This window comes from Cryptosporangium minutisporangium, from assembly GCF_039536245.1.
Lineage (GTDB): Bacteria > Actinomycetota > Actinomycetes > Mycobacteriales > Cryptosporangiaceae > Cryptosporangium > Cryptosporangium minutisporangium.
In genome coordinates, this window is the sequence record NZ_BAAAYN010000014.1 from 1 (window position 1) to 57671 (window position 57671).

General features: G+C 71.9%; 51 protein-coding genes (1 of these 51 running past the window's edge). 20 read left to right on the forward strand and 31 right to left on the reverse strand.

Annotated elements, in window-relative coordinates; all coding sequences use genetic code 11:
• Nucleotides 1–1020, reverse strand: a 1020-nt coding sequence (locus tag ABEB28_RS11045) for a PucR family transcriptional regulator ligand-binding domain-containing protein (protein WP_345727934.1), incomplete at its 3' end; no start/stop codon positions are given.
• Between the two features lie 151 nt (nt 1021–1171).
• Between ABEB28_RS11045 and uraD the strand changes: the two genes are divergently transcribed.
• Genes uraD through ABEB28_RS11065 form a run of 4 tightly spaced genes read left to right on the forward strand, consistent with a single transcriptional unit; the run spans nt 1172 to nt 4242 of the window.
• Nucleotides 1172–1687, forward strand: coding sequence for a 2-oxo-4-hydroxy-4-carboxy-5-ureidoimidazoline decarboxylase (gene uraD, locus ABEB28_RS11050; RefSeq protein ID WP_345728031.1), 516 nt, complete (start codon nt 1172–1174; stop codon nt 1685–1687).
• Nucleotides 1684–2016 (forward strand): hydroxyisourate hydrolase, encoded by a 333-nt coding sequence (uraH, locus tag ABEB28_RS11055; RefSeq protein WP_345727935.1) that lies wholly within the window; start codon nt 1684–1686, stop codon nt 2014–2016. Before uraD ends, uraH begins: the two co-directional genes overlap by 4 nt.
• Nucleotide 2017: 1 nt before the next feature.
• Nucleotides 2018–2899: a factor-independent urate hydroxylase gene (pucL, locus tag ABEB28_RS11060; RefSeq protein WP_345727936.1), complete on the forward strand. Its 882-nt coding sequence runs from the start codon at nt 2018–2020 to the stop codon at nt 2897–2899.
• The gene (locus ABEB28_RS11065) at nt 2896–4242 is read left to right on the forward strand and encodes an 8-oxoguanine deaminase (protein ID WP_345727937.1); all 1347 of its coding nucleotides are present in this window, start codon (nt 2896–2898) and stop codon (nt 4240–4242) included. Before pucL ends, ABEB28_RS11065 begins: the two co-directional genes overlap by 4 nt.
• A gap of 182 nt (nt 4243–4424) precedes the next feature.
• Here the strand turns inward: ABEB28_RS11065 and ABEB28_RS11070 are convergent, their stop codons facing one another.
• The gene (locus ABEB28_RS11070) at nt 4425–5081 is read right to left on the reverse strand and encodes a cutinase family protein (RefSeq protein ID WP_345727938.1); all 657 of its coding nucleotides are present in this window, start codon (nt 5079–5081) and stop codon (nt 4425–4427) included.
• Nucleotides 5082–5409: 328 nt separating this feature from the next.
• On the opposite strand from ABEB28_RS11070, the gene ABEB28_RS11075 reads away from it, so the two are divergent.
• Nucleotides 5410–8778: an NACHT domain-containing protein gene (locus tag ABEB28_RS11075; RefSeq protein WP_345727939.1), complete on the forward strand. Its 3369-nt coding sequence runs from the start codon at nt 5410–5412 to the stop codon at nt 8776–8778.
• Here the strand turns inward: ABEB28_RS11075 and ABEB28_RS11080 are convergent, their stop codons facing one another.
• Nucleotides 8779–9354 (reverse strand): Uma2 family endonuclease, encoded by a 576-nt coding sequence (locus ABEB28_RS11080; protein WP_345727940.1) that lies wholly within the window; start codon nt 9352–9354, stop codon nt 8779–8781.
• Nucleotides 9355–9614: 260 nt separating this feature from the next.
• Here ABEB28_RS11080 and ABEB28_RS11085 point away from each other — a divergent pair, with 260 nt between their 5' ends.
• From ABEB28_RS11085 to ABEB28_RS11110, 6 genes are read left to right on the forward strand one after another with little or no spacing between them, the layout of a single operon-like run.
• Nucleotides 9615–9917 carry an urease subunit gamma gene (locus ABEB28_RS11085; RefSeq protein WP_073258130.1) on the forward strand — a complete coding sequence of 101 codons (303 nt, stop codon included), beginning with the start codon at nt 9615–9617 and terminating at the stop codon, nt 9915–9917.
• Nucleotides 9914–10240: an urease subunit beta gene (locus ABEB28_RS11090; RefSeq protein ID WP_345727941.1), complete on the forward strand. Its 327-nt coding sequence runs from the start codon at nt 9914–9916 to the stop codon at nt 10238–10240. The genes ABEB28_RS11085 and ABEB28_RS11090 overlap by 4 nt, the downstream gene beginning before the upstream one ends.
• Nucleotides 10237–11955 (forward strand): urease subunit alpha, encoded by a 1719-nt coding sequence (locus tag ABEB28_RS11095; RefSeq protein ID WP_345727942.1) that lies wholly within the window; start codon nt 10237–10239, stop codon nt 11953–11955. The genes ABEB28_RS11090 and ABEB28_RS11095 overlap by 4 nt, the downstream gene beginning before the upstream one ends.
• A 12-nt stretch (nt 11956–11967) precedes the next feature.
• Nucleotides 11968–12666 (forward strand): urease accessory protein UreF, encoded by a 699-nt coding sequence (locus tag ABEB28_RS11100; protein ID WP_345727943.1) that lies wholly within the window; start codon nt 11968–11970, stop codon nt 12664–12666.
• Nucleotides 12656–13390 carry an urease accessory protein UreG gene (ureG, locus tag ABEB28_RS11105; protein WP_376981788.1) on the forward strand — a complete coding sequence of 245 codons (735 nt, stop codon included), beginning with the start codon at nt 12656–12658 and terminating at the stop codon, nt 13388–13390. Before ABEB28_RS11100 ends, ureG begins: the two co-directional genes overlap by 11 nt.
• Nucleotides 13387–14142, forward strand: a complete 756-nt coding sequence (locus tag ABEB28_RS11110) for an urease accessory protein UreD (RefSeq protein ID WP_345727944.1) — start codon at nt 13387–13389, stop codon at nt 14140–14142. Before ureG ends, ABEB28_RS11110 begins: the two co-directional genes overlap by 4 nt.
• A 6-nt stretch (nt 14143–14148) precedes the next feature.
• On the opposite strand, the gene ABEB28_RS11115 is transcribed toward ABEB28_RS11110, so the two are convergent.
• Nucleotides 14149–14796, reverse strand: coding sequence for an ArsR/SmtB family transcription factor (locus ABEB28_RS11115; RefSeq protein WP_345727945.1), 648 nt, complete (start codon nt 14794–14796; stop codon nt 14149–14151).
• 48 nt (nt 14797–14844) lie between these two features.
• On the opposite strand from ABEB28_RS11115, the gene ABEB28_RS11120 reads away from it, so the two are divergent.
• Nucleotides 14845–16083, forward strand: coding sequence for an MFS transporter (locus tag ABEB28_RS11120; RefSeq protein WP_345727946.1), 1239 nt, complete (start codon nt 14845–14847; stop codon nt 16081–16083).
• Here ABEB28_RS11120 and ABEB28_RS11125 read toward each other — a convergent pair.
• The 4 genes from ABEB28_RS11125 to ABEB28_RS11140 all read right to left on the reverse strand — a co-directional run bounded on the left by ABEB28_RS11125 (nt 16063) and on the right by ABEB28_RS11140 (nt 21497).
• Complete coding sequence (locus tag ABEB28_RS11125) at nt 16063–17457, reverse strand: FAD-dependent oxidoreductase (RefSeq protein WP_345727947.1); 1395 nt, start codon at nt 17455–17457, stop codon at nt 16063–16065. The two genes, ABEB28_RS11120 and ABEB28_RS11125, sit on opposite strands and share 21 nt — an antisense overlap.
• Nucleotides 17458–17480: 23 nt before the next feature.
• Nucleotides 17481–18491, reverse strand: a complete 1011-nt coding sequence (locus ABEB28_RS11130; protein WP_345727948.1) for a DNA-3-methyladenine glycosylase family protein — start codon at nt 18489–18491, stop codon at nt 17481–17483.
• Between the two features lie 80 nt (nt 18492–18571).
• The gene (locus tag ABEB28_RS11135) at nt 18572–19126 is read right to left on the reverse strand and encodes an MOSC domain-containing protein (protein WP_345727949.1); all 555 of its coding nucleotides are present in this window, start codon (nt 19124–19126) and stop codon (nt 18572–18574) included.
• A 46-nt stretch (nt 19127–19172) separates the two neighbouring features.
• On the reverse strand, nt 19173–21497 hold the full coding sequence (locus tag ABEB28_RS11140) for a serine/threonine-protein kinase (protein WP_345727950.1): 2325 nt from the start codon (nt 21495–21497) through the stop codon (nt 19173–19175).
• A 580-nt stretch (nt 21498–22077) separates the two neighbouring features.
• Here ABEB28_RS11140 and ABEB28_RS11145 point away from each other — a divergent pair.
• Entirely contained in the window at nt 22078–22908 is an 831-nt protein-coding gene (locus tag ABEB28_RS11145) for an LLM class flavin-dependent oxidoreductase (protein ID WP_345727951.1), read from the forward strand.
• A gap of 10 nt (nt 22909–22918) precedes the next feature.
• On the opposite strand, the gene ABEB28_RS11150 is transcribed toward ABEB28_RS11145, so the two are convergent.
• From ABEB28_RS11150 to ABEB28_RS11180, 7 genes are all read right to left on the reverse strand, one after another.
• On the reverse strand, nt 22919–24580 hold the full coding sequence (locus tag ABEB28_RS11150; protein ID WP_345727952.1) for a diol dehydratase reactivase ATPase-like domain-containing protein: 1662 nt from the start codon (nt 24578–24580) through the stop codon (nt 22919–22921).
• The gene (locus ABEB28_RS11155; RefSeq protein WP_345727953.1) at nt 24571–24963 is read right to left on the reverse strand and encodes a diol dehydratase small subunit; all 393 of its coding nucleotides are present in this window, start codon (nt 24961–24963) and stop codon (nt 24571–24573) included. The genes ABEB28_RS11150 and ABEB28_RS11155 overlap by 10 nt, the downstream gene beginning before the upstream one ends.
• Nucleotides 24938–27202 (reverse strand): propanediol/glycerol family dehydratase large subunit, encoded by a 2265-nt coding sequence (locus tag ABEB28_RS11160; RefSeq protein ID WP_345727954.1) that lies wholly within the window; start codon nt 27200–27202, stop codon nt 24938–24940. The genes ABEB28_RS11155 and ABEB28_RS11160 overlap by 26 nt, the downstream gene beginning before the upstream one ends.
• A gap of 11 nt (nt 27203–27213) precedes the next feature.
• The gene (locus ABEB28_RS11165) at nt 27214–29547 is read right to left on the reverse strand and encodes a serine/threonine-protein kinase (protein ID WP_345727955.1); all 2334 of its coding nucleotides are present in this window, start codon (nt 29545–29547) and stop codon (nt 27214–27216) included.
• Between the two features lie 179 nt (nt 29548–29726).
• The gene (locus ABEB28_RS11170; protein WP_345727956.1) at nt 29727–30161 is read right to left on the reverse strand and encodes a GlcG/HbpS family heme-binding protein; all 435 of its coding nucleotides are present in this window, start codon (nt 30159–30161) and stop codon (nt 29727–29729) included.
• On the reverse strand, nt 30158–31180 hold the full coding sequence (locus ABEB28_RS11175; RefSeq protein WP_345728033.1) for an acetamidase/formamidase family protein: 1023 nt from the start codon (nt 31178–31180) through the stop codon (nt 30158–30160). Before ABEB28_RS11175 ends, ABEB28_RS11170 begins: the two co-directional genes overlap by 4 nt.
• Nucleotides 31181–31261: 81 nt before the next feature.
• Nucleotides 31262–32857: an APC family permease gene (locus tag ABEB28_RS11180; protein ID WP_345727957.1), complete on the reverse strand. Its 1596-nt coding sequence runs from the start codon at nt 32855–32857 to the stop codon at nt 31262–31264.
• Between the two features lie 403 nt (nt 32858–33260).
• Between ABEB28_RS11180 and ABEB28_RS11185 the strand changes: the two genes are divergently transcribed.
• The 4 genes from ABEB28_RS11185 to ABEB28_RS11200 all read left to right on the forward strand — a co-directional run bounded on the left by ABEB28_RS11185 (nt 33261) and on the right by ABEB28_RS11200 (nt 37229).
• A complete protein-coding gene (locus tag ABEB28_RS11185; protein WP_345728034.1) occupies nt 33261–34484 on the forward strand; it encodes a class-III pyridoxal-phosphate-dependent aminotransferase in 1224 nt (407 codons plus the stop codon).
• Nucleotides 34481–35458, forward strand: coding sequence for a phosphotransferase enzyme family protein (locus ABEB28_RS11190; protein ID WP_345727958.1), 978 nt, complete (start codon nt 34481–34483; stop codon nt 35456–35458). Before ABEB28_RS11185 ends, ABEB28_RS11190 begins: the two co-directional genes overlap by 4 nt.
• A gap of 87 nt (nt 35459–35545) precedes the next feature.
• Nucleotides 35546–36316 (forward strand): 3-oxoacyl-ACP reductase FabG, encoded by a 771-nt coding sequence (fabG, locus tag ABEB28_RS11195; RefSeq protein WP_345727959.1) that lies wholly within the window; start codon nt 35546–35548, stop codon nt 36314–36316.
• Nucleotides 36317–36431: 115 nt separating this feature from the next.
• Nucleotides 36432–37229: a GntR family transcriptional regulator gene (locus ABEB28_RS11200; RefSeq protein ID WP_345727960.1), complete on the forward strand. Its 798-nt coding sequence runs from the start codon at nt 36432–36434 to the stop codon at nt 37227–37229.
• Nucleotides 37230–37247: 18 nt separating this feature from the next.
• Here ABEB28_RS11200 and ABEB28_RS11205 read toward each other — a convergent pair whose 3' ends face one another.
• The 9 genes from ABEB28_RS11205 to ABEB28_RS11245 form a co-directional block, all read right to left on the reverse strand.
• Nucleotides 37248–37739, reverse strand: a complete 492-nt coding sequence (locus tag ABEB28_RS11205; RefSeq protein ID WP_345727961.1) for a hypothetical protein — start codon at nt 37737–37739, stop codon at nt 37248–37250.
• Nucleotides 37736–38410, reverse strand: coding sequence for a SigE family RNA polymerase sigma factor (locus tag ABEB28_RS11210; RefSeq protein WP_345727962.1), 675 nt, complete (start codon nt 38408–38410; stop codon nt 37736–37738). Before ABEB28_RS11210 ends, ABEB28_RS11205 begins: the two co-directional genes overlap by 4 nt.
• Nucleotides 38411–38420: 10 nt before the next feature.
• The gene (locus tag ABEB28_RS11215) at nt 38421–39077 is read right to left on the reverse strand and encodes a hypothetical protein (protein WP_345727963.1); all 657 of its coding nucleotides are present in this window, start codon (nt 39075–39077) and stop codon (nt 38421–38423) included.
• Nucleotides 39078–39255: 178 nt separating this feature from the next.
• Entirely contained in the window at nt 39256–40374 is a 1119-nt protein-coding gene (locus ABEB28_RS11220; protein ID WP_345727964.1) for a uroporphyrinogen-III synthase, read from the reverse strand.
• Nucleotides 40375–40435: 61 nt separating this feature from the next.
• Complete coding sequence (gene nirD, locus ABEB28_RS11225; RefSeq protein WP_345727965.1) at nt 40436–40810, reverse strand: nitrite reductase small subunit NirD; 375 nt, start codon at nt 40808–40810, stop codon at nt 40436–40438.
• Nucleotides 40807–43344 carry a nitrite reductase large subunit NirB gene (gene nirB / locus ABEB28_RS11230; protein WP_345727966.1) on the reverse strand — a complete coding sequence of 846 codons (2538 nt, stop codon included), beginning with the start codon at nt 43342–43344 and terminating at the stop codon, nt 40807–40809. The genes nirD and nirB overlap by 4 nt, the downstream gene beginning before the upstream one ends.
• A complete protein-coding gene (locus tag ABEB28_RS11235) occupies nt 43341–43496 on the reverse strand; it encodes a hypothetical protein (RefSeq protein ID WP_345727967.1) in 156 nt (51 codons plus the stop codon). The genes nirB and ABEB28_RS11235 overlap by 4 nt, the downstream gene beginning before the upstream one ends.
• 117 nt (nt 43497–43613) lie before the next feature.
• On the reverse strand, nt 43614–43841 hold the full coding sequence (locus ABEB28_RS11240; RefSeq protein ID WP_345727968.1) for a hypothetical protein: 228 nt from the start codon (nt 43839–43841) through the stop codon (nt 43614–43616).
• 124 nt (nt 43842–43965) lie between these two features.
• Nucleotides 43966–45414: a gluzincin family metallopeptidase gene (locus ABEB28_RS11245; protein WP_345727969.1), complete on the reverse strand. Its 1449-nt coding sequence runs from the start codon at nt 45412–45414 to the stop codon at nt 43966–43968.
• 243 nt (nt 45415–45657) lie between these two features.
• Between ABEB28_RS11245 and ABEB28_RS11250 the strand changes: the two genes are divergently transcribed.
• Nucleotides 45658–46194 (forward strand): hypothetical protein, encoded by a 537-nt coding sequence (locus tag ABEB28_RS11250; RefSeq protein WP_345727970.1) that lies wholly within the window; start codon nt 45658–45660, stop codon nt 46192–46194.
• Nucleotides 46195–46320: 126 nt separating this feature from the next.
• Here ABEB28_RS11250 and ABEB28_RS11255 read toward each other — a convergent pair whose 3' ends face one another.
• From ABEB28_RS11255 to ABEB28_RS11280, 6 genes are all read right to left on the reverse strand, one after another.
• Complete coding sequence (locus ABEB28_RS11255; protein ID WP_345727971.1) at nt 46321–47421, reverse strand: hypothetical protein; 1101 nt, start codon at nt 47419–47421, stop codon at nt 46321–46323.
• 138 nt (nt 47422–47559) lie between these two features.
• Nucleotides 47560–48234 carry a response regulator gene (locus tag ABEB28_RS11260; protein WP_345727972.1) on the reverse strand — a complete coding sequence of 225 codons (675 nt, stop codon included), beginning with the start codon at nt 48232–48234 and terminating at the stop codon, nt 47560–47562.
• Nucleotides 48231–50612, reverse strand: a complete 2382-nt coding sequence (locus ABEB28_RS11265) for a sensor histidine kinase (protein ID WP_345727973.1) — start codon at nt 50610–50612, stop codon at nt 48231–48233. Before ABEB28_RS11265 ends, ABEB28_RS11260 begins: the two co-directional genes overlap by 4 nt.
• Nucleotides 50613–51129: 517 nt before the next feature.
• A complete protein-coding gene (locus ABEB28_RS11270; RefSeq protein ID WP_345727974.1) occupies nt 51130–51300 on the reverse strand; it encodes a hypothetical protein in 171 nt (56 codons plus the stop codon).
• A gap of 106 nt (nt 51301–51406) precedes the next feature.
• Nucleotides 51407–51925 carry a cysteine dioxygenase gene (locus ABEB28_RS11275; RefSeq protein ID WP_345727975.1) on the reverse strand — a complete coding sequence of 173 codons (519 nt, stop codon included), beginning with the start codon at nt 51923–51925 and terminating at the stop codon, nt 51407–51409.
• A gap of 216 nt (nt 51926–52141) precedes the next feature.
• On the reverse strand, nt 52142–52510 hold the full coding sequence (locus ABEB28_RS11280; protein ID WP_345727976.1) for an STAS domain-containing protein: 369 nt from the start codon (nt 52508–52510) through the stop codon (nt 52142–52144).
• 48 nt (nt 52511–52558) lie between these two features.
• Here ABEB28_RS11280 and ABEB28_RS11285 point away from each other — a divergent pair, with 48 nt between their 5' ends.
• Entirely contained in the window at nt 52559–53938 is a 1380-nt protein-coding gene (locus ABEB28_RS11285; RefSeq protein ID WP_345727977.1) for a PP2C family protein-serine/threonine phosphatase, read from the forward strand.
• Here ABEB28_RS11285 and ABEB28_RS11290 read toward each other — a convergent pair.
• Complete coding sequence (locus ABEB28_RS11290) at nt 53935–56283, reverse strand: SpoIIE family protein phosphatase (RefSeq protein WP_345727978.1); 2349 nt, start codon at nt 56281–56283, stop codon at nt 53935–53937. The genes ABEB28_RS11285 and ABEB28_RS11290 overlap by 4 nt on opposite strands.
• Before the next feature lie 510 nt (nt 56284–56793).
• On the opposite strand from ABEB28_RS11290, the gene ABEB28_RS11295 reads away from it, so the two are divergent.
• Nucleotides 56794–57671, forward strand: the beginning of a protein-coding gene (locus ABEB28_RS11295; RefSeq protein WP_345727979.1) for a HAMP domain-containing protein. Its footprint extends 3367 nt past the window's final position; only the first 878 of its 4245 coding nucleotides appear in the window; the start codon lies at nt 56794–56796; its stop codon lies beyond the right edge, outside the window.

Genomic DNA, 57671 nt, shown 5'->3' on the forward strand with positions numbered 1-57671 from the left:
GGGTCCGGCCGCCGCGGGGCGGGACGGCACCGGGCGGGACGGCACCACCGCGAGCGTCTCGCCCGCTCGGCTGCCGATGACCGGATCGGGCACCGCGGTTCGCAGGACCTCCTCCAGCACCGGCGCGCTCAGCTCCCCGCTGCTGACCAGCACGGTCACCGGCGTCCCCGGGGCGATCCCGGCGACCCGCAGCGCGGGCAGCAGCTCGGCGGTCGCGTCCCCACCGGCGGTCAGCGCCCGCAACACCTGGTCGGCGAGGCGACGTTCGGCGCGGCGTCCGGCGTCGACCCGGGCCCGCTCCAACGCGACGAGCCCGGCCAGTTCCTCGGCGAGCGCGGTGGCGTCCGGATCGGTCGGCTCGGCAGGGCAGACGACGAACCAGCTGACGGTGCGGTGCCGGTCCGGGTCGTCGGCGGAGAGGAGCCGGAGCCGTTTGCCGTCGACGGTCACCGACGCCGGGAGCCGTGGCGCGCTCAGGAACGCCCGGACCAGCGCCGCCTGATCGGGCGGCGACGAGCCGGCCACCACCCCGCCGACCGGGCTCACCACCGAGCACGGCTCCCCCAGCTCCGCCGCGGCGACGTCCAGCAGGCGGTTGAGCCCGGCCCGGCCAGCGAGCACGGCCAGCAGCCGGCGCCCCATCGGTCGGGACGGCCGGTCACCCGCGACCACCCGCCGGCTGATCTCCGCGAACGACACGGACGCCGGGACCGCGAACAGCGGCAGCCCTCGGCGCCGGCAGACGTCCGTCAACTCGGCGGGAACACCGCCCAGGGCCGCCTCCCCCGCCCCGAGCGCGGTCGCACCCGCCGTCACCAGCGCGTCCACGAAAGCCTCTGCGCTATCCGTGGACCACCAGACCAGACCGGTCAGCACCAGCTCACCGCCGGACAGGTAGCGACCGGGGTCGGGCAGGTCGGTCGTGTAGACCTCCACGATCGTCCGACGCTCGGCACCCGACGGCAGCACCAGCGGCCGTAGCCCCAGCTCATCCGTTCCGAGCAGCTCCCCGAGCAGCACCGTCCACCTCCCTTGGAGGAACCTACAAGGAGGTGTCCGTGCTGCTCTTCGGGGTTGGAGCGCGCCGATATGTCGGCCGGTGTGTTATGGACACGAGGATGGCAAAGTCCGCGTCGGGTGGACGAATCTCAAGGGGGCCCCGTTGACGAGCGTGGACGCGTTGAATGCCGTGGACTCCGACGCCGCCGCGGCGATGCTGCATCCGTGCTGCGCCTCGACGGCGTGGGCGCGGGCCGTCGTCGCCGACCGCCCGTACCCCGACCTGGACGCGCTGATCGCCGCGTCGGATCCGGTCGTGTACGGGCTGAGCTGGGCCGACGTCGAGGAGGCGCTGGCCGCGCACCCCCGCATCGGTGATCGCCCGAAGGTCGCCGCCACCACCGAGAAGAGGTGGTCGCAGGGCGAGCAGGCCGGGGTCGCCGACGCCGACGCGGAGGTGCTCGCCGCCTTGGCCGACGGCAACGCCGCCTACGAAGCCCGGTTCGGCCACGTCTACCTGGTGTGCGCCTCGGGCAAGTCGGCGGAGGAGTTGCTCGGGATCCTGCAGGACCGGCTGGACAACGACCCGGCGCACGAGCGGGACGTGGTCCGCGGGGAGCTCGCGGCGATCACCCGGCTACGGCTGGAGAAACTGTTCACCGACGAATCGGCCGAGGTGCGCTCATGACGCTGTCCACGCACGTCCTCGACGCGGCCACCGGACGCCCTGCCGACGGCGTCCGGACCGGCTGGGAGAGCTGGTCCGACGGCTCCTGGATCCCCGTCGCCGTCCGGGAGACCGACACCGACGGCCGGATCTCCGACTGGGGCGGTGCTCCGTTGGACCTCGGTGTCCACCGCCTGGTCTTCGCCACCGGCGCGTGGTTCGCCGCACGGCGTCAGCGCACGTTCTACCCGGAGGTGGTGGTCGTCTTCGAGGTCACCGACGCCGACACCCACCACCACGTGCCGCTGCTGCTCTCCCCGTTCGCCTACTCCACCTACCGCGGGAGCTGACTTGAGCTTCACCCTTGGCGCGAACCAGTACGGCAAGGCCGGCATCCGGCTGGTCAGCGTCGAACGCGACGGAGACCGGCACTTCGTCACCGATTTCACGGTGGCGACCGCGCTCGCCGGTCGTCTGGATGACACGCACTACACCGGCGACAACAGCGCGGTGCTGGCGACCGACACGCAGAAGAACACCGTCTACGCGTTCGCTCGGGAGTACGGCGTCGGCGAGCCGGAGGCGTTCGGTCTGCGGCTCGCGCGGCACTTCGTGAAGACGCAGGAGCCGATCTACCACGCACGGATCAGGATCGAACAGCACACCTGGGAACGCCTGGCGCCGCACGGCGAGCCAGCACCGCACTCGTTCGTCCGGTCCGGTGGGGAGACCCGCCGCGCCGAGGTCATCGTCACCGAGGAGCACGACGTCTCGGTCTCGTCCGGCCTCGGTGACCTGACCGTGCTGAACACGACCAACTCCGAGTTCCACGGCTTCCCGCGCGACAAGTACACGACGCTGCCGGAAACGCGGGAACGCATGCTGGCGACGTCGGTGGAAGCCTGGTGGGACCACTCGTCGGAGGACGTCGATTGGGGTAAGTCCTACGCCGACGCCCGCGACGCGCTGGTCACCGCGTTCGCGTCGACCTACAGCCTCTCGCTGCAGCAGACGCTCTTTTCGATGGGCTCGCACGTGCTCCGCAAGTGCCCGTCGGTGGACGAGATCCGGCTCTCGCTCCCGAACAAGCATCACAACCTCGTCGACCTCACACCGTTCGGACTCGACAACCCGAACCAGGTCTACGTCGCGCCGACCGAGCCCTACGGGCTGATCCAGGGCACGGTCCATCGCGAGCGAGAGCTTCCGTCAGCAGGGCCGCAGCTGTGGTGACCGTCTTCGACGGCTGCGCCGTCGCGACCGTGGATGCCTCCGGCACCGAGTACGCCTCCGGCCACGTCGTTGTCTCCGACGGCGTGATCACCGCCGTCGGCCCAGGCCCGTTCACCGGTGACGGGGAACGGGTGGACGCATCGGGCTGCCTCGCGACGCCGGGCCTGGTGAACACGCACCACCACCTGTACCAGTGGGCGACCCGAGCGGTGTCGGTCGACGACGGACTCTTCGAGTGGCTCAAGACGCTGTATCCGATCTGGGCCGGGATCTCCGAGGAGACGGTGGGGGCCGCCGCCCGGGCGGGCCTCGCGCGGTTGGCGCTGACCGGGTGCACGACCAGCACCGACCACCACTACGTGTTCCCGCGCTCCGGCGGCGACGTTCTGGGCGCCACCATCGACGCGGCGGCCACCGTCGGTCTCCGGTTCCACCCGACGCGTGGGTCGATGGACCTCAGCGAGAAGGACGGCGGGCTGCCGCCGGACAGCGTGGTGCAGAGCCTGGACGAGATCCTGGCGGCGGTGGCCGCGGCGGTCCACCGATGGCACGACCCGTCCCCCGGATCGATGCTGCGAATCGCGGCCGCGCCGTGTTCGCCGTTCTCGGTGACCCAGGACTTGATGCGTCAGTCCGCCGCGCAGGCGCGGGAACTGGACATCCGGCTGCACACCCACCTGGCCGAGACGCTCGACGAGGACGAATTCTGCAAGGAGAAGTTCGGCCGGACGCCGGTCGAGTACCTGGAGGACGTGGGGTGGCTCGGGCCGGACGTGTGGCTCGCGCACGGCGTCCACCTCTCGGACGCGGACGTCGGTGTGCTGGCCGCCGCCGGGACCGGGGTGGCGCACTGTCCGAGCTCGAACGCGCGCCTCGGGTCGGGGATCGCGCCGGTGGCTGCGCTGGTCGGTGCGGACGCGCCGCTCGGACTCGGGGTCGACGGGGCGGCGTCGCAGGAGCACGGTGGGATGGTCGACGAGCTGCGCCAGGCGCTGTTCGCCGCCCGGCTGCGTTCCGGGCCGTCCGGCCTGACCTCCCGGCAGGCCCTACGGATCGCGACGATGGGCGGGGCGCGGTGCCTGGGTCGGCAGGAGGAGATCGGGTCGCTGGAGGTGGGTAAGCGGGCCGATATCGCGCTGTGGCGGGTGGACGGGCCGTTCCACGCCGACATCGTCGACCCGGTGGACGCGCTGGTCTACGCCGCGCCGCCGCCGCTGGTCCGGTTGGTGGTCGAGGGGCGGACGATCGTCGTCGACGGTGCACTGCAGACGCTCGACGTCGAGGCGGCCGGGCGCGACCTGCGCGACGCAGCCCGGACGCTGGCCGCCCGCGCTTCGCGCTGACCCGGCGGGCCGGGCCGGCAACGGCATATGGACGCTACCCGGGGCCGGGTAGCGTCCATATGCCGCGCGCACGCGTTCTGACCTGGAGCCCGCCGAGGGCGAGGCTGGCGTCCGCGCTCGACCTTGTGGTGGTCTCAAGGCCTTGCGCGCGGCCGTCAGGCTCGTCCTCGGCGGGCCGTGCACTAGCCGGCGTTGACGCGGGCTGCGGCGAACTGCGCTGCCCTCGTCACCGAGCCGTTGGTCGTATAGCTGAGGTGAGCGATCGCGTTGAATCCGCCACCGCAGACCGGGTCACCGGTCGCGCAGATGTCCAGCGCCCGCTGGCCGTACAACGGACTCGCCGTATTGATGCTCTGCCCGTAAAGCCGCAGCGGGTTACCGAAAACCGTGACCGCCTTGATCCGCGGCGCCAGCGAAGTGGGAATGGTGCCGCCGGTACCGAGTAAAGTGCGGATCCCGATCGCGATGTCGGTAACGCTCGCGCCCTGCGAGTACCCGCCGAGCACGAAGACCGTGTTGGCGCACTGCGCCGCCACCTGCCGGACGTGGTTGCTCATGTCGGTGGCGCCCGGACCGGCGCTGGTCTGGGAGACGCTCGCGGCGTAGTTCACCGCGTATGACGTCACCGTCTTCCCCGGCAGGTTCTGCTGGATCGCCCTGACCAGCGGCGTTCCCACGATGCCGAGACCCGGGAGTTCCCCGCTACCGCGTGCGAACACAACTTCCACGTCGGCGCAGGCCGCGTTGGCCGGTGAGGCGCTGATCGCCACACCGGTGAGGCTGGCCGCGACGACGGCGGCCGCGGTGACGACGCGGCGAACCGCAAGAGATAAGGACATTGCTGAGTGGCCCTTCCGGACCGGCTGACCGGGCTCGCACCCCAGCCGTGATCGGCCGTTCCTACAGCAGTTGGTGAACGTGGCGGCATCAACATATGCACCACGGGTCGCAGAAGGATCGGCGAGATTACCGGCATCGACCTTAATTACGGTTAATCAGTTCGCCCTTAAGAAAATTTGTTGTCACGCTCGCTCAACAACTGCTCGAAAACTTGTGCGCACGCAACAGCGCTCCCGAATGCGCGCGAAGCTACCGCTATTCCGTGAACCCGCGCCAGCGATTCTCCACTCTCGACAATGGCTGTGACCCAACCGATACGCTGCCGGCATGCGGGTAGACCCGGCGCTCACCTACCGCGGGGCGCTCAGCATCCTGGGCCGGTTCGACCGCCCGCTCTTCGACCGGTTCGAAAGCCTGCTCTCGTCCACGATGCTCGGCGCCGGGTTCCTCGACCTGGTGGACCCGAAGAACGACGGCGTCCGCCTGCTCCGCGGCTTCGCCGACGGCGTCCACACCAGGTTGTTGGGGACCTCGGGGCACGACCGCCTGCAGCTGATCGCGGCGGCCCACACCACCCTGGTGGTGTCGTCGTTCTTCGAGGCGCTGCAGGCGCACCTCGGCGGGCGGTATCGAAACCTGAAGTTCACCGACGCGGAGAAGGTCGGCGTGGCAACCGGCGAATGGGCCGGCGGTCGGCCGCGGCTCGACGCGCTGTGGCACGCACCGGTGCCGATCCCGGGACCACGCTACGGCTTCCGCGAGAACCTGGAGTCCCGGCTGGAGCCGTACTTCATTCGAATGGCACGGGACGGCGCGGCATTCCTCAACGGGCTCGCGACCGACCTCGAGCTCACCAACGAGGATCAGGCGCGAGTCGCCTGGGCCGCCGTGCGCACGTACGAGAGCGCGTTCGTTCGAATGGCCGCCGACGTGCCCGAGTTCGGCATCTGGACGATGCTCGGCGAGTCCACCGAGACGCGCCGGGAGCTGCGCGTCTGGGGCGGCGACCTCCTCGAAGCCGCGAACAGGGCCGCCAACCGACTCGACGCGATCGAACGGCTGCTCGGCGAGCTAGTGCCGCCGGCGCCGACGCAGTCCGGACTGGACGTCCTCGGCCGGCTCAACCGGAGCATCCTGGGTCGGCCGGTGCTCGGCGATCCGACGCTCAGCGCCGACCAGCGTGCGACGCTTCCCACGCTGGAACAGTCGTACATCACCCCGCGGCTACGGGTCGCGGTGGCCGATCGGAGCGCCCGACCGTCCGACGAACGGTGGTGGGCAGAGCAGGCTGTGGTGGCCGACACCGAGCTGTTCCTCGCGGGTTATCTGTGCTCTCCGGAGAGCGTCGACGCCCCGCTCCTCGTCCTCGGCTTACCGGGCGCGGGCAAGTCGATGCTGACTCAGATGCTCGCGGCGCGGCTGCCGGTATCGGGGTGGACCGCGGTGCGGGTGCCGCTCCGCCGGGTCCGGGCCGACGCGTCGGTTCCGATGCAGATACAGGCGGCGCTGGACGGGGAAGCGCACGGTCGGCTGCAGTGGCCTCAGGTCGTCGAGGACGCTGACGCCGCTGGGACGACCCGGGTAGTCGTCCTGGACGGCCTGGATGAGCTGATGCAGGCGAGCGGGGCGTCGCAGTCGCGCTACCTGTACGAGGTGGCGGAGTTCCAGGAGCGGGAAGCCGCGATCGGACGCCCGGTGGCCGCGGTGGTGACGTCCCGCACCGTGATGGCCGATCGGGTGCAGATTCCCCCCGGCACGCTCATCGCCCGGCTGGAAGGCTTCGACGACGACCAGATCGCGCAGTGGATGGCGATGTGGAACGAGCTCAACGCCGGTCGTCCGGACTTCCGAGCGCTAACGGTGCTGCCACCTGCTCTGCTGGAGCTGGCGCGCCAACCTTTGCTGTTGCTGTTGATCGCGCTGTACACGGCCGATCCGCGCGCACCCGAATTAGCGGAAGGCGTCACCACCGCGACCCTGTACGAACAGCTCATCACGCACTTCCTGCGACGTGAGGCTTTGAAGGACGCCGCAGTGCCGTCAGGGCGTGGTGCGGACGTCGACCGCCTCGCCGCTGAGCGTCGTCTCCCCCTCAGGCTCGCGGCCTTCGCCATGGTCAACCGCGGCCGACCGTTCGCGACCGGGCCGGAGTTGGAACGGGACCTGAGAGCCTTCCTCGGCGCCGTACCGAGCCGGGAACACGACTTGCAAGAACCGCTCGACCACACGATCCGAACCGTCGGCCGGTTCTTCTTCGTGCACGCGTCGGGTGAGCGGCCGGGCACGTCGCACGAGCTGCCGGCCACCTACGAATTCCTGCACTCGACGTTCGGCGAGTACCTGGTGGCCGAGCACGTGGCCGGCTGGCTCCGGTTGCTGACCCGGCAACGCGCCGACGCTCTGCGATTCGGGCCGGGATACGCCGAGCCGCCGGACAGCAACCAGCTTCGCGCCCTGCTGTCACACGAGCCGCTAGCCAAGTTCCCGCGGGTCCTGGAGATGGTCGGCGAGCTCTCGACCGGCTCGGCCGTCGCATCGCTGCTCCAGGAGCTGATCACCGGTGCCCGGAACCAGCTCAGCCCTTGGACTCCGGCCGCCTACAACCCCTCCGACCGCGACGTCATCGACCACCTGGCCGTCTACACGGTGAATGTGGTTCTACTGCTGATGCAGGTGGAATCGCGCGTGCCGGTGTCGTCGTTGGCGCCGGTGGGTGGCGATGCCGTGCAGTGGTGGCGGTCGCTGGTTCGGCAGTGGCGTTCCTGCCTGGACGACGAGGCGTGGCTGCTCACCGTCGGTGCGCTGACGACCGTGTGGGACGACGACGAGCTGGTACTCGTCCGCATGTCCTCCCGCGACCACCTCGGCACCCGCCCGGCGGGTTGGACCATGCGGGGTGAGGCGCGGTTGCTCGGGGACCTACGGGTGGACGCACAGCTTTCCAGCGGCGCCGCCGCTTGGCGCGGCACGATCGCCGACGACCCGGAGGTAGCGGCCATCTTCGCCGGCCTGGTCGAGATGCAACTCCATGGTGTCGTGCACATCCGCACGCTCCGGGCGGCCATCGAGCTGCTGTCCGATCCGGGTCGGAGGGTCCCTCCGGTCGTCTTCGACCTGCTCTTGACGATCGTCGTCCGTGTCTCCGTCTGGCTCGCCGCCCACCCTCCGGGCAGTGCACTGATCGACCGCGGGCTCGTCCTCACGCTCGTGATGCATCGTGAGCAACGGCGCTACGCGTTCGGTCCGAGCGGGATGTGGCCCGACTCGGAGCCGGAGCCCGACTGGGACGAGTTCGATGAGCAGCAATCCGAAGGGATCGACGAGGAACTTGGAGCTGAGTCGCTAGCTCCGCGCCCGCACGACGAGCTGAAGAAGTTCGGTTATCCCATCTGGGTCCATGCGGATGCGCTCGGCCACACGGATCCGGCGCGAGTGAGCCTCTGGCTGGAGGAGTCCGGACCGAGCGGAACCCGCGGCCAGGACTCGGAGAAGGCGCCGACGTTCTACCTCGGCGTCGAGCCGATCGACGACCTGTATCGGCGAGGTGATGCACAGCCCTCGGTGGATGCCGCTGTTGCCGACCTCGCGCTCGCTGTGGAGCATCCGGGGCTCGAGGACCTCGAGGACTGGAACAGCGTGATGTTCGACATGCTCACCGCGGTGCGGCAGTACGTGCCGGGGGGCGGAAGATCGTGATCAGCGGAGCGCGTCGAGGTCGATCGACACTCGGTAGGAAACGTCGGTGGTGAACGTGCCGGTCGTCACCGTCTGAACGGTCTCCGCACCGCCTTCCGGCGTCAGTCGGTACTCGACCAGCTTCGGTCCGTCCTCGATCCGCCACATCGCCGGAATACCGAGTTCGGCGTAGCGCAGGGGCTTCGTCTCGCGGTCGATGTTCGTCGACGACGGCGACTCCACCTCGACGACCAGCCGAACGACGTCCGGTGACGCATAGCGCTGTCTCTCGTCACGCAAGTACCTAGGGGCCACCAGTACGTCCGGGGTGAGCGAGTGGCGCACTTGCTCGCCGTCCACCCATCGAATCTCTGATTCGAGATAGGCCCACATTCCGGCGGAGACGCACGCCTTGAGAGCATCACGTACTTCGCCCATTACGTCGTTGTGCCACAGATTGGGGCGAGGGCTCACTATCAGGTTCCCGTCGACGATTTCGGTCCGGTAGGGAACGTCAGCCCGTAGTGCGTCGAGGTCTTCCGCTGTCCACTTGCCGCCCGGCGGCATCGGGATCCGGAAGCGCGGCTCCGCGCTCATGGCGACCTCCTGGAGCAGCCGGCCGCGCGGGGGCGACCCGACACGCGACACATCGTCGAGAGGCAGGCTATCGGGATCCACGGGCTGCGCTCGCATAGCGACACCCTGACACACGTACCAATGAGTTGCAATGTCATTGGTGAACGGCGATCGAGGGGAGCGGCGAGGCGAGACCAGCCGGAAACACATCGCGGTTACGCTGCCGGGCGGACTGCCGACGGGTACCGCGATACCCGGCCGAACCACTAGAGGACAACGCTGTGCACCTGACCCCGCACGAGCAGGAACGACTGCTCATTTCCTACGCGGCTGACCTGGCGCAGCGCCGCCGCCAGCGCGGTCTGCGGCTGAACTATCCCGAGGCGGTCGCGGTGATCACCTCGTTCCTGCTGGAGGCAGCGAGGGACGGCCGCACCGTGTCGGATCTGATGGAGGCCGGGCGCCACGTGCTCGGCCGGGACGACGTCATGGACGGCGTCCCCGAGATGATCGAGGAGGTGCAGGTGGAAGCGACTTTCCCGGACGGGACCAAGCTGGTCACGGTCCACCACCCCATCCCGTGATCCCCGGCGAGATCGTGGTCGCCACCGACCCCGTGCCGCTGCTCACCGGCCGCGACCGGCTCACCGTGGAGGTCACCAACACTGCCGACCGGCCGATCCAAATCGGCAGCCACTACCACTTCGCGGCCGTCAACACCGGCTTGGCGTTCGACCGTCGCGCCGCCTGGGGTTACCGCCTCGCGATTCCGTCCGGTACCGCCGTGCGCTTCGAGCCGGGCGTCGTCCGCGAGGTGGACCTGGTCGCGATCGCCGGTGCGCGGGACGTCCCCGGCCTCCGCCCGGAGTTCGCAGGCCTCCTCGACGAACGCGGCCCCGAGGCATGAGGGAGATCGACCGCAGCCGGTACGCGCTGCTGTACGGCCCGACGACGGGCGACCGGGTGCGGCTCGCCGACACCGATCTCCTCATCGAGGTCGAGCAGGATCTCTCGCGCGGCGCCTCCGCCGGTGAAGAGGTCGTCTTCGGCGGCGGCAAGGTCATCCGGGAATCGATGGGACAGTCCCGCGCCACCCGCGCGGAGGGCGCTCCTGACCTGGTGATCACCGGCGCGCTGATCCTCGACCACTGGGGTGTCGTCAAGGCCGACATCGGCGTGAAGGACGGCCGGATCGTCGGAATCGGCAAGGCGGGGAACCCGGACACCCAGGACGGCATCGACCCGGCTCTGGTGATCGGCCCATCGACCGAGGTGCTGGCCGGCAACGGCAAGATCCTCACCGCCGGCGCGGTCGACAGCCACGTCCACTTGATCGCACCGCAGCAGATCGAGGAGGCGCTGGGCTCCGGCGTCACCACCTGGATCGGGGGCGGCACCGGACCCGCCGAGGGCACCAAAGCGACGACGGTTACCGCAAGCCCGTGGTACCTGGCCCGGATGCTGGAAGCCCTGGACGACTACCCGATCAACGTCGCGCTGCTCGGCAAGGGCAACACGGTCTCGTCGGCGTCGATGGTGGAGCAGCTCAAGGCCGGTGCGTCCGGGTTCAAGCTGCACGAGGACTGGGGTTCGACGCCCGCCGCGATCGACGCCTGCCTGCGGGTCTGTGACGAGTACGGCGTCCAGGTCGCGCTGCACACCGACACACTGAACGAGGCCGGGTTCGTCGAGGACACGATGGCCGCGATCGCCGGCCGGGGCATTCACACGTACCACACCGAGGGGGCCGGAGGCGGGCACGCGCCGGACATCATCACGGTCGCGAGCCACCCGAACGTGCTGCCCAGCTCGACCAACCCGACCCGGCCGCACACCGTCAACACGCTCGACGAACACCTCGACATGCTGATGGTCTGCCACCACCTGAACCCGGCGGTGCCGGAGGACCTCGCGTTCGCCGAGAGCCGGATCCGGCCGTCGACGATCGCCGCCGAGGACGTGCTGCACGACCTGGGTGCGATCTCGATGATCGGGTCGGACAGCCAGGCGATGGGGCGGGTCGGCGAGGTCGTGATGCGGACCTGGCAGACCGCGCACACGATGAAGGTGCGCTACGGCCACCTCTCCGGCGGCGGCCCGGCCGACAACTTCCGGGCCCGCCGGTACGTCGCGAAGTACACGATCTGTCCGGCGATCGCGCACGGCCTGGAGGCCGAGGTCGGCTCGGTCGAGGTGGGCAAGCTCGCCGACCTGGTGCTGTGGGAGCCGAAGTTCTTCGGTGTCCGGCCGCACGTCGTCGTGAAGGGCGGGATGATCGCGTGGGCGCAGATGGGCGACGCGAACGCGTCCATTCCGACGCCACAGCCGATCCTGCCCCGTCCGATGTGGGGCGCGCGCCCGACGGCTGCGAGCGCCACCAGCGTCCACTTCGTGGCACCGGTGGCGATCGAGGACGGTCTGGCGGACCGACTCGCGGTGCGGCGCCGGCTGGCCGCCGTCGCCGATGTGCGACGCCGCGGCAAGGCCGATCTGCCGCTGAACGACGCGACGCCGGAGATCCGCGTGAACCCGGATACGTTCGCGGTCTACGTCAACGGTGACCTGATCGAGGAAGCGCCCGCAGCGGAGCTGCCGATGGCGCAGCGGTACTTCTTGTTCTGAGGGGGTGCGCCCATGCGGCAGGCACTGTTGTTGCTGGCGGACTCCCGGCTGCCGGCCGGAGCGCACGCTCACAGCGGTGGGGTCGCTCCGGCCGTGGACCGCGGGCTCGTCGGCGGGCACGGCCGTGACCTCGCCGAGGTCATGGCGTTCCTGCGCGGGCGACTGCACACCGCGGGCCTGCTCGCCGCCGCCGTGGCCGCCCGCGCGTCCTTCCTCGCTGGTACAGCCGCCGAAACAGCAGCCTCGGGTCGCCGAGACGTGTGGGCCGAGCTCGACGAGGAGGTCGACGCTCGGACGCCGGCGCCGGCGCAGCGGGCGGTGTCCCGGGCGCAGGGGCGGGCGTTGCTGCGGGTCGCCCGGAAGGCGTTCCCCCACCCGCTGCTGGACGCGCTGGGCACCCACCCCCATCACCCGGTGGCGCTCGGCGTCGCCGTTCACGCCGCCGAGGGCACCCCGGAAGAGGCCGCGGCGGTCGCGATCGCCGGGGCGGTCAGCGGCCCGGCGTCCGCAGCCGTGCGGTTGTTGGGCCTGGACCCCCTGGCGCTGACCGCCTCGCAGGCGGCGCTCGCCACGACGGCGGACGCGGTGGTGGCGGAAGCCGCCCGCTACGCCGATCGACCCACGGACGCGCTCCCGGCGTCGTCCGCTCCCCTACTGGACCTGCTGAGCCAGGCCCACGCACGTTCGGAGGTGCGTCTCTTTGCTTCCTGATGACCATGCTCGCGCTCACGCCACCGGCGAGCCGCACGACCACGACGTCTTCGAACAGCACGCGCCGCTGACCGGCGACCTCGCTCCGGTCGACGGCCGCCGGGCGTTCCGCGTCGGCGTCGGCGGCCCGGTCGGCAGCGGCAAGACCGCGCTGGTCGCGGCGCTCTGCCGGACGCTCGGACCGGAGCTGCAGCTCGGCGTCGTCACCAACGACATCTATACGACCGAGGACGCCGACTTCCTGCGTCGCTCCGGCGTGCTCGCGCCCGAGCGGATCGCCGCGGTGGAGACCGGGTGCTGCCCGCACACCGCGGTCCGCGACGACATCACGGCGAACCTCGACGCGGTGGAGGGCCTCGAAGAGACGTTCGCGCCGCTGGAGCTGGTGCTGGTGGAGAGCGGTGGCGACAACCTGACGATGACGTTCAGCCGAGGGCTGGTCGACGTCCAGCTGTTCGTGCTGGACGTCTCGGGCGGCGACAAGGTGCCGCGCAAGGGCGGGCCGGGCGTCACCGGGTCCGACCTGCTCGTGATCAACAAGACCGACCTGGCTCCGCTGGTCGGCGCCGATCTGGGCGTCATGGACCGGGATGCCGCGGCCGTGCGCCGGGGCAAGCCGGTGCTGTTCCAGTCCCTGACCGAGGACCCGTCGGCGTCGGCGGTGGCGGCCTGGATCCGTGAGGCGCGCGATCGCTGGCTCGCGGAGACGTCGGTCACTGCATGAGGGCTAGCGCGCGTGCGGTCGCCGAGCGGGTGGGCGAACGCACGGTGCTGCGTCAGCTCGCCTCGCAGCCGCCGATCGTGCTGAGGCAGACCGACCGGGGTCTCACGATGGTCACCGGCGCCGCCGGACCGCTCGGCGGTGACCGGACCGACCTGACCGTCGTGGTGGGCGACGGCGCGTCGCTGACCGTCGGGTCGGCGGGTGCCGCGCTGGCCCTTCCGGGCGCGCACGGCGGGACGAGCTCCGCGCTGGTGTCGCTGCGGGTGGGTGCGGAGGCGGCGCTGCGGTGGGAGCCGCAGCCGCTGGTGGTGGCGACCGGCGCGGACCACGTCGCGACGCTGGAGGTCTCGCTCGACGTCTCGGCCCGGCTGACGCTGGTGGAAACGCTGGTGCTGGGCCGGCACGCCGAGCAGCCGGGGCGCCTGCGGACCCGGTGGCGGGTACGCCGCGCCGGGCGTCCGCTGCTCGCGCAGGACCTGGACGTCGGGGTCGGCGCGCCCGACGGGTGGGACGGTCCGGCCGTGCTCGGCGGCGCCCGGGTACTGGCGACGGCGCTCGCCGTCGACCCGCGCGGCGCGGCTGCGTCGAACGTCGATACCGCCGCTTCCGGAGTGCGGTGTGACGTCTTGCCTCTGGCCGACCCGGCCGCCGCCCTCGTGGTGGTCACCGGAGCAGACACGGTCCGGGTGGGACGGGCCCTGGACACCGCACTCCGATCGCTGACACCGCACTCCGAAGCGGTGCGTCCCTAGGGCCGGTCAGCCGAGCAGCGGGGCCAAGTTCGGGTGCTCGATCAGACTCCGGGGCGCCGGGCCCGGAAGCAGCAAGCCGCGACGGAGGAAACTCCGGAGGACCTCACTGCCGAGCGCGCCGCCCAGGTGCGGGTGCCCGGCAGTGGCGTCGAGGCACCCCACGGCCAGCTTCCGGCGCCCCACCTGCGGATACGGCACGCCGAGCCGGGTGAGCGAGGCGTCCAGCGTCTCCCCCGGCTGCAGCACGGACTCCGGCTCCGGCCCGGGGACCAGCGCCCCTTCGGCGACGAGCCGGTCGAGCAACCGCACGCCGACCTCGCCCGCGAGGTGGTCGTAGCAGGTCCGCGCGCGGGCGTACGGCGAGCGCCCGGCCTCGGGCAGTGCGGCCGGGCCACCGGCGAGCGTGTCGATCGCGCCGACGAGCGCGCGGACGGCGTCCGGTTGGCGCAGCGTGTAGCGAGTGGACCGGCCGACCCGCACCGGGTCCACCAGACCGGCCGCACGGAGCGCGGCCAGGTGGTTCCCGAGTCGGGACGGCGTGACGCCGAGCAGCTCGGCCAGCGCTGCCTGGGCCAGCCCGTCGTCGGCGAGCAGGAGCCGCAGCGCCTCGAACCGGAGCGGATCACCGATCGCGGCCAGGATCTCCGTTCTCATCACGCCTCCGAGGTTTGACGCTATCCGACATTGACAATTCAGGCTTGCATGAAACGTGACCGCGCCGTGGCCGCTCGGCTCCTCACCGGTACCGCCATCAACGGGGTGGGCGGTGGACTCTGGTTCACCATCTGGGCCCTGTACCTCACCCGGGTGGTCGGCCTGTCCGCCGGCCAGCTCGGCGCTTCCCTGGCCGTGGCCGGCCTCGTGGGCATCGCGCTGTCACTGCCCGGCGGTGCGGTCGCCGACCGGCTGGGCGCGCGGCGGGTGTCGGTCGCGATCAACCTGATCCGCGCCGTGGCCTGTCTCGCGTTCCTCGCGGTCGACGGGCTGCTCGCGCTGACACTGGTCGCCGCGGTGTTCAACGGGGCCCAAGTGGTCGGGTCCGGGGTGGGCAGCGCGCTGATCACCGGGTTGTTCACCGGCGAGCAGCGGGTCCGGATGCTGGCGCGCTCGCGGGCGGCGGTGCATGCCGGCAACACGATCGGCGCCGGGCTGGGCGCTGCCGTGCTCGCGGTCGACCAACGATGGGCGTACGCCGCGGCTATCGTCGCCAACGCGGTCACGTTCGTGGTCAATGCGACGCTGCTGGCGGGCGTACCGGAGACGCCGACGCGTCGCCGGCTCAGCCGGTGGGCCGGGCTGCGGGGTACCGCGATCCGAGATCGCCGCTACCTGGCGGTGATGCTCCCGATCACCGCGTTCACGGCGTGCTGGGCCGTGCAGTCGGTCGGGATTCCCCTGTGGGTGGTGTCCTCGACGGACGCGCCGGCCGCGGTCGCGGCGGCGACCGTGATCGTGAGTTCGGTGCTGATCGCCGCTCTGCAGACCGCGGTGAGCACCCGGGTCGTGACGGTCCGGCGTGGTGCCCGCGCTGCGACGCTGAGCGGCGTCGTGCTCGCGGCCAGCTGCCTGGTCTTCGTACCGGCGGGGTGGGTCGGAGCCGGGTGGGCGTCCGTGATCGTGCTCGGCGGTGGGCTGCTGCACGTGGCGGGAGAGCTGCTGTTCGTCTCCGGTCAGTGGGGCGTGTCCGTGGCGCTGATGCGCGAGGAGTGCCGGGGCGAGTACCAGGGCCTCAACGCGACGCTGACCGGCGCGGTGCAGGAGTTCGCCCCGGCGGCGGTGGCGGCGCTCGTCGGAGGTGTCGGCGCGCTGGGCTGGGTGGCGCTCGCCGGCTTCTTCGTCGCCTGTGCGGCGCCGATCGTGCCGCTCGCCGCGCGCGCCGCCCGAGCCGCGGCGGCTCGTGAGGCCGCCGTTCCGACGGCGTCAGCCGATGCGCTGGCGTGAGTGGGGATCGGCAGCGCGGACGGCGTCGAGCAGGTCGGCGCGAGTGGCCACCGTCGTCCGCGCCCGCCCGAGACTCTCCCCGAGCGCGATCTCCGCGGCGTCGATCGTCCGCCAATCGTCCAAACTGAACACCCGGACGCCACGGTCGGCGAGGAGGGCGGTGAGCGCCTCCCGATCGGGACGCGCGGTACGCGGCAGCGTGCCCGCTGCGGCGTCCGCCAGCAGGGTGTCGACGGTCTCGTGGGCGTCGGACTTGTTGGTGCCGATCACCCCCGTCGGTCCGCGCTTGATCCAGCCGGCGACGTACTCCCCCGGTGCCGGCGCGTCGTCCCGCACCACCCGTCCCCGGTCGTGCGGCACGACACCGGCGGACGCGTCGAACGGCAGGCCCGGCAGCGGAACGCCCCGGTACCCGACCGATCGCACCACGAGCTGCGCCTCGATGACCGCCTGCTCACCGGTGCCCACCAGCGTGCCGTCCGGGGTGAGCGCGGTGCGTTCGGTCAGCACACCCTCGACCCGGTCGGTGCCGAGGATCTCCACCGGCCGGGTGAAGAACCGCAGGTGGACTCCGGTGGGGCGGCCCACGCCGTCCGGGTTCGCCGCCCAGCCGCGCAGCACCTCGACGTTGCGGGCCGCGGCCCGGTCGGCGGCGAGCAGCGCGTCCGTCGCCGGGTGCGGCGCCAGGTCGTCGGGGTCCACGTGCACCGCGACGCCGTCGAGCTTGCCGAGTTCCCGTAGCTCCTTCGTCGTGAACGCGGCGTGGGCCGGGGCACGCCGTCCCAGCAGGTGGATGTCGCGCACCGGGCAGCCGGCGAGAGCGCTCAGGACGTGCTGCGGCATGTCGGTGTGGTGAAGCGCTCCGCAACGCGCCAGCACCCGCCCGACGTCGAGCGCGACGTTGCCCACCCCGACCACGACGGCCGAGCGGACGGCCCGTAGCGCCTCCTCCACCGGCTCCCGATCGACGTCGGGATGACCGCAGTACCAGGCCACGACGTCGGTCGCCGCGAGGCTGCCGGGCAGGTCTTCACCGGGGATGCCGAGTCGCCGGTCGCGGGCGGCGCCGAACGTGTAGACCACGGCGTCGACGTGCCGGCGCAGCTCGTCGACCGTGAGGTCGGTGCCGAGCTCGACGTTGCCGAGGAAGCGGACGGCGGGATCGCGGAGCAGGCGCCAGAGCGTCTCCCGGATGCCGCGGATGCTCAGATGATCGGGCGCTACGCCGTACCGGACCAGCCCGAACGGCGTCGGCAGCCGATCGAGGACGTCGACCTCGACCGGCACGTCGCACTGGCGGGTCAGCGCCTCGGCCGCGTAGATGCCCGAGGGGCCTGATCCGACAACAGCTACCCGAACTGGTCGCTGGTCCACCTCTTCACACTACGTCCGGACCGTCAGCGGTATGCGGGGATTCGGGGAGCCCATCCGGACGCGCCCGGTGCACCGAGCCGGCCAGCGGGCAGCTCGGTCGGACGGTCGGCGTCCGCGTCGCCGGACGCCGCGAGACCGGCCTCGTGCAGGGACCGGATCAGCACCGAGACCCAGCTGCGGTAGGGCGCCCAGCGGTGGGCGACCTCGGTCAGCCGGGCAGGTTCACGGCCCGGTAACGCGTAGAGCTCGACCATCGCCCCGTGCAGCCGCCGCTCGGCCAGCGGGAAGACGTCCGGTGCACCGGCGCCCCGGATGAGCGTCAGCTCGGCCGAGAACGGGCCGACGCCGGGGAGCCGCCGCAGCGCGACCAACGCCTCCGCCGGGTCGAGCCCGCGCAGCCGCTCGCCGGTGAGGCGACCGTCGGCGGCGGCGTGCGCCAGCCCGTGCAGCCACCGGAGCTTGCCGTCGGGGATGCCGTCGAATCCCGGGAGCGCGAGCAGCGTCGCCGGGTCGGGGAACGCGGAGAGCTGGACGCCCGCGACCGTGCGTCGCGCGCCGTGGACCGCGGTGAGGCGGGCCTTGACCACCGCCGCCTGGCTCCTTCGCACCCGATGGCTGAGCACCGCCCAGCAGGCGGCCTCGTACGGCGAGGTGAAGCACACCGGCCGCAGCCCCGGGAACCGCATCTGCAGGCCGGCGACGACCGGGTCGGCGGCGAGCGCCGGAAAACCGCTGCCGTCGACGTCGAGCGAGAGGATGCGGGCGAGTTGAGCGACCGCCCGCTCGCGCAGGTCGTCGGCGAGCGGGGCGTCGGGTTCGGCCACCACCGTGCCGTCGGGTTGCTGACGGATCGCCACTCCCACGACCGGCCAGCGGGCGTCCGGGGTCTCGACCGGGAACGCCAGCCGGAGTACGCCGTCCCCGGCGGCCCGATAGCGCGCTGGGCCGAAACCCTCCAGGAACCGGATGCTCGCAGCCAGGGAGAACGGGCCTCGGGGCGTCAGGATGATCGGGCTGGGCGACTCGGTCGTCACGAGAACGTCTCCTCACCGGTCGACACGATCGAGGACCCCTGTCTACCGGCCACCTCCGACAGTTTCGGCGTCCCCGCCGGTCAGACCGGCGCGAGCAGCCGGTGCGGGGGCGCCGGGAGGGTCACCTCGATCGGATCGCCGGGCCGAACCGCACCGCCGCTGCGCACGACCCCCATGACGCCCGCTTTCCGCACGAGGGCGCCGTGCTCGTCCTTGGCGAGCACGGCCTTCATCAAGCCCGACCGGTAGCCGTTGATCTGTCGGCACGGGTTGCGCAGACCGGTGATCTCGACGACGGCGTCCGAGCCGAGGCGCAGCACCGTTCCGGCCGGGAGCGCCAGCAGGTCGATCCCCCTGGTCAGCACGTTCTCCCCCAGGCCGCCGGGTTCGACCAGGTAGCCATGCGGTGCGAGCTCGTCCAGCAACTCGCTGTGGATCAGGTGGACTTGCCGGAGGTTCGGCTGGGTCGGATCGGCGGCGACCCGGGACCGGTGCTGCACGGTGACGCCCGCGTGCGCGTCGCCCTCCACGCCCAACCCGGCCAGCAGCACGATCTCGGCGACCGACCGCTTGCTGAACCGGTGCTCCGTATCCCTGCTGACCGCGACGACCGAGGGCACGATTGAGGTGTTCACTGGCCGGATTTTCCCAGTTCCGTACCGGTCTCACCAAGCGGTTTGCTCACCAGGGCAGCGACGACATACGCCCGGCCGGCGTGCGCCGGTAGAAACGGTGCACCCGATCCCCGGAAGCGGTCCGTTCGTCGGTGACGAGGTACACCTCGCCGCGGTCGGTGACGGCCATCGACACCGTGCGGAGCTCCGCGACCGGTCGGACGAACCCGTCCGGGTCGATTCGTCGGACGTCGCTGCCGCCCAGGTACACGTTGCCGTCCCGCGCCGTCGCCAGCGTGAAGACGCTCTCCAGACCGACGTCGGTGGCCTGCACGTTGTTCCGCAGCGGCCCAGGGCTTCCGTCGCCGGCGAACGTCCGGATGAAGCCGGAGCCAACCCGGATCACGCGGATCCGCCGGTTTCCCTGGTCGGCCACGTACAGCCGGAGGCCCGCCGTGTCCACGGCCACGGCCGTCGGGGCGTTGAGCAGTGCCCTGCTCGCGTAGAGGCCGTCACCGCCGAATCCTCGCTGACCGGTGCCCGCGAACGTTTCGATCATCCCGTCGTTCCGGACCCGGCTGATCTGGTTGCGCTGCTGCTCGGTGATCCAGAGCACGCCGTGCCAGCTGACCGCGATCGAGAACGGCTCGGACAGCCGCACGCGGGTTCCCAGTGTCCGGCCGTTCACCGGCCGGGTGCCGCCCCCCGCGACCGTACTGATCCGGCCGGTCGGGGTGACCTTGCGGACGCGCCGGTTGCCCAGGTCGGCGATGTAGAGGTTGCCTGCGCCGTCCACGGCCAGCGGCCCGGGGTTGCTCAGCGTCGCCCGCACGGCCGGCCCGCCGTCGCCGGAGAACCCCTCCCGTCCGGTGCCCGCCACGACGACGCCGCCGGAACGGTGCACCGAACGAGCGTCGAACCGGCGGACCTGGCTGCGCGCCGGGTCGGAGACGTACACGGTGGCGCCGACCGTGGCCACACCGCCCGGTCCGGGGACGACGACCGGGCGGGCGGCGAACCGGCTGACGCCGAGCCCGACCACGACCGCGACCAGCGCTGCGCCGAGTACCGCCGCACCGATCGCCAGTGCCCGGCCGGGCGCGCCGGGACGGCCGGGGCGGAGGCATCCGGTGGGGCGCCCGAGGAGCCACCGCGGTGTCGCCGGGACGACTCGGACGCCCGACCGCGGCTCACCCGTCGTCATGAGGTCCGGTCCGGCGCGGATCTCCGCCGAGCGGGCCGGCGGCAGCGCCGGGCGGTTCCGGGCCGCAGGCAGCCGCGGGTACCGGAGGCGGGCGGTCACCGCCCCCGACAACGCGGCGTCGGCCGGCTCGGACGAAGACGGGTCGGCGTGGGCCGGTGGCGCGGTGACGTCACTGGTCGGCCCGTCGCGAAGTACCTCGTCGATCCGGGCCGGCGGTAGGCCCCAGGGCCAGTCGGGTAGGTGGCGACCGACCGTGGTCTCGAACGGCCGCACCACGCCGCCGCGCCCCGGCCCGGTCGACCGCGCCACGTCCCGCAGCTCGTCGTCGATCCGCACCGGCAGCCCGGCGCGGGAGAGCCAGTCCGCGCCGAACGTGGCCGCCGCCGCGGTCGCGAGGTCAAGCGCGTAGGCGCGCGCGGTCGGCTGCCGGTCGTCGAGGTCCTTGGCCAGCCCGCGCAGGACGACGGCGGCCACCCGGGTGGCGACGTCCGGCATCGGCGGTGGCGGCTGGCTCAGGTGCTGCAGCAGCATCGCCGCCGGCGGCAGGTCGACCGAGAACAGTGGCCGGCCGGTGAGCAGCCCGTAGAGCACGACGCTGAGCGAGTACAGGTCGGTGCCGGGCCCGAGGTGGCCCAGCGATGCCTGCTCCGGAGCCATGTAGACCGGCGACCCGACGAATCCGCTCGACGTCGTCGCGGTCCGATCCAGCAGCTTCGCGATGCCGAAGTCGGTGACCTTGACGATCCCGTCCCCGCCGAACAGCAGGTTGTCCGGCTTCACGTCCCGGTGCAGCACCCGGCGCCGGTGGGCGGCCTCCAGTGCGTCGGCGACCGCGAGCCCGAGCGCGCACGCGTACTCCGGCGTCACCCGGCGGAGTCCGCGGGCGCCGAGGCTGCCGCCGCTCAGGCGCTCCATCACGAGCAGGCACAGGCCGTCGTGCTCCACGTAGTCGTGGAGCCGGACGATGTGCGGGTGGTCGAGCTCGGCGAGGAGCTGCGCCTCCGCCAGGAAACGATCACCTCCAACCACGTCGCGCTCAGCGGTCCGGGAGAGCACCTTGACCGCGACCTCGCGGCCGAGCCGACGGTGGCGCGCCGCGAGGACCAGGCCGAACGCGCCACGCCCGAGTTCGGCACCCAGCGCGTAGCCGGGTAACGCCTCCTCGATACGCGCCCGATCGACGATCATCCGGAGTGTCCGTTCGGTTGAGGAATGGCCTCCTGGTGCGACGGTCGGAGTAATCCTCCTTGTCCGGTACGTCGGCCACAACGCGCGCCGCATATCGACCCGACAACGGCGCAGGGTTGGTTGTCGCGCTTTCCGGGCGGTGGGTGGGGTGGTTGTCGCCCTAACCGGGCGCTGGATGCGGTGGTTGTCGCCCACTCCGGACGCTCGGTGGAGTGGTTGTCGCCCTAACCGGGCGCTGGATGCGGTGGTTGTCGCCCTAACCGGGCGCTGGATGCGGTGGTTGTCGCCCTAACCGGGCGCTGGATGCGGTGGTTGTCGCCCTAACCGGGCGCTGGATGCGGTGGTTGTCGCCCTCTCCGGGCGGCGCGCGCAGTGGTTGTTGCGCTTTCCGTGCCATGGCACGGGAAGCGCAACAACCATCTGGCGACCACCCGGAAACAGCGACAACGGCGTCCCGCCGTTGCCCCCACGGTCACTCCGCTCCGCAGGCGTGGCCACGACCGTAGAAAATCCGCCGGCCGGCCGGGACGCACGTGGGGTGCCGGTCGTTACAGGTGTCACCAACCGTGGGAGGAATGGCATGACCGCACTCGCCACCGATCGGCGGTTCCGCTTCGGACTGATCGCCGGTCCGAATCAGAGCGGTACCGACTGGGTCGCGCTCGCCCGCCGCGCCGAGGCGCTCGGGTACGACACGTTGCTCGTTCCCGACACCCCCGATCACGGTTCGCCGCTGCCGGCGGCCGGGATGGCCGCCGGTGCGACCACGACCTTGCGGGTGGGCACGTTCGTCCTGGTTGCGCCGGTCCGGACGCCGGCGTCGATCGCCCGGGACGCCGCCACGCTCGATCGCTTGACCGGCGGCCGGTTCGAACTCGGTCTCGGCACCGGACGTCCGGGCAGCGAGCGACTCGCAGCGCTCCTCGGCACCGAGTTGCCGCCCCCGGCCGAGCGGGTCGACCGTGTTGCCGCTGCGGTCCGGGCGGTTCGCGAGCAGGGCGACGGACCCCGGATCCTGATCGCCGGCGCCGGATCCCGCATTCTCACGCTGGCCGGGCAGGTCGCCGACACCGTGACGTTCGCGCTGCCTCCTTCGAGTGACGACGCCGCGCTGGCCCAGGCCGTCGCGCTCGTACGGGATGCCGCGGGCGATCGGTTCGACCGGGTCGAGCTCGCGACGAACCTGATGGCCGTGGGTGAGCGTCCGGTGCCCGGCCTCAGCGAGTGGCTCGGTGGCACACCGGCCGAACTGGCGGCGGCCGGATCGATCGCCGTGCTGGTCGGCTCGCCCACCGAGATGGCCGATCGGCTGGCCCGGCGGCGGGACGCGGTCGGCGCGTCCTACGTGACGCTCAACGCGAGCGCGATCGACGACCTCGCCCCGGTCGTCGAGCGCCTCGCAGGCGCCTGAGCCGGGGCACCTAGAGGTCGTCGGCGGCTCGTAGCGCCAACCCCCACGCGACGGCGTAGCGGTGGCCGAGCGCACCCGCGACGTTGCCGCGGCCGAGACCGACGCCGTCCGGCAGCACGGCGTCGACCACTCGTAGCACCTCGTCGTCGCCCGCCGGGCCGCCGACGACCAGCACGGTGCCGCCCGGATCGCCGGCCGCGGCGAGACCCCGCCGGACGGCAGTCCCGAGCACCGCCTGTTTGAGCGCCAACCGGAACGCCCGCCACTCCGCCGGTCCGATCCGGACGGTGATCGGCAGCATCCCCGCCGGCCCCGGCGCGGCCAGCCACCCGACGGCCCCGGCCGACTGCGGTGCCGGCAGGAACACCTTGTCCCCGTCCTCCTGCACGGCCAGCTGCGGCGTCTCCACCCGCACGGCCGGGCCGCGCTTCGCCCACTCCGCGACTCCGCGCGTCACGTCCAGGCCGAGTGCGACCGCGGCGGTCAGCAGGTCCCCACCGCCGGCGAGCACCTGCTCCCCGTCCGGTCCGACGACGTCGACCGTCCCGCCGCCGAGATCCACGACGACGACGTCCGGTGGGGCACCCGGTGTCGTCGAGGCGCCGGACAGCGCTGCCGCGGCCTCACTCGGCGCGCGGACGACCGGCGTGTCCAGCGCCTCGGCGAGCAACTCGTCGGCGGGTACCGGACCGGCGGACGGCAGCAAGCCCGCCAGCGCGTATCCGCCGGTGCCCGCCCCGGCTCGGAACAGCAGCGACGAGGTGAGCGCGCCGACGTCCACGAGCGCGAGGTCGGCCACCTCGATCGGCTCGCCGCCGTCGACGGCGTACTGCGGAAACGCGCCTGGCCGGGCGTCAGCCGAGAGACGGGCGGCCTCGACGAGGGAGACCGCGCCGCTCGGCGTCCGGACCCAGCTCGGGAGCGGATCAGACGACCTGGCCGACACCGGACCGCCGACCGTCACCACGGCGCTGGACACGTCGGCCAGCCGCCGGGCCACCCGGCGCAGCAGGCCGGTCTCGGCCGGCGCGGCACCGAACGAGCCGGCCAGGAACAGCGGGTCGGTCAGCCGCCGCAGCGGTCGTCCGGGCGGAACGACCTCGACCGCGACCAGCGCCGCACCCGCCACCGCGGCGAGGTCCACGCCGTCGACGACCGGCACCGGGGCGTCCAGCCGGTTCGCCACCAACCGGGCCTCGTCGGCGGCGAGCAGCACCGCGACGATCGGGGCGCCCGCGGCGAGCAGCGTCCGCAACCGGGGGGCAGCCTCCCGGTAGCCGGCGGCCACCAGAGCGACCACGGGCTCCCCCGCCGCCGGCACCTCGCCGAGTGGCACCGGCCGTCCGACGCCGACCCCCGATCCGCCCGGCGACGCCACGCCGGCGACCGGCACGGCGAAGCGCCCGGTGTCGGGCGGCGGTTCCGGCACGGTGGCGGTCGAGGTACGGACCGGGCGCAGCGGCGCCACCGCGGCGAGCGTCACCTCCGCGGACGCCCGCCGGGCCAGTCGGCGTACCAGCGCGGCGGCGCCCTGGATCGAGGACGGCGATCCCTTCGGCCCGCGGGTCATCGTCCGATCCCAGGCGACCGGCGTCCGCGTGAGGGCGTCGGCGAGCACGACCTCGGTGGTGGCGTTCCCGATGTCGACGCCGGCGACGAGTCTCAGCGGCACAGACCGCGCCGCTGGTAGACCGACGCGGCCTCGCGCACCAGCCCGGCGTTGATCACGGCGCCGCGGGCCGAGAGCCAGTCCGCAGTCTCCTGCAGCTCCTCGAACGTACTGCGCCGGGGCCGCAGCGCCTCGTAGATCCGCATCACGTCGGCGTCGTCGAGCGCGGTGAGTTCGGCGGCCCGGCGGAAGTTCGCAGCCAGCTGCGGATTGGCGTGCTCCTCCGCGACGTGCGCCTGGTGTTCCAGGGTCTCGGGGTGAATCCGCAGGTCGTCGGTGGTCACCTCGCCGGCTCGCACCGCATCGAGCGTCACCGAATCCAACGGCAGTCCGGAGAATGCCTTCGCCGGGAAAGCGGCCTCAGCAGTCGGTCGCAACGAATTCATCCGCCACCTTCAGCTCGTCCGGGCCGACCGGCGCGCAGCACCCGCGCTCGACGGCGATCAGCGACACGACCGCGGTGTGGTACCGCGCCTCGATCGCCTCGTCGGTGTAGGGGTTCTTCGCCGGCTCCGGCGTGGCGCCGCGGGCGTGCCGGGCCGCGTTCACTCCGAGCAACCGGTAGTGGCCCCGCTCCAGCACCGGCGCGACCGAGTAGAGCTCCAGGTTGGCCAGCGGCGGCAGGTCGCGACGGTGGATCAGCGCGGTGCCCTTGGCCTGCAGGCCGACCGAGACACCGGAGCCGGCGAGCCGGGCGGCCGACAGCCCGATCATGCCCAGGTCGAGGGTGTCGTTGATCCGGACGACGCGCCCGAGGCAGCCCTCCTCCTCGATTCCAGCCAGGATCTCCCGGAGCACGTCGACGACCGGCAAGCCGGAGAGCGTCCGCCAGATCTCCCGACCCGTCGCCGGGGACACCCCGACCACGACCTCGCGAGGATCCGAACCAGCCATCGCCGGGGCCACCACCGAGAGGGCGTCCGAGGCCCAGGACGCCTGCTCGGCGCGGAGGTCCTCGACCGAGCGGGCCTGCCGGATCGAGTCGATCTCGGTCTGCCGGGACGGCGACGGCTCGTAGCCGGTGCCCGGGCCCGCGTAGTCGTTCGGATCGGTCACCAGCGAGAGCACGTCCATGTCCGGCGTGAAGATCGCCGCGGTCTGCAGGTAGTCGCCGACCACGCGGGCCTTGAGCATCGCCAGCACCCGTTCGGCCTCCTCCTCGAAGCCGGACTCGGCCAGCGCGGTGACGACGTCGACCATCGACAGGCCGGACTCCCGGATGGTGCGGGCCGCATTGAGGATCGTCAGCGCGTCGGCGCTCCCGGAACCCTCCAGGTCCTTGGAGCCGACGGCGTCCACGGCGGCGTCCACCGCCTCGTCGGACAGGTCGGCGAGGCCGAACCACCGGTACACCGCCTGCACCGCCTCGGCGGCCCGGCGCCGCAGCGCCTCCAGCGACTCCGGCGGTGCGGTCGTCAGACCGCCGTCGACGCCCCAGTCGCGCTGGAGCACAAGCCAGTCGTCGAGATCCTCGGCGTTCCAGTTGCTCGGGCCGAACATGTTGTCGTAGCGCTGGATCGTGCCGAAGCCGCTGCAGACGAAGTCCGAGCCGGCCAGCAGGATCGGCAACGTGCGGGACGTACGGCGGACGTCCGACTCGCTCATCAGGGCGTCGTTGCCGGTGCAGGCCTCCAGGTTGCGGGCCATCACCAGAACGTTCTCGGCCATCAGTTCGCGGACGCCCGCGGGCACCGACGCCGCCACCGAAGCCCCGTCGATGCCACCGTTCTGGACGCCCTGCGCGCCGATCGCTCGGGCCAGCGCGACGCAGCGGGACTCCAGATAGAGCATCGAGCGACGCTCGGCGCCGCCCATCAGCACCTCGGCACCCGCCCCGGACGACACCCGCATCTTGATGCCCCTGGATGCGTACGCCGAGGTCAGAAACGCCTTCGACCAGGGCGTGTCGTCGCCGTCGGTGAACACGCCCTCGGTGCCGTAGAGCGACACGGTCTCGGCGTAGGAGACGAAGCCGCGCAGGCCGAGCTCGAGCTCCAACGCCTCCTCGACCGAGCACTGCACGAGCACTCCGGCCGCGCCGACCGCGGCGCCGACGCTCACCGCGACCGCGTTGGACGGCGCGTCGGCCAGCACCGGCACCGTCGTCTCCAGCTCGCGGAATCCGTAGGCGGCAGCGGTCGCGGCGTCGGCGGCGAGCAGCAGCGGATCGTCGGCGCGGTTGGTGACGTGCCCCTGGTTGCTGGGCGTCCGGCGGGCCCGCAGCTTGGTCATGGCCATCGTCAGCTCGGCCGGGCGCAGTAGTGCCAGCACGCGGGCGAGCTTCGCCGGTGTGCAACCGTCCACCAAGCGCACCACCGCACTCCGAGGCACGGCGAAGTCGACCATCCGCCGGGCGATCTCGACGTCCGGCAACGCCATCGCCTCCTCGGCGACGGCCAGGTCCAGCCCGTGCGCGGCGATGAACGCGTCGATCGTGTCGAAGTCTGCCTCAGCCACTCCGTCCAGCTCGACGACGCGGCCGTCGACCAGCCGCAGGCTCGGTTCCGGGTCGTACGGCGAGCGCAGCGCCACCAGGCCGAGTTCGACGTTCTCGACCGCGAACCCATCGAGGTTCACGCGCTGGGCGTCCAGGTCGCGGATTCGCCCCACCCGCCGATCGACCATGCACTCTCCTCTTATCCGCGTACTTCGGTCAGTTCACCGGACGACGTCCGCTGATAGATCGTGTTCCGTGAGATGAAGTAGACGAGACCGTCCGACCCGGCCGCTACCGCGTCGATGTACCGGCCGCTGACCAGCTCCCGCGCGGAGCCGCCGTTACGCAGCTCGCAGAGGCCGTACGAGCCGACGTAGAGCGCGCCGTCGTCGCCGGCCGCGAGCGTGTCCGGCCCGTTGTACACGATCTTCGACGGGCAGTCCGCCAGCGTGCCACCGCCCGCCACCTGCGTCATCTCACCGCCGACCTGGAAGCCCCAGACCAGGCGGTGCCCGCGGTCGGCGACGTAGACGCGCCCGTCTCTGCCGACGGCGATCGACCGGATCTGTTCGAGTCCGGCGGCGGCCTCCGGAGCGTCCTCGCCGGTGTCCTCGGGCGGGTTCTGGGCGACGATGGTGAGTCCGTTGGTGCGGAGTTGACGCACGCGCGGTGCGCCGCTGCCGGACTCGGCGATGTAGAGCTGCCCGGTGCGGCTGGTGGCGATGACGAAGAAGTTGGGCAGCGCTGCCGCCTGCGGATTCGTGAGGTCGTCGGCTTCGTCGGCGGTCGGCTCGGCACCGACCACGGTTCGGATCTTGCCGTCCGACGTCACCTGGCGGATCCGGCGCTCGGCGGTGTCGGCGATGTAGAGGCTGCCGTTCGGTCCGAGCGCCAACGACTGCGGGTAGGACAGCTGGGCGTCCTTGGCCGGGCCTCCGTCACCGCCGGAGCCGGGCTTGACCGCGGGGCCGACGCCGGCGACGACCGTCACCTGTCCGGACCGGCTGATCTTCCGCACCTGCCGGTTGGAGACGTCGCTCAGGTACAGGTCGCCGGACGGGCTGACGAGCAGGCCGCGCGGCGTGGACGTGCGAATGGCGGGGGTGCCGTCGCCCTGGTCGGAACTCCACGGCGCGAGCACGACGAGGACCGCCGCGCCGATCACCGCCAGCGTGGCCACCCCGATCACCCACGGACGCCGGTACCACCGACGGCGCGGTGGTCGGTCGTCGTCGTCCTCCGGTGGCAGGTCGTCCGCGGGCAGCAGGGCGTGGCGGCTGGGGTCGGCGAACGTCTCCGGACCTCGGCGGACGAGTCCCGGCCCGGTCGGCGCGCCCGCGGGATCCGGCGGCGGGGGGGCACCGACGGGTCCGGCCGGAGCACCGCCCCGCGGGATGCCGCTCACCGGAGCGCTACTGACCGGGACGCTGCTCACCGGGGCACCACTCACCGGCGCGTCACCGGTCGGAGCGCCCGTCTGCGGGGCTCCGGTCGTCGGGGCACGGGTCAGGGCGGGCGCGGCCCCGTTCGCTGTGGCCCCGTTCGCTGTGGCCCCGTTCGCTGTGGCCGCGTTCGCCGGGGCACCCGCGAGCGACGGGAGCGAAACGCTCGCCCGAGCGGTCCGCTGGGGGGTGTCGGCCGCGGCGGAACCCGCGGCCCGGCCGTGTGCGGCCTCCCGCACCCGACCGCTCACCTGCACCGGGACGACGACCTGGTCGAGCCAGTCCGGCCCGAGCGCCCCGGCCGCGGCGTACCCCAACTCCACCGCGAATTCGAAGGCCGACCGCTGTCGCTCACCGGCGTCCTTGCTCAGCGACCGGTCGATCACCGCAGCCAGCTGCCGGGGCACGTCGGAGAGCCACGGAGCGGGGACGTTGACGTGGTGGTGCAGCAACGCGGAGAGCGGCAGGTCACGGCTGAACGGCAGCCGTCCGCTGAACAGCTCGTACAGCAGGACGCCGAGCGAGTACACGTCGGTGGCGGGACCGAGCCGGAACCCCTGGATCCGCTCCGGCGCCGTGTAGGCCGGCGTCCCGGACGCCGCGCTGATCAACGACGCACCGTCGGAAGCCGTACCGAAACCCACCACCTTCAGCGTGCCGTCGCTGGTGTAAATCAGATTTTCCGGGCGAACGTCGCGGTGCAGGATGCCCCGCTGGTGCACCGCGCCGAGCGCATCGGACACCGCGAGCCCCGCCCCGCACGCCTCGACGGCGGTCATTCCGGGACGTTGGTGCAGCATCGGGCCGCCGACGTGCTCCATGATCAGCAGGCACAGGCCGTCATGTTCCACATAGTCATGAATCCGCACGATGTGCGGGTGGTCGAGCTCGGCGAGCGCCGTCGCCTCGGCGAGGAATCGATCCCGCAGCAGGGCGTCGGTGTCCCCGTCCGCCAGGACTTTGACGGCGGCCTGCCAGCCGATACGGCGGTGCCGGGCGGCGTACACGACGCCGTAGCCGCCTCGGCCGATCCGCTCGCCGACTTCGTATGCCGGTAACGCGGCGTCCAAGCGCTCGCGATTCATCAGCATGGTCCACGTCCGTCCCGTTACTCGGGCCCCGCAGCCGAAGCGGTTGGTACGAACGCGATTCTGCCGAGCTAGGGGGACTAGGGGGAATTGGCGCCGGAAAGTATAGGTAGATGCCGACCGATTCGGTAACTCTTCTCCTCTGTGGCGGTCACACAAAGTCCCCCGAACGGCCAATGTGTTCATGGTGCGGAATCCGTAGGAGCCGAGTAGGGCCACTTGTCAGCGGCGGCCTTCGCACACGCCACGTCCTGCTCGACGGTTCCCCCGCTGACGCCGACACCACCGACCACGCGACCGCCCGACCAGAGCGGCTTGCCGCCGCCGAAGCAGACGTAGCGGCCACCCGCCGCCGACGCGAGGCCCTGCAGGGGTCCGCCCGGTCCGGCGAGGACGCCGAGCACGTCGGTCGCGACCCGGTGGGCGACCGCGGTGTAGGCCTTGTCGACGGCGAGCGTGGGGCCGGCGATCTCGGCGCCGTCCATCCGGACGAACGCGACCAGGTTGCCGCCGCCGTCCACGACCGCGACCGAGACCAGCGCACCGACGTCCCTCGCGCACGCCAGCGACGCAGCGCAGAGGAGCAGGGCGGTGTCCAGATCCGGCGCCTCGCTCATGACTGTTCTGCGCGCCAGGCGGCGCCGATCGCCCGGAGCCGGGCGTGCACGCCGCCCATCGCGGTGACGCCGGGCAGCGCGTACTTGGGGAGCTTCGCCGTCATCGTGTAGACCACGTCGACGACGTTCGCGACCGGCGTCAGCGTGGCCTGCGAGACGAGTTGGTAGGCGTCGAGCGCGCTCAGGCCCGATTCGGTCGCGACCCAGCCGACCAACTCGCTGTGGGCGATCCGGAACGCGTCCTCCAGCGGCTTGGTGGAGCCGGTCGTGATCAGGTAGTCGTCGCTCTCGATCCGCGGCCAGCGGCACGGGTGTCCTTTGACGACGTCGACGACGAGCGCGGTGTCCATCGCGGTCTCGACCGCCACCCCGCAGGTCTCCCCCTCCCCCTGCCTGGCGTGACCGTCGCCGAAGCTGAACAGCGCCCCCTCGACGTTGACCGGCAGGTAACAGGTGACGCCGGCGCGCATCTCCGGGGTGTCCATGTTGCCGCCCCAGTCGCCCGGTGCCAGCGAGTTGCGCACCTCGCCGAGTGCGGGCGCCACCCCGACCGTGCCGTGCATCGGGTCGAGCGGCAGGTCGACGGTGAAGTTCGAGTCCAGCGCCCGGTAGCGCACGGTGCGCGCGACGGTGTCGAGGTCGTAGACCCAGGTGCGCTCGGGTAGGGCCGCGTGCAGCAGGGGCGTCACCGGCGTCGCGGTCAGCGCACCGAAGAACGGCACGGTGGTGCTGACGCCCCAGGTCTCCCGGGGCTCGATCGAGATGAAGTGCACGGCGAGCGTGTCACCGGGCTCGGCGCCCTCGATGTAGAACGGACCGGTCTGGGGGTTGAGGTAGCGCGGGTCGCACAGCTCCGAGGGACGGTCGTCGACCGACCGGACGACGCCCGCGAAGCAGTCCCGCGTCCAGGTCGTGAGCACGGTGCCGGGGCGGATCGACGCGACCGGGGCCGCACCGCCGAAGGTGTAGACCAGGCGCGCCGGATCGGTGTCCGGGTCGGGTTGGAAGTCGAACGTCAGCACCGTTCCCCCTCCGTCCGTGAAGACCTACGTGGGTCCCCTACGTGGGTCATAGCCCACGTAGGTCTTCACAACAAGAACTCAGCGCTCGTGCGACTCGGACATCACGGTGGAGCCGATCCGCTCGAACCGCTCCGGGCTGCGGTACTTCAGCACCAGGGCGCCGAGCACGCCGAGAACACCGACGCCCAGCACGATGTAGGGCGTCGCCTTGAACACCGGGCTGCCCGCGGCCGCACCCGCCGCGAAGTCGATGTTGCTGAACAGCAGGTAGACGACGTAGAGCATGCCGATCGCCCCGATCAGCGGCGCCAGGAACGTCCGCCACCAGCTCGCGGTCTCCGGGTGCTTCTTGCGGACGTGGAAGTACCAGATCACCGCGACCGAGCAGATCGACTGAACGATCAACAGCGCCATCGTGCCCATCAGAGCCATCAGGCCGTACTGGTGGATGTAGGCGACGTCCGGCGCGGCGTCGGTCGGCTTCTGCAGGAAGAAGAAGCCGAGCGTGATCACCAGCACGATTCCGCTCTGGACGATCGACGCGATGTGCGGCGACCCGTGCTTGCCGTGGGTGGAGCCGAGCGTCCGTTGCAGCCGGCTGGAGACGCCGTCGCGGCCGAGCGCGTACAGGTAACGGGACGCGGCGTTGTGGAACGCCAGCGCGCAGGCGAACGATCCGGTGACGACCAGGACCAGGTAGACGTCCTTCACCCAGCCGGCCAGGTACCGGTCGGTGATGCCGTAGAAGAGGTCGAACGGGTTGCCGGTACTACCCCGGGAGATCGCGATCGCGTTGTCGAGCCCGTTGCCGGCGATCGCCATCCAGGAGACGAAGACGTAGAACAGGCCGAGCCCGATCACCGCGATCATCGTGGCCCGCGGCACGATCTTCTTCGGGTCCTTGGACTCCTCGCCGTAGACCGCGGTGGTCTCGAAGCCGACCCACGACCAGAACGCGAAGAACAGACCGATCGCGGCGCTGCCGGTGATCGCCGCCTGCGGGTCGCTCGCGACCGCGGAGAACGCGTTGGCCGGGTTGAGTGCGCCGGTCTCCAGACCGGTCGGTCCGCCGCCGCGCACCAGGATCGCGATCGCCAGCGCGGCCAGGATGATCACCTCGGCGACGAGGAAGACGCCGAGCACCTTGCCGGAGAGCGAGATCTCGAAGTACCCGAGCGCGGCGATGATCGCGATCCCGATCAGCGCGTAGACCAGCCAGCTGATCTCCGGGCCGCCGAAGTTCTCGATCGTGCTCTTGGTGAACGACGCCAGGATGCCGATCAGCGACGCCTCGAACACGACGTACGCGAGCGTCGCCATCAGACCGGCGCCCATTCCCCAGACCTTGCCGAGGCCGTGGGAGATGAAGCCGTAGAACGCACCGGTGGTGGTGATGTGCTTGGCCATCGTGACGTAGCCGATCGCGAAGATCGTCAGGATCACGGTGGCGAAGAAGAAGCCGGCCGGGGCTCCGATGCCGTTGCCGAAACCGATCGCGATCGGCACGTTGCCGGTCATCGCGGTGATCGGCGCGGCGTTGGCCAGCGCGATGAAGAGCACGGCCCAGAGCCCGATCGTGCCGGGCTTGAGGCGGTGCACCTCGTGCGGCGCCAACCCCTCGGTCTCGGCCGCGACGGTGGTGTTCACCGCACCGTCGTCCTTGGTGGTACTCACAGGCCCACGCCCTTCCTGACAGCGCGAAGTAACGGGATGTTCGTCAGGGGCGCGACGCCGCGTCCGGAATTGGTTCGCAAAAAACTGCGGGGATTTGGTACCGAACCGGCAAGCCGCCGTCACAGCACGGGGGGATAGTGGCACCACGCAGACCCGCCGATCAATATCCGGCCGGTTACGGTCTCGTTTCCGAGCAACCATTTGACGAAACGGTCGGACCAGGTCTAGTTGTTGGGCCTACCGTTGGGCGTTAGCTCGACGTACCGCAGTGCCGCGGATGCCCCCGGACCCCGGCGCGGAAGGTCAGTAGATGACCGTTCAACCCGACCAGACCACCGACCGTGTCGCCGAACTGGCGGCCGCACTGTCCACCGGCGGCTTCCCCTGGGCCTCCAAGGACGCGATGCTCAGCGCCTCGGAGGCGTACTGGAACCCGGGCAAGACCCGGTTCTGGATCGACGAGGGCGTTCCGCTGGTGATCGACCGGCGCGAGGGCTACCACCTGCACGACGTCGCCGGGCACACGTTGATCGACGTCCACCTCAACGGCGGGACGTACAACCTCGGGCACCGCAATCCCGACGTGGTGGCCGCGGTGACCCGCGCGCTCGACCGGTTCGACGTCGGCAACCACCACTTCCCGTCGCTGGCCCGGACCGCGCTGGCGGAGGCCCTGATCCGCACCGCGCCACCCGGGCTCGCCAAGGTCGTCTACGGCAGCGGCGGCGGCGAGGCCGTCGACATCGCGATCAAGTCCGCACGGCACGCCACCAAGCGGCGCAAGATCGTGTCGATCGTCAAGGCCTACCACGGCCACACCGGGCTCGCGGTGGGCACCGGCGACGACCGGTTCTCCCGGATGTTCCTCGCCGACCAGCCGGCCGACTTCCCCCACGTCGAGTTCAACGACCTCGGCGCGATGGCGGACGCCCTGCGCGGTGACGACGTCGCCGCGGTGATCATGGAGACGATCCCGGCCACGTACGGCTTCCCGATGCCGGCACCCGGTTACCTCGCCGCGGTCAAGCGGCTCTGCGAGGAGCACGGCACGCTCTACATCGCCGACGAGGTGCAGACCGGGCTGGGGCGCACCGGTGAGCTCTGGGGCATCACCAAGCACCACGTCGAGCCGGACCTGCTGATCACCGGCAAGGGGCTGTCCGGCGGGATCTACCCGGTCACCGCGGTGCTGGCCAGCGACCGGGCAGCGGCCTGGCTCGACGAGGACGGCTTCGGGCACATCTCCACCTTCGGCGGCGCCGAGCTGGGATGCGTCGCGGCGCTCACCGCCCTGGACCTGACGCTCCGCCGCTCGACCCGGGAGAACGTCGCGGCGCTCACCGAGCTGTTCGCCGACGGGCTGGCGTCGATCCGGGCGGAGTTCCCGGACTGGCTGGTCGGGATCCGCCAGGACGGACTGGTCATCGGCCTGGAATTCGCGCACTCCGAAGGCGCAAAGCACGTGATGCGGCGCCTCTACCAGGGCGGCGTCTGGGCAATCTTCTCCACGTTGGACCCGCGGGTGCTGCAGTACAAACCGGGCCTGCTGGTGACGCCGGAGCTCGCCGCGGACATCCTGGAGCACACCCGCACCGCCGTGCGGCTCTCCCGGGACGACGTCCGGTGATCGCGGAGGCGGCAGTCGCTCGGTACGGGTGCTCCCCGGGCACCACCGTCGAGCTGCTCAACGTCTCGGAGAACGAGACCTACCTCGTCCGCGACCCGGCGAACGACGCGGCCACCGTGCTGCGGGTGCACCGTCTCGGCTACCACCCGCCCGGCGCGATCCCGTCCGAGCTGGCGTGGCTCGACGCGCTCCGCACCGAGGCCGGCATCCGCACGCCGCGGGTTCTACCCGCCACCGACGGCTCGCGGGTCGTCACGGTCGCTGATCCAGCCGGCGGCACACCCCGCGACTGCGTGCTGTTCGAGTTCTTGCCCGGCCTGGAGCCCGCCGAAGACGACCTGGTCACCGACTTCGAACCGCTCGGCGCGCTCACCGCACGGATGCACCAGCACGCCCGCACCTGGCGACGCCCGTCCGGGTTCGTCCGCTTCCACTGGGACGCCGACGCCGCGTTCGGCACGCCCGACGGCCCGGGCCGCTGGGGTTCGTGGCGGGCGGCACCCGGCATCGGGCCCGCCGAAGCCCACGTGCTCGCGCGGTTGGAGTCGACGCTGCGCGACCGGCTGGGCCGGTTCGGCACCGGCCCGGAGCGGTACGGGCTCATCCACGCCGACCTCCGGCTGGCGAACCTGCTGGTCTCCGACGGAGACGCGGGGCGCGTGGTCAGCGTCATCGACTTCGACGACTGCGGGTTCGGTTGGTACCTCTACGACCTCGGCGCGGCGCTGAGTTTCGTCGAGCACCTACCCGAGGTGCCGGAGGTCATCGACGCGTGGGCGCGCGGCTACCGCTCGGTCGCTCCGCTGTCCGCCGAGGACGAGGCCGAGCTCTGGACGTTCGTCCTGTTCCGCCGCTTGCTGCTGGTGGCGTGGATCGGCTCGCACGCCGATGTGGACACCGCAGCCGAACTCGGAGCCGACTACTGCCGCGGCAGCTGCGATCTGGCCGAGCAGTACCTCTCCACCCACACCTGAACCCCACCGCCGCGCAGCCGTGCACAGTTTTCGCCCCTGGGACGGGGACGAACGTGCACGCCCTCGGCGGCTTCGAAGGAGATCACGATGTTCACTTCGCTGGCAGGCAGATCCGTGGTCGTGACCGGCGGGTCACGAGGGATCGGCAAGGGAATCGCGCGGGTGTTCGCGAACGCCGGTGCTTCGGTACTGATCGTCGGCCGCAACCTCGAGGGCGCGAAGGCCGCCGCGGACGAACTCGGCGGAACGGTGTCGGCGATCGCCGCCGACATCGCCACGGCGGACGGCTGCCGGAGGGTCGCCGCGGCCGCGGTCGAGCGGCACGGCGGCATCGACGTCCTCTGCGCCAACGCCGGCATCTTCCCCGACCGCAAGCTCGCCGACCTCACCGAGGCCGACGTCGACGAGGTCTTCGGGACGAACGTCAAGGGCACGATCTTCGCGGTCCAGGCCTGCACGCCCGCGCTGGCCGCGTCCGGGCACGGACGGGTGATCCTCACGTCGTCGATCACCGGGCCGATCACCGGCTACCCCGGCTGGTCGCACTACGGCGCCAGCAAAGCCGCTCAGCTGGGTTTCCTCCGGACCGCCGCACTGGAACTCGCACCGGCGCGGATCACCGTGAACGCGGTCCTTCCCGGCAACGTCCTCACCGAGGGACTGGTCGACCTCGGCCAGGACTACCTCCGGACGATGGAGGCCTCGATCCCGCTGGGACGGCTCGGGGCGGTCGAGGAGATCGGCAACGCGTGCCTGTTCCTGGCCACGGACGAGGCGGCCTACATCACCGGCCAGACGCTCGTCGTCGACGGTGGGCAGACGTTGCCCGAGTCGCTGGACGCGATCGTCACCGCTTGAACGGTTTCGAGCGACACAGCGCAACCGTGCGGACCGACCGAGCCATCGCTGACGGATATCCTGAACGAGTCGCCGACCAGAGGCTCGGGCGGCACCGACGGGATGTGATGGCAGGGTGACCAGCGACGTAACCGACGGAACGGCGGTCGACGGGGCCCGCCGCCGGATGCTCGAGCTGATCGCATCCGGATCACTCGAGCCCGGACAGCGCCTCGGTTCCGAACGGGAACTCGCCAGCGACCTCGGAGTGAGCCGTTCCACCCTGCGGCAAGCCCTGGGCGTGCTGGAACAGTCCGGGGTGGTGCGTCGGGTGCCCGGCCGCGGCGGCGGGACGTTCGTCAGCCGGGCGAAGATCGAGCGGGACCTGTCCAGCGTCGTGGGGGTGCCCGCGCTGCTCCGGGCACAGGGGTTCACCGCGGGCTCCCGGGTGATCAGCGCGTCGATCATGGGCGCGGACGACGCCACCGCGTCGGCGCTGGAGCTGGAGCCGGGTGGGCTGGTCACCGAGATCGTCCGGATCCGGCTGGCCGACGGATCGCCGGTCTCGCTGGAGCACGCGCGGTTACCGGCGAGCCGATTCCCCGGGTTACTGGAGCTACCGCTCGGCGGATCGGTGTACGAGCTGCTCGACGAGCACTACGGCGTGCGGCCGGCCGAGGCGCTGGAGCGGATCGAGGCGGTGTCGGCGGGAGCGGACGAAGCGTCGGTGCTCGACGTCGACGTGCGCGCGCCGCTGTTGTCGATCACCCGGACGGCGAAGGACGCCGACGGCGTCCCGTTCGAGTTCTCCCACGACCTGTTCCGGGCCGACCGCACCCGCATCCTGGTCCGGACGCCGGGTGCGGCCGGCACCGCCGAGTCGGCCCGAGCTCGCGGCCGGCTCATCGACCTGCACACCTGGCCGACGCCGTAGCGGCGCGATCCGATCCACTCAGGGGGCCGACGTCGTCTCCTCGACGGGCGGCGCCGTGGTCGGGATGGGCTGCGGTGCCTCCGCCGAACCGCGGGGAATCGCCGGGTCCGGCAGCTTGGGAGTGACCGTGGGATTCGGAGTGTCGGTCGACGACGGCCTCGGGGTGTCCGACGTAGTGGGGGTGGCGGCCTCGGTCGGGCCGAGGACGGTCGGAAGCGCGCTGCGCGGCGTCGCGCTCGGGTCGTAGGAGGAGGTCGCGGGCAGCCGGGTGAGCTGGTCCGAGGGCGCCTGGCTCGGCCGGATCGGTTCCTCCCGCACCTGCGTGAGGAGTACCAGCACGGCGATCGCCGAGATTGCCGCGGCCAGCGCCATGCCGAGGTAGAGACCTCGGCGGGGCGGCACGCGTCGTCCGGTCGGCGGCGCCGCTGGGCGGAGGTCGGCTGCGGTCACCTGGTCGGCCCGCGCGGTCAGGGCGTCGGTCAGGCGCTGCTCGAGTTGGGTGGGCGTCATCGGCCGGCCTCCAGCAGCTTCTCCAGGGCGGCGAGCGCACGGCTGGCGGTGGACTTGACGGTGCCGCGGGAGATCCCCAGCGTCTCGGCGATCTGGGCCTCGCTCAGGTCCGACCAGTACCGCAGGACCAGCACCTCCCGCTGGCGCCGCGGCAACCGACGGAGCGCGGCGAGCACCTCGCGGTGCTCCTCGGCCAGCAGCAGGCTCTCGTCGGTGGGCGGACCGTACTCCACCCGCGCCGGTGCGGCCCGGAACGTCCGGCGGCGGCGCAGGACGGAGCGAGCGGCGTTGACCACGGAGGTGTTCAGGTACGCGTCCGGGTTCTCGACGCGGGACATCGAGGCGCCGTGCCGACGGTAGGCAGCGGCGAAAGCGTCCTGGACGACGTCCTCCGCGGTGGGAAGGTCGTCGACGAGCAGCACCGCCAGCTGGACGAGCGCGAGCCGCCGGTGGTGGTAGAGCTCGACGAGGTCCGGGCCGGCACCGCCCCTCGATCCGGCCACCGCACTCCGCGGCGTCCACGCCAGTTCCTCGGGCTCGGCGGCGCCGTCCGGGCCGGCTGCCGGCCCCAGGGGCTCGGCAGCGGGCCCCGCCGTCCAGCGCAGGAGCCGGCCCCACCACCGGCGCCCGCCGGGGTGAGCCGGCGCGGCCGGGAGAACCAACGTCGTCATCGGCTGATCCTCACCGATGTGGGGTGCTGGGCGCGATCGGTGCCGGCGCGCGTGTCTTCGCCGGTACCGGGGCCTTCGGCGTCACGGTGATCGGCGGCGAGGTGGCGGGCGCGGGCTGCGGAGCGGCGGGCGCCGGCGTCTCGGTGCCGCAGTACGTGGGGGCCGGGGTCGCGGGCTCGACCGGAGCCGGGGTGGCGGACTCGACCGGGGGCACGGTCTCGGCCGGGGCGGGGGTGGCGGACTCGACCGGGAGCGCGGTCTCGGCGGGCGCCGGGGGCGCGGTCCCGGCGGGCGCGTCGGTCGGAGCCGGGACCGGCCGGGCCGGAGTAGGCGCGACCGTGACCGGCGGCGACGCCGGGATCGGCCGGGCCGGCGTCGGCGCGACCGTGACCGGCGGCGACGTCGGAATCGGCCGGGCCGGGTCGGCCGTGGTCGTGGCGCACGGACCGGTCGGCTCCGTGCCGGGCGTAACCGTGCTCGGCGCGGCCGGCGAGGGCGCCACGGTCGTCGGCGCGACCGTCGGGTCCGTGGCCACCGGGGAGGGCGTCGGCGGCGGCCCGCCCCCGGACATCGCGGCGTTCGCCGCCAGACCGCCGCCGACGACGAGGGTCGCGGTCGCCGCAGCGGTGAGCACTAACGTGCGCGGGCGGAGGCGGGGCAGAGGCACGAACGCTCCCGGGGTCAGGGGCCCCCATTCGGGCCCGTCACCCCTCCAGACGCCCGAGTCACCCCGAGGTTGCTCCGTTCGCCCGACGATTTCCGCGCCGCCGACGCGAGACGACGCCGAATCGGTCTCCACCGCGCGCGTGGAGCCGCCGTCGATCCGGCCGTGCGGGGAAGCCCGCTCAGCCGACGGCGGGTGACAGCACGGCCTCGGTGCGGAGGCGGTAGCCCCGCTTGATCACGGTCTCCACCAGATCCGCCTCGCCGAGCGCCGCCCGCAACCGGGTGATCGCCATCTCCACCGCGTGGTCCCCCGCGTCACCGGCCGGCAGCACCTCACGCAGCTCCGTCCGGCTGAACACCCGCCCTGGCCTGCTGGCGAGCGCCCGCAGCACCGCCATCGACGCCGGCGGCGCGGCCACCGGAGCCCCGTCCACCATCACGGCGAAGCCGCGGACCTGCACCTGGTGGTCGCGCACCTGGAACGTGGGGCAGCGGGCAGGCAGCTCGGTCGCGACCGACCGCACCAGCGCCCCCAGCCGGTACCGCTCCGGGCTGACCACCGGGATCCCCCGCCGGACCAGCACCGACGCGGTCACCGGCCCGACGCAGGCCGCGAGCACCGACGTCGCGAACGCTTTTCCGACCGCCTCGCCCTTGCCGCAGGCGTCCGCCGTCGCCATGAAGTTCGCCGACGCCGCCGCGCTGGTGAACGTCACCGCGTCGACCGCACCGGCGCACACGCTCTCGACCAGCCGCCGCAGTGGCGCGATGTCCTCCGGCGGCACCCACCGGTAGACCTCGACCTCCACGACCTCGGCACCCGCCTCGGTGAGTGCGGTGGCCACGTCGCGGAGCGGTTCGCCGTGCAGCTGGATCGCCACCCGCTTGCCGGCCACACCGGCCGCCAGCAGGTAGTCCAGCACCTCGGCGCTGGTCTCGGACGCGGCGTGCCACTCCTCGGTGAGGCCGGCCGCCCGGATCGCGCCGCGCGCCTTCGGCCCGCGGGCCAGCACCGTCGCGTCGTGCAGCACCGCGCGGACCGGCTCGGCCAGGCCCCAACCCTCGGTGGCCTCCATCCAGCCCCGGAAACCGATGCCCGTGGTGGCCACGACGATGTCCGGCGGTTTCGCCAGCAGGTCACGGGTGGTCGCCGCGAGCATGTCGTCGTCGGGGAGCGGGATGATCCGCAGGGCGGGTGCCAGCACGACCCGCGCCCCTCGACGTTCGAGCAGAGCGGCGAGCTCGTCCTTTCGCCGTTCGGCGGTCACGGCAACGGTAAAGCCCTCGAGCTCACTCATCTGTTCCACCCCGCCACGATTCGTGAGTTCGGCTGCGCCTCCGGGCGTGACCCGGAACCCATCACTGCAGACCGACCTCGACAACGCCGTCGCGGACCCGGACCGGCCAGGTCGGAAGGGCGGGCACCGCCGGATCCGAGAGGCACACCCCCGTCACCAGGTCGAACACCTGCTTGTGCAGCGGGGAGGCCACCGTCCGACGCCCGCCGCGAGTGCCGACCAGACCTCTGGAGACTACCTGAGCACCGGTGAACGGGTCACGGTTCCCAACGGCGAACACCTGGTCATCCCATAGCCTAAACAGGGCGATTTGGGCACCGTCGAACAGGGCACACGCACCGCGTTCGGGCAGCAGGTCGGTCAGGCGGCAGGCCGACCGCCACTGGAGCGGGACGGACGGAGCGGAGACCGTCTCCGGGGACGCAGTCACCGTCATCGGGGCATTACCTCCAGGGTCGGGCCGGCCACCAGGGTCGGTGCCGGCGTCTCGCCAGGACGCGCGGGCCGGGGCTGGCCGCGCTCGTAGACGACTTCGATGCTCGAATCGGACACACCAGGGGCGTTGATGAAGGGCACGAACCGGGCCAGTCGCTCCGGGTCGGCGAGCGTGTCCGCCCACTCGTCGGAGTAGTTGGCGACGTGGGCCGCCATCGACGCGTCCAGATCCGCATTGATGCCGAGCACGTCGTCGCAGACGACCGAGCGCAGGTAGTCCAGTCCGCCGTCCAGGCTCTCCAGCCAGGCGGCGGTGCGCTGCAGGCGCTCGCCGGTCCGGATGTAGAACATCAGGATCCGGTCGATGTATGTCAGCAGTGTTTCGGTGTCGAGATCACTGGCGAACAGGTCCGCGTGCCGGGGGCGGAATCCCCCGTTTCCGGCGACGTAGAGGTTCCAGCCGTTGTCAGTGGCGATCACCCCGATGTCCTTGCTGCGGGCCTCCGCGCACTCACGGGCACAGCCGGAGACCGCCATCTTGATCTTGTGCGGTGCCCGCAGGCCCCGGTAACGGAGCTCCAGGTCGATCGCGAGGCCCACCGAGTCCTGTACGCCGTAGCGGCACCAGGTCTGGCCGACGCAGGACTTCACGGTGCGCAGCGACTTGCCGTACGCCTGTCCGGACTCGAAGCCGGCCTCGACCAGGCGCCTCCAGATCGCCGGGAGCTGGTCGAGCCGCGCACCGAACAGGTCGATCCGCTGGCCACCGGTGATCTTCGTGTAGAGGTTGAAATCGCGGGCGACCTCGCCGATCACGATTAGCTTCTCCGGCGTGATCTCCCCGCCGGGGATCCGCGGCACGACCGAGTAGGTGCCGTTGCGCTGCATGTTCGCCAGCGCGTGGTCGTTGGTGTCCTGCAGCGCCGCCTGCTCGCCGTCGAGGATGTAGCCGTTGCCGAGGCTGGCCAGGATCCCCGCGACCGCCGGCTTGCACAGGTCGCAGCCGCCGCCGGTGCCGTGCGCGGCGATCAAGCCGGAGAACGTCCGGATGCCGGACGTCCGGATCAGCTCGAAAAGCTCCGCGCGGGAGTACTCGAAGTGCTCGCAGAGCGCCTTGCTGACGTGCACACCGCACTCGTCGAGCAGCGTCTTGAGCATCGGGATGCAGGAGCCGCAGCTGGTGCCGGCGCGGGTGCACGCCTTGATCGCCGGGACGTCGGTGGCGTCCTGCTCGGTGATCGCGGTGACGATGTCCTTCTTCGTCACTGCGTTGCACGTACAGACCTGGTCGTCGTCACCGAGCGCGCCAGCTCCCGCGCCGTCGCCGAGCAGCAGCGTGTCCGGCGCGGCGGGCAGCGGACGACCGGCCAGCGGACGCAGACCGGCGTACGCGGACGCGTCCCCGACCAGGACGCCGCCGAGCAGCGTCCGGGCGTCGTCGGAGAGCACCAGCTTCTTGTAGATGCCGGCGACCGGGTCGGAGAAGACGACGTCGAGCGTCTCCGTGTCACCGGAGCCGCCGACCCTTCCGAAGCTGGCCACCTCGACACCGAGCAGCTTGAGCTTGGTGGACATGTCCGGGTCGGCCAGCTCCGCGGTGCCGCCGAGCAGCCGGTCGGCGACCACCTCGGCCATCGCGTAGCCGGGTGCGACCAGCCCGTAGACCGCGCCCTCGACCGCGGCGCACTCGCCGATCGCCCAGATCGCCGAGTCATCGGTGCGGCACGACCGGTCGACCAGGACGCCGCCCCGCGTGCCGACCGGCAGCCCGGCCTCCCGGGCCAGCTCGTCCCGGGCCCGGATACCGGCGGCGAAGACCACCAGCTTGGCCTCGAGGCGGCTGCCGTCGGTGAGCGTCGCGGCGGTGACCCGCCCGGCGTCGTCCGCCTCCAGGGACGCGGTGCCGACACCGGCGTGCACCTGGACACCGAGCTGCTCGACCAGCCGGCGGAGGGCCTCCCCGCCACCGGCGTCGACCTGCTGCGGCATCAGATGCGGCGCGAACTCCACCACGTGGACCGGGACGCCGAGGTCACGCAGACCACCGGCTGCCTCCAGCCCGAGCAGACCGCCACCGACGACGATCGCGGAGCCACCGGCGGCGCGAACCGCGGCCGCCTCGGCCCGGATCCCGTCCAGGTCGTCGAGCGTGCGGTAGACGTGACACCCGGTCAGGTCGGCTCCGGGTACCGGCGGCACGAACGCGCGCGAGCCGGTGGCGAGCACCAGGGCGTCGTAGGTCAGTTCGCGGCCGGACTCAGTACGTACCGTGCGTGCGTTCCGGTCGATCGTGACCGCCGGGTCGCCGAGGTGACAGGTACGCCGTCCGCCGTCGTACCACCCGTCCGGCACGAGCCCGAGGCCGGCATCCGGGTCGGTGAGGTAGCGGGAGAGCGCGACCCGGTCGTAGGCGTGGTGGGTCTCCTCGCCGAGGACGGTGACGGTCCAGCGGTCGGACTGGTCGCGATCGGCGATCGCCTCCACCATCCGCTGTCCGACCATGCCGTGGCCGACGACGACCAGGTGGCGGCTCATGCCGCCGCTCCGTAGGTCTCGGCCGTGGCCCAGTCGGAGACCAGGGCGTCGGCGTCGTCGGGACGGTCGTCAGCAAAGACTCCGAAGTCAAGCTCGGTGCCCTCGTAATCCGGCTCGTCGAGTTCGATGAACATCCGGTCGAAGCTGGTCATGGCCACGAGAGTCGCCAGAGCCGGTTTCGATGCCGGTTCGCAAATATTTCTGCGGCGAAAACTGGATCTCACACGGAGCGGGCCGGGCGGTGCGCCGCCCGGCCTGTGCCGCGTTGATCAGAACGCTGAGTAACGACGGCGCCGGACGGCCGGCCTGCCGTCGGCGTCCCGCCGGATGTCGTGCGTCGCTCCCGGGGGTAGCGGCTCCTCGTCCGCGGCGTCCCGGGATCGGTCGACCTCGACCGCCTCGCCACGCGCGATCAGATCGGCGATGAATTTCTCCGCGGCCTCGACCTCGGCGGCGGACTGCTCGGCCGTTTCGACGGCTCGTCGTGCAGCGCTCACGCCTGCCTCCCGAATGCTGGCCGACACGCCAGGATCGTCATGGACTTACCCACCACATCGACGGTAACTCGTCCGGAGCCGCTTGGGACCGTGCCAAGAATCCCGAAAACCGGACGCCCCGCCCTCAGTCGAACACTCGCCGCACCAGCACCAGCCCGACGCCGTTGTTCGCGACCTCGTGCGTCCGCAGCGTTCCGTCGAGGCCACCGGACGCCGTGAAGCCGCGCCGGTACTCCGGGGGTACCGCGACCCGGCCCTGCCGGAACAGGTCTTCCACGAACGCCAGCGCGATGTCCTCACCGCCGGTCGGCGCGAGGTCGCCGCGGGACGGCGCCGCCGCCGCGACGGCGAACCGCGGTTCCTCGATTGGAGCGCGCACCGTGAGGTCGTCCGGGAGCCCGTACTGCCGCCCCGGTACCGCCACCGGCGACGTGAACGCGGAGCGGGATCCCGAGACGTCGGGCGCGATGTGGCGCTCCAGCGCCTTCTCGTCGGGCCCGGCCGTGCCGTCGGCGACCGCCTCCGCCGACCCCGGCGACAGGATTCCGTGCCGGATGAACGCCGCCTGTAGGGCGGGCGTGTACTTACCGGCGAACTTCTCCTGATCGACCCGGATGAGGTGAGCGGCGACCTGGGCGTAGTACGCGGGCACCGCGGCCGTGCGGGTCACCGCGGTCACCAGCAGCGTGGCCGCGTCCTCGCCGGCGATCCGCAGCGCCTCGTCGTCCACCGTGCCCTCGCCGGCGAGCGTGTGGACCATGCCGGCGAGCGACCGCAGGAACGCGCCGGTGAACACCCGGGAGAACGAGTGCGGCCCACTGGAGAGCTGGCTGGCCGGCGCGGTCGGCGGGAGCGAGACCGGATTCAGGTAGAACAACTCGTTGGACGCGTTGCGCAGGCAGTCCGGGTCGGCCGAGGACGGCGCGACCTGACGCACCGCCCAGCCGAGCTGCTCGGCCAGCCGGGAGAGCCGCGACGACCGGGACAGCTCCCCGCCGGTCTCCCCCATCACCTGCTCACGGAGCGAGGCGAGCCGTAGCCCCGAGAGGACGGCGCTGATGTCGCCGAACGACTCGTGGAACGCCGCGATCTCCGCGCTCGCCGCGTCCCACATCCAGGCGCAGAGCGCATCGAGGACGGCGTGCCCGGTCTCGTGGCTGACGATGTCCGGGCTCTCGCCGGACCACACCGTCACGCCGGAGACGTGCTGCCGGAAGAACGAGAGGCCCCGCCGGTCGTAGTACGCGTTGAGGTCGACGCCCGCGTCGAGGTTCGCGACCAGGGTGTCGCCGACCGCGGGGTTCCACGTCGCCCCGTCCGGGAACGTCTCCATCGGGAAGAGCGGTGCGTACAGCGTGACCGTCCGCCCCAGCGCTTCGGCCGCCGTCCAGTACCGCACCGCGCCCTCGGCGTCGGACGGCACTGCTCCTTCGACGTCGATCGCCAGCGGACCGGTGCGTAACGCCGGTCGCGCGCGCAAGACCGGCGTCCTGGTCGATGGCGGCGCCCCGGGATCGTCCTCCCAGACGCTCACCTCGTCGGCCTGGTCCCCTGCTTCGTGCACCGTCGCCACGACCGATCCTCTCATCTCCGCTGACGGTCCCCATGATGGCCTGTCGCCGCCACCGGGAAACCCCGAATCGGAGGGGTCCGACACGCTCCGGCAAGGCGCGTCGCGCTCGGTAACCACCAAATGTCCCGGAGGTCACCAATTGATACTCCGGTTTAACCCTGAAACAGACGGTGGATGAGGATCGGTGTTCTTGATCGAAAAACTAGACACTAAGCCTCCTTTTCGTCGGTTTTATATGCTTTCGTGGAGACGTTCGCCCGAGAGGAGGCGACAGCGGCGGCGATCCCGCCCGAGGAAGGGAGCGGCTGGATGACGATGATGGGCACCCAGACCACCGGCACTGTTGGTGCTGTCGGCACCGCGTACTCCGCCCCGGCACAACCGGCGCGCGCCCTGTGGAGTGACCACGACGCGACTCTGAACGACCCTCCGGAGCAAGCGTTCGCCGAAGTGTTCGGCGACGCGGACCGGGTCCGCATCGCGCTCTGGATCGACCGGACCGCTCCGGCCCACGGAGGGCTGTTCGGTGTCGACACCTGCGCGTCCGAGCTCAGCCTGCCCGAGTCGACCGTGCGCAGCGCGCTCGGGCCGCTGCAACACGTCGGGATGGTGAAGTACCGCGGTGGTCTGTACATGCGCTGCGATCACACGCTGTGGTCGGTACTCAAGGTCCTGCGGAACTTCGCCGGCCCGGCGCTCATGCAGGAGGCAGCCGGTCCGCCAGCGGAGCCGACGAACGAGCCTCGCGACGCCCGCGCGGCGACGTTCTACTTCGGCTGAGCACCGCACTCCGACCACGTCACACGGCCCGCCACCCTCGGTGGCGGGCCGCCCTGTCAGAGCAGCCCTGTCAGAGCAGCCCTGCCAGAACAGCCCTGCCAGAACAGCTCGGTCAGAACGGCTCGGTCAGAACAGCTCGGCGGCGCGGTCGATCAGCGCGCTGACCACGGCCGGCCGGTCGCGCAGTTGCCGGAGCCACTCAGGGCCGTCGCCCTCTGCGGCGAGCTTCTCGGCCTCCTCGACCAGGAGCATCCGCAGCTCGCCCGGAGAGGGCCCGGTCGGCTGCGGACGCCGCAGCTCCCCGTCCTCGGCCAACACCCCGCTCCGGGGTTGCGCGGCGGTTTGCGCCAGCTCACGCACTCGGTCGAGGAAGCGGCGGAGTAACGCGCCGGCCGCCGCCACGTGCTCGGTCCCGACCACCCAGCGGCCCCGCTGCTCGATCACCAACTCGGCGACGTCGTCACCGGCCGGCCCTCCGGCCAAGTGCGTGAACTCGACGTCCGACCGCAATCCGGCGACGTCCAGGCTGAGCACCGTGCGGTTGGCCTCGGCCAGCCCGATCAACGCCGCGTACTGCTCCGGCCGCGCATCCCGCCAGGCGACCAGCGCCGCGGCGAGGTGCCCGGTGGAGGCGGCCAGGTCGGGCTCTGCCTTCCCGTCGGTCCCGTCGGGGGCGTCCGGCCAGGCCCGGGTGAGCGCCGACGCGAACGCACCGCGCCGCACCCCGTCCACCAGCGGCGCGACGACCGTCGGACCGAGCCGCACCCGCCCGCCCGCCGTCGGGATGCAGGTGTAGTAGCCGACGCTCACGATCAGCGCGACCAGGAGCACGCGTCCGGTCGGGTCCACGTGCGGCAGGAACGATCGCTGGTCGAGCCAGCGCTCCGGCCGCGCGACCAGGCCGGCCGCCGAAAGCCGGGACCGGACCCGGTCGGCCAGCACGGATTGGGCACAGCTGACGATGCGCGCCTGGGTCCACGCCTCGCGCTCGGGCTGGCGCTGCCAGGCCGCGACGACGCGCTCCTGGGCGTCGAGCGCCAACTCGTCGCAGACCAGGCAGTGTTGCGAGTGCGCGTCCCGCAGCAGCGGGCTCCGGGTCGCCGAACATCGACGGCCCTGGTGCAGCTGCTGACGCTGACGCGTGAGGGCGCTCCAGACCACCCGGGCGACCTCTGCGGTGTCCCGTTCGGGTGTGAGGCGGGCCGGACCCGCCGAGACGACGACCACCTCGACTCCCTTCAGCTGTCCTGGGCGGTGCGGGAATCGGTAACTGACTGTGGTGCGAGCGGCCGCGACACGAGGCCTAAAGTTTTGACGGTGCTGCGGACGGCCCGCGCCCACTGAACGGTGGTCATCGTCAAGCCCTCAACTAGGGATTCGGCGGATAGCCCGCGGCCCGAGCGCCGGCGACGGACGGAGGATGCCGTCCTCCAGCGCACGTTCGCGGAGATCGAGTTTCGTACGCGCGGCACGGCCCGCGTCGTCGTACTTCGCCCGCACCCGGTCGAGGTACCCCTTCGCGGTGGACGGCTTCACCCCGAGCCGGCGCGCCACGTCGGTCATTCGCAAGCCGGACGCGTACAGGCGGAGCGACTCGGTCTCCTGCAGGCTCAACGACGGCCTGGTGGGCCGCTGATCGCTGCGGAGCGCGAACGCGAGCGCCGGCGTCATGTACTTGTGCCCGAGCGACGCCGCGCGCACTGCGGCGCGGATCTCGGTCGGGTCCATGCTCTTGTGCACGTAGGACAGTGCACCCGCCTCGATCGACTCGACGATCAGGTCGGTGACGTCCTGGGTGCTGATCGTCACGACGGCGGGGCCCGCCTCGATCACCGCGCGGACGTTGTCGCCGACCGTGCTGCCGTCACCCAGCCAGACGTCCAGCAGGACGACGTCCGCACTGCGCCCCCGGCCGGCCAAGAACTCCTCCACCGACTGGGCGAGGTCGATCACCCTGAGCCCGGTGTCGGCAGGCGCCAGCCAGGCCGGTAGTCCCTGCAACACCAGAGGATCGTCGTCGACAGCGGCCACCGTGATCATGAGACCCACCTCACCTCCACCCAGAAACTGCTCGAACCCGGTTCTTCGACATCCGTACTGACCGTTCCCGGAATCGCGGCCCGCACCCGGTTCAACAAGCTCCACATCGCTGCTTTGACCGCCGACCGCTCGGACGCGACGGGGAGCAGCACGGTCGCCGACGCGTCCCGATTGCCGCCGCTCAGCGTGACCACCGCCTCGCCCGGGCTGGTCATGCGCAGGATCGCGAGCACCGCCGCGACCAGTTCGGCGCGCACCGGCTCGGGGACCTCACCGAAGTCGGGGGCGATCCGCGCCTCGAGCGTCGCCGAGCGGTCCGCGGCCGCCCCGGAGAGCGACGACACCATGTCGCGTCGCCACACCGAGTGCTCACCGGCCTCGGAGAGCTCGGCGAGCATCGCGCGCAGCCGGCTGGCCTCGATCGCGCACCGAGCGCGTACCTCGGGATCGGCGGGGTCCAGCGTGCCGTGCGCCAGCCCGCGGACCAGCGGACGGAGCGAAGCACCGAGTTCGCGCTGCCACCGCTGCCGATCCTCCGCGACCGCCGCCAGCGATTCCCTGCTGTCTCGGATCCGGGCGGCCTCCTGCACGCCCGCCTCGGCCAGCGCCCCGTTCCGCCGGACCAGGCCGTAGGCCATCACGACGGCCAGCTGCAGGATCAGCGCGCAGAGCAGCGCGGTGACGATCCGGTCGACGGCCTGCGCGTCCGGGCCGACCTCGATGAGTACCGCGCCGACGCACGCGGCGACGACGAGCGCGGACCACCCGAGGTACTCGGCGATCGGACGGTGCAGGGCGATCAGCGCCAGCGGCCAGCCGATCGCACCCGGGATCCAGTTGATCCAGAGCACGACCTGGTCCGAACCGTCGATCGCGGCCAGCCCCGCGACGGCCGACCCCAGCACGAGGAGCTGGGCGCCGAGCATCGCGACGATCGGGAGCGGCTTGGTCGGACCGCGGACCGCCACGCCGACCACGACCGCGAGGATCACGGCCCACGCCGCCACCTCCAACCAAAACGGCTGGTACGCGTCGCGCGACGCGACGATGAGCGAGCCGCAGTACAGGAGCCAGGCCAGCGCGATCACGACCAGCGCCCGGGCCATGCCCGCGCGGTAGCCGGCAGCTACCGCCGCTTCGTCGGGCTGCGGATCGTTGCGCACCGCAGCGACGAGCGGCCCCGGATCGTCGGGTGAGCGCCATGTCAGCGTGACCTCGGTGCCCTGCCCCTCCGCGGAGTCGATCCGGGCCCGGCCACCGACCGCCGCCATCCGCTCGACGATCGACCGGCGAACGCCGGTCTGTTCGGGCGTCGTCGCGGTCGGATCGAACCCCTTGCCGTTGTCCCGGACGACGATCCGCACACCGCCGTCGACGATCGTCGCGGTCAGCTCCGCGCTGCTGGCCCCGGCGTGCCGTTCGACGTTCGAGAGGCTCTCCCGCACCGCACCGGCGAGCGCCTCGACCACGCCCGGGGGTAGGCGGGGCTCGTCGCTGGGCAGCGCCACCCGGACGGGCATCGCCCGGCAGCCGGCCTCCCACCCGATGCTCGCGAACAGCCCGGACGTGTCCGGGACGTCGTCGAGCCGGTCGAGCAGCGCCAGGTCCCGCCCGCAGCGCGCCCGGACGAGGTCGAGCCGGTCGCCCAGCGCGCCGCGGGCCACGACGGTCAGCGTGCTGAGCACGGTGTCGTGCAGGTTGCGCTCGAACTGGCGACGGCTGTGCAGGCGGCTGCGCTCGACGGTCAGCTCGGCGCGGGCCCTGGCGACGTGGTCGAGCGTCGCGTCGGCCCGGCGGGCTCCGCCGCGGATCAGCCGAACCACCACGATCGCGATGAGGCCCTGGATCAGGAAGATCGCGGCTTGGTTGTCGTGGCTGCCGATCAACGGCTTTCCTGCCGCGACGACGCCGACCAGGAAAGCCGCGCTCTCCGCCGCCGCGAGCGTGATCGTCCAGACCGGAGTGACCGACCAGGACGCCACGAAGATCGCGACGCTGGCGCCGCCGACCACCCAGGTCGTCGGGTCGCCGACGTACGCGGCGGGCAGGATCCATGGAGCCAGCGCGAGGTACGCGCAGAACAGCAGGCTGTCGGCGGCCGCGACCCACGGCACTAATCGGCCGTGCCGCAGGAACCACGCGTACGCCGCGCCCCAGACCACGCTGCTCGCGACCGCGGCGTGCTGCCACGGCTCGACGCCGCCCGCGGCGATCGCCTGCGGATAGGCCAGTACCGGCGTGAGCACCGACCACGCCACCCGGAAGATCAGCGCGATGCGTGCGGCGGAGGCGTCCAGGGCGTCTTGCGCGACGGTGCCGGCGGCCGGTGCCGCGACCCGTTCTTCCCGGAGCCTTCCGCCGTTGTCCCTACCGTCCATCCCGTCGCCCGCATCGGACCGGTCCGCGGAGCCCCCGCTCCTGCCCCCAACCGCTACCGTCCGCACGGCGCACCCGCGTCGTCGTCGCGCACCTCCGTCGGTCGACCCGGTGCGGGTCCACCGACAGCCGGGCCGTCGGCGCGGCGCGAACACCCTCGCCGCCATGAAGCGTTGACCCTCCGTCCCCCTGCGGTGCCCCCCAGGTACCGCTCACCGACCGCGGCCGCTGAGCCGCGGCTGCCGAGAGGCCCTCACGCTGCCAGGCCCCGAAGGGACGGCTCCACCGTGCTAGCCCTAAGAAAGAACCCGCCGTCTCCCCCGAGATGGGCGGTTCCGATCGTCCAGCGATGCTGGTCGCCGGAGTCTAGCTGGGGAAACGAACCCTCCGAGAGCGGCGGAATCCACCTTGACCGGCCGTACCGTTCGAACTAGACCGTTGGGCTCGACCAGCACCGACGAACGGCTCACCGGGCGGTGGCCGGAGGAACGACGACGCGTCGGGGGCCTCGAGATGCCGCTAGAAAGGAGTGCCGACCGCGGGGAATCCGGGCACCAGTCCGTCCACGATCAACAGGTCCAACCAGGACGCCAGTACCTCGTCCTCGGCCAGCAGGCGCCGCGCCGCGACGTCCGCCAGGCCGGAGGGTGGCGGCGCGGGCGGCAGCGGGCACACACCGGACGGGTCCATCACTGCTCCCCCTCGGCGTCCACAACCGTGCTAGCCCCCAACCTGGCCAGCCGCGTCCGCTGAATGTTGACGGACACGGCCGGAGAGGCTGGGGGCGTGGATCGACCTACCAGTCGGTGCCGGCCTTCTCGACGGCCGTGACCTCCGGGCCGTGCTCGGTCCAGCGGTAGCGAGTCATGCGGGTCAGCCGCGGTGCGTAGACGTGGATGCTCACCGCCGGCTCGGCGCCGTCGTTGACCACCTCGTGCAGGTGGTGCGGGCCGAAGACCCGCTGCTCGGACGCCCGGAGCGTCCGGCTGCGCAGCTGCGGCGGCGCGCTCGACGGCGTCCGGACGGTGTCTTCACGGAGCTGTCCGCGGACGACGGCGAATGCGCCGGCGGAGCCACCGTGGTCGTGCAGGCCGGTTCGCTGGCCGGGCCACCAGCTCAGCAGCCACGCCTCCACCGCGACGCCGTCCAGGGACGCGTCGACCTCCGCGTCGACGTCGAGGCGGCCGTACCAGCGCCGGTCGACGTCGTACCGGACGCGGGAGGCCCAGTCGACGTCGGCGACCAGTCGTTGCAGCAGGGACCCGAGGCGGAGGCCGGGCAGGGTTGGGGCTGGCAGGGTGTCGTTGATCGTCATCGTGCTCTCCGGGTCGTGGCGATCTCGGGCGGTCGGGGGATCAGGCAACCGACCCGCGACATCGCGGCACCCCGCCGGACGGCAGGCGCCTCGGCAGTCCCGTCGAGCACTTCGTTCCCATGGATCCAGTAAAGCACATAAGCCCTACCAGTTTGATAGGACTACGGCGCTGGCGCTGTCCCGCCCCTGACGGAGCAGGTGTTCGGTGGGCGACGGTTAGTTAGGAGACGTACCGGCCGCGGCGAGCTCGACGGCGTGGTCGAGCGAGTTTGCGGTCGGGAGGACAGTGGAGAGGCCGGAGATCGCGAACACCGCCTCGACGTCCGGGCGCAGGCCACACACGACGAGAGCACCACCGACACCCATGACCCACCGGGCGTGCGTCGCGACCGTTCCGAGGCCGGTCGAGTCACAGAACGTGACGCCGCTCAGGTCGAGGACGAGGTTCTCGCGACCCTCGTTACGCAACGCATCGAGGGATTGGCGCAGGGTGCCGGACGTGGCAATGTCGAGTTCTCCGGAGAGCCGGAGCACCCCGACGTTCCCGGACTCCCCGGCACTGCTCACCACGACGGACAAGTTCATCTCCACCCCTTCAGCACGTGTCAACGGATACCCCTCGAGGAGGGCGAAATGACCGACGCCGAGAGCGCAGCCTCCGCCGGCGCGCCGGCCCGTTCGCAGGTGAACGGCCTGATCCCGCCCAACGAGGCTGAGCGACTGCGGGCGGTCCGCCGGTACGACATCCTCGATACGCCCCCCGACGGGGCGTTCGACCGCATTGCGGCACTCGCCGCACGCATCTTCGAGGTTCCCGTCGCCACGGTGACGATCGTGGACGAAGACCGGATCTGGTTCAAGGCCACCCATGGCGTCGAGGTGACCCAGATAGGCCGTGACCCGGGACTCTGTGCTTCTGCAATTCTCATCGATGCCCCCACCGCGATCGAGGACGCGACCCTCGACCCCGTCGCATTGAACAACCCATTGGTCCGTGGCGAGTTCGGCCTGCGCTACTACGCCGCTGCGCCGATCACGACCAGCGACGGCTACCACCTCGGCACGGTGAACGTCATCGACCGGGTGCCGCGGCAAACCACCGCGGAGGAGTTGACGACGCTCCAGGACCTCGCGTCGATCGTCGTGGACGAGCTGGAGCTCCGGCTGTCCGCGATCCGCGAGGTGCGGCTGGAACGGCGTCGGCGGGAAGAGGTGCAACGCTCCAAGGGTCAGGTCGAGGAGGTCGCCCGCACGCTGCAGCAGACGCTGCTGCCGCCGCGGATGCCGCAAGTGCCCGGGATGGAACTCTCGGCGTTCTACCACGCGGCACCGCTGCAGGAGGTCGGCGGCGACTTCTACGACGTCTTCCCGCTGGGCGGACGGCGGTGGGCGATCTCGATCGGCGACGTCTCCGGCAAGGGCGTGCAGGCCGCGGCGCTCACGTCGCTCGCCCGGTACGCGCTGCGCGGCGCGGCGATCCAGACGTCGGACCCGTCGATGGTGATGGCCGCGCTGAACGAGACGATCGTCGCCGACCAGGCCGGGCAGGAGGTGCCGCGGTACTGCACCGCGGTGTTCTGCGTGATCGAGCAGACCGAGAGCGGTTCAGCGCAGGTGCGGCTCGCGAACGGCGGGCACCCGCCTGCCGTGGTGTGCCGGGCCGACGGCAGCATCGAGCGGCTCACCGAGTCCGGTCCGATGCTCGGCTGGCTGCCGGACAGCCGGTACCCGACGCTGGAGACGCTGCTCGGGCCCGGTGACGGGTTGCTGTTCTACACCGACGGCATCACCGACGCGCGCCGCTACGGACAGCGCTTCGGCGAGGGACGGCTGGCGGCGGCGCTCGCGGATCGTCCGCACAACAACGCGAAGTCGCTGGTGCGGTGGGTGCGGAATCTGATGAACGAGTTCGACCCGCCCGGTTACGACGACGTCGCCGTGATCTCGGTCAGCATCGAGCCCCAGACCATCACCCAACGCCAGCTCACCGCAGTCTGGTCAGCGGGAGACTAGGGCGCCGCGCGGAGCGCCAGTATTGCGAGGTCGTCTCGGAGCGGGCCGTCGCCGAAATCGGTGGCGGCGGTCCGCAGGCGGGCGGCGATGTCGGCGGCGGAGAGGCCGCCGACGCCGGCCAGCACCTCCGCCACACCCTCCTCGCCGAACTGCAGGTCACCACGGCGCCGCTCGGTCACCCCGTCGGTGTAGAACACCAGCGCGTCACCGCGCCCGAGATCGACCGTGACCTCTTCGACTTCGATGTGGTCGGTCAACCCGGCCGCCATCCCACCGATCCCGACCGGCTCGGCGCCACCGCCCGCGCGCACCAGGAACGGCAGCGGATGCCCGGCGAGGCAGAGCCGCAGCCGCAGCCCGCCCTCCCGCCGCTCGGCCAGCGCGGCCGCGACCGTGCAGAACACCGTCTGCCCGGTGGCCGGCCCGCCACCCTCCCGCACCAGATCGGCTTCCTCCACGAGCGCCCGGTTCAGCGCGGCCAGCGCGTACGGCAGGTCGCGCCCCTCCCGCGCCAGCGTGCGCAGTACGTCGCGCACCATGCCGGTCACCGACGCGGCCTGCGGTCCCTTGCCGCAGACGTCGCCGATCGCCAGCAGCCACCGGTCGTCGCCGAGCGGCAGGACGTCGTAGAAGTCGCCACCGACCTCGTTGCTCTCCCCGGTCGGCCGGTACTGCGCCGCGAACTCCAGGCCCTCAGCGACCGGCAGCGAGGCCGGGAGCAGCGCGCTCTGCAGCGCCTCGGCCACCGAGTCACGCTCGGAGTAGAGCCGCGCGTTGTCGACCGACAGCGCCGCCCGCCGAGCCAGGTCGACCGCGATCGCGACCTCCTCGGACGTGTGCCGACGTCCGGGCGGATCACCGATCGACATCGTGCCGACGACCTCGCGCCGTGCGGTGAGCGGAAGCACCAATCCCGACAGCCCACCGGTCAGCGGCGTCGCCGCGTGGGTGACCGTGGCGGCCCGGATCCGCTCCCGGAGTACGGCGCCCTCCGGCGCGAGGAACGCGTCCTCCAGTTCGGGGACGCCGCGCTCGTCGTTGTGGACGGCGACGACCAGCTCCGGATCGCCGGCGTCGTCGAGCGTGTGGATCACGCACCACTCGCCCAGCCGCGGCACGCAGAGCTGCGCGACCAGCGCAAGCGTCAGGTCGACGTCGAGCGAGGAGGCGAGCAGCTCGCTGGCGTCGGCGAGGAACGCCAGGTCGCCGCGGCGGGTCTGCTCGGTGTCGCGGAGCCGGGCGGCGTCCAGGCTCACCGCGAGACGTTCGGCGGCCAGCAGCGCGAAGACCGCGTCGGCCGACCGGAACAGGCTGCCGGCCGGGAGACCCAGTTCGAGCCGGCCGCGGATCGGCGGGCTCGACGGGAGCGCCACCGAGAGCGCGACCCCGGCACCGGCGGTGGCCAGTGCCCCGGTCGGCGGCAGCAGGTCGGCGTTGCGTGGCCGCGGCGGATCGTCCGGCCAGAGCCGCACCGGCGGGTCGATCGGGTCGTCGGTGATCCCGACGGAGGCCAGTGCCCGGACGCCCGAGCCCTCGTCCACCCAGAGGACGCCGAACGCCGCACCGGTGACCTCGCAGACCCGGTAGAGGATCTCCTGGGCCAGCTCGGTGGCTTCGAGCTCGTGCACCACCCGATCGGTGAGGTACGTCAGCCAGCCTGCCGCCTCAGCGGCGGGAACCACCGCCGCGGTGCGACCGGCGACCGGGCGGCGCAGCTGCTTCGGCGCCGGGATCGGGGACGACTCGGCCGCCGCCGGCCCCGTGGGCACCGGCGCGGACGACGGCCGGATCGTGAGCCCACCGGCGGAGACGCCGCCCGCCGGTACCGTCGCGCCCCGGCGTCCGCGGATCTTTCGCCCCAGGCCGACGCCCGGCTCGCGGCGCAGCCCCCAGCGGGGTTCGGCCGACTCGACCGGTTCGACCGGGACGTCCGCCTGCGGGGTCGGGACCGACCCGGCGAGCGTCACCACCGGGTCGTCGACGTCGAGGCGGAACCAGACCGATTTGCCCTGCCGTCCGTACGCGACGCCCCACTCGGACGCCAGCGAGTCGACCAGGTGCAGGCCCCGGCCGCCCTCGGCCAGCATCGGCGGCGGGAGCGAGGGGCCCAGCACGGCACGGCTGCCGTCGGTGACCCGGACCGTGATGCTGGCCGGGTCGCCGACGACCTCGATCTGCATGGCGGTACCGGCGTGGACCACGGCGTTCGTCGAGAGTTCGGTGGTCAGCAACGCGACCTCGTCGGCGATGGAGCCGAGTCCGCACTCCTCCACCACGTCGCGGGCCAGGGCGCGGGCGAGTGCGGGCGAGCGGGCGTCGCCCGGCAGCGGTGCACGCCGTGTCACCGCTGCGGAACCCGCCGGTCCCGAAGAACTCATCTGATGACCCATCCGCTGGCTCACCTCGCGCCGCTCGTCCTGCGCCGCCCGTCCACTGCCCCAGCCGTCGCCTGCACCCCCGCCCGGGACAGCTCGGCCGGCGCCGAACTCGAGGGAGGACCGACCGTTCGCCCGGTACAGGCCGGACGCGTTCGGGAAGTCCCGGACAGACCCTAGCGTCCAGGGGCCAACCGCTGCAGAGTCCCGCACGATTCCGGTTGCTGTCCGACACTGTTGAGCACACGGACCGCGTGTGGGGTCCGATCGGGGGTACCGATCGGATCCGACGCTCCACGGTGCGTGATACGCAAAGATGGGGGGGTGCGCGCGACACCGGAGCATTCGGGGTCACGGACACCCGGCGAGATGAGGCACACGATGACGACAGCCGAACGGGGCAGGCCGCCGCGCCGTCCCTCAGGCACTGGGTCAGCGCCCGTCGACGAGGCGGCACCGGCAACGTCCCAGGGCGGGACGATGCTCGCTGAGCGCCCCCTGATCCTCGGCGAGCTGACCACGGCGCTGGACTCCCTGCGCCGCGGTGACTTCAGCGCCCGGCTGGCTCGGCGAGACGGTGAGGACGCGGAGCTCGCGGAGCTGTTCAACGAGCTCGCGGGGCGCATGGAACAGCGCAATCGCGAGTTCGAACGGGTCAGCCGGGTGATCGGGCGTGACGGCCGGATGACCGAGCGCGTCGACGAGTCGATCGGCAGCGGCGACTGGGCTACCGGCGCGCAGGCGATCAACTCGCTCATCGACGACCTGGCCCGCCCCACCACCGAGGTGGCCCGCGTCATCGACGCCGTGGCCCGCGGTGACCTGACCCAGCAGATGGCGCTGGAGATCGCCGGTCAGCCGCTCAAGGGTGAGTTCCTCCGCATCGGCACCACCGTGAACCGGATGGTGGACCAGCTCTCCTCCTTCGCCGACGAGGTGACGCGAGTCGCCCGCGAAGTGGGCACCGAAGGAAAGCTCGGCGGCCAAGCCCAGGTCCGCGGCGTCTCCGGGGTGTGGCGCGAGCTGACCGACAACGTCAACTCGATGGCCGGGAACCTCACCGGTCAGGTGCGGAACATCGCCCAGGTCACCACCGCCGTCGCCCGCGGTGACCTGACCCAGAAGATCACCGTGGACGCCCGCGGCGAGATCCTCGAAGTGAAGAGCACAGTCAACACGATGGTCGACCAGCTCTCCGCGTTCGCCGACGAGGTGACGCGAGTCGCCCGCGAAGTGGGCACCGAAGGAAAGCTCGGCGGCCAGGCGCACGTCCGAGGTGTCTCCGGCACCTGGAAAGAACTGACCGAGAACGTCAACCAGCTGGCCGGGAACCTGACCGGGCAGGTGCGGAACATCGC

Bases quoted from the DNA above. Each gene is read 5' to 3' on its own strand.
- uraH (WP_345727935.1), top strand. From the start codon at position 1,684: ATGACGCTGTCCACGCACGTCCTCGACGCGGCCACCGGACGCCCTGCC.
- ABEB28_RS11070 (WP_345727938.1), bottom strand. From the start codon at position 5,081: ATGTCCTTATCTCTTGCGGTTCGCCGCGTCGTCACCGCGGCCGCCGTC.
- ABEB28_RS11075 (WP_345727939.1), top strand. From the start codon at position 5,410: ATGCGGGTAGACCCGGCGCTCACCTACCGCGGGGCGCTCAGCATCCTG.
- ABEB28_RS11080 (WP_345727940.1), bottom strand. From the start codon at position 9,354: ATGAGCGCGGAGCCGCGCTTCCGGATCCCGATGCCGCCGGGCGGCAAG.
- ABEB28_RS11095 (WP_345727942.1), top strand. From the start codon at position 10,237: ATGAGGGAGATCGACCGCAGCCGGTACGCGCTGCTGTACGGCCCGACG.
- ABEB28_RS11100 (WP_345727943.1), top strand. From the start codon at position 11,968: ATGCGGCAGGCACTGTTGTTGCTGGCGGACTCCCGGCTGCCGGCCGGA.
- ABEB28_RS11110 (WP_345727944.1), top strand. From the start codon at position 13,387: ATGAGGGCTAGCGCGCGTGCGGTCGCCGAGCGGGTGGGCGAACGCACG.
- ABEB28_RS11115 (WP_345727945.1), bottom strand. From the start codon at position 14,796: ATGAGAACGGAGATCCTGGCCGCGATCGGTGATCCGCTCCGGTTCGAG.
- ABEB28_RS11120 (WP_345727946.1), top strand. From the start codon at position 14,845: ATGAAACGTGACCGCGCCGTGGCCGCTCGGCTCCTCACCGGTACCGCC.
- ABEB28_RS11140 (WP_345727950.1), bottom strand. From the start codon at position 21,497: ATGATCGTCGATCGGGCGCGTATCGAGGAGGCGTTACCCGGCTACGCG.
- ABEB28_RS11145 (WP_345727951.1), top strand. From the start codon at position 22,078: ATGACCGCACTCGCCACCGATCGGCGGTTCCGCTTCGGACTGATCGCC.
- ABEB28_RS11155 (WP_345727953.1), bottom strand. From the start codon at position 24,963: ATGAATTCGTTGCGACCGACTGCTGAGGCCGCTTTCCCGGCGAAGGCA.
- ABEB28_RS11160 (WP_345727954.1), bottom strand. From the start codon at position 27,202: ATGGTCGATCGGCGGGTGGGGCGAATCCGCGACCTGGACGCCCAGCGC.
- ABEB28_RS11165 (WP_345727955.1), bottom strand. From the start codon at position 29,547: ATGCTGATGAATCGCGAGCGCTTGGACGCCGCGTTACCGGCATACGAA.
- ABEB28_RS11170 (WP_345727956.1), bottom strand. From the start codon at position 30,161: ATGAGCGAGGCGCCGGATCTGGACACCGCCCTGCTCCTCTGCGCTGCG.
- ABEB28_RS11185 (WP_345728034.1), top strand. From the start codon at position 33,261: ATGCTCAGCGCCTCGGAGGCGTACTGGAACCCGGGCAAGACCCGGTTC.
- fabG (WP_345727959.1), top strand. From the start codon at position 35,546: ATGTTCACTTCGCTGGCAGGCAGATCCGTGGTCGTGACCGGCGGGTCA.
- ABEB28_RS11205 (WP_345727961.1), bottom strand. From the start codon at position 37,739: ATGACGCCCACCCAACTCGAGCAGCGCCTGACCGACGCCCTGACCGCG.
- ABEB28_RS11210 (WP_345727962.1), bottom strand. From the start codon at position 38,410: ATGACGACGTTGGTTCTCCCGGCCGCGCCGGCTCACCCCGGCGGGCGC.
- ABEB28_RS11220 (WP_345727964.1), bottom strand. From the start codon at position 40,374: ATGAGTGAGCTCGAGGGCTTTACCGTTGCCGTGACCGCCGAACGGCGA.
- nirD (WP_345727965.1), bottom strand. From the start codon at position 40,810: ATGACGGTGACTGCGTCCCCGGAGACGGTCTCCGCTCCGTCCGTCCCG.
- nirB (WP_345727966.1), bottom strand. From the start codon at position 43,344: ATGAGCCGCCACCTGGTCGTCGTCGGCCACGGCATGGTCGGACAGCGG.
- ABEB28_RS11235 (WP_345727967.1), bottom strand. From the start codon at position 43,496: ATGACCAGCTTCGACCGGATGTTCATCGAACTCGACGAGCCGGATTAC.
- ABEB28_RS11260 (WP_345727972.1), bottom strand. From the start codon at position 48,234: ATGATCACGGTGGCCGCTGTCGACGACGATCCTCTGGTGTTGCAGGGA.
- ABEB28_RS11265 (WP_345727973.1), bottom strand. From the start codon at position 50,612: ATGGACGGTAGGGACAACGGCGGAAGGCTCCGGGAAGAACGGGTCGCG.
- ABEB28_RS11270 (WP_345727974.1), bottom strand. From the start codon at position 51,300: ATGGACCCGTCCGGTGTGTGCCCGCTGCCGCCCGCGCCGCCACCCTCC.
- ABEB28_RS11275 (WP_345727975.1), bottom strand. From the start codon at position 51,925: ATGACGATCAACGACACCCTGCCAGCCCCAACCCTGCCCGGCCTCCGC.
- ABEB28_RS11280 (WP_345727976.1), bottom strand. From the start codon at position 52,510: ATGAACTTGTCCGTCGTGGTGAGCAGTGCCGGGGAGTCCGGGAACGTC.
- ABEB28_RS11285 (WP_345727977.1), top strand. From the start codon at position 52,559: ATGACCGACGCCGAGAGCGCAGCCTCCGCCGGCGCGCCGGCCCGTTCG.